The 45,325-nt window shown below is 74.1% G+C and carries 45 protein-coding genes; 26 read left to right on the plus strand and 19 right to left on the minus strand.

Annotated elements, in window-relative coordinates; translation table 11 throughout:
• Positions 1-40: 40 nt before the first annotated feature.
• Both ACFV04_RS24245 and ACFV04_RS24250 read right to left on the minus strand, forming a co-directional pair.
• Positions 41-340, minus strand: coding sequence for a DUF4193 domain-containing protein (locus ACFV04_RS24245; protein ID WP_360268914.1), 300 nt, complete (start codon positions 338-340; stop codon positions 41-43).
• A gap of 494 nt (positions 341-834) precedes the next feature.
• Complete coding sequence (locus tag ACFV04_RS24250; RefSeq protein WP_380532124.1) at positions 835-1,458, minus strand: hypothetical protein; 624 nt, start codon at positions 1,456-1,458, stop codon at positions 835-837.
• A gap of 638 nt (positions 1,459-2,096) precedes the next feature.
• Here ACFV04_RS24250 and ACFV04_RS24255 point away from each other — a divergent pair.
• Positions 2,097-2,795, plus strand: a complete 699-nt coding sequence (locus ACFV04_RS24255) for a hypothetical protein (protein ID WP_380532126.1) — start codon at positions 2,097-2,099, stop codon at positions 2,793-2,795.
• Positions 2,796-2,974: 179 nt separating this feature from the next.
• Complete coding sequence (locus ACFV04_RS24260) at positions 2,975-3,430, plus strand: SRPBCC family protein (protein ID WP_380345733.1); 456 nt, start codon at positions 2,975-2,977, stop codon at positions 3,428-3,430.
• Positions 3,431-3,570: 140 nt separating this feature from the next.
• Here the strand turns inward: ACFV04_RS24260 and ACFV04_RS24265 are convergent, their stop codons facing one another.
• Positions 3,571-4,842 (minus strand): FAD-dependent oxidoreductase, encoded by a 1,272-nt coding sequence (locus tag ACFV04_RS24265; protein ID WP_380345734.1) that lies wholly within the window; start codon positions 4,840-4,842, stop codon positions 3,571-3,573.
• Between the two features lie 162 nt (positions 4,843-5,004).
• On the opposite strand from ACFV04_RS24265, the gene ACFV04_RS24270 reads away from it, so the two are divergent.
• Positions 5,005-5,580: a TetR/AcrR family transcriptional regulator gene (locus ACFV04_RS24270; protein WP_380532209.1), complete on the plus strand. Its 576-nt coding sequence runs from the start codon at positions 5,005-5,007 to the stop codon at positions 5,578-5,580.
• Positions 5,581-5,851: 271 nt separating this feature from the next.
• Positions 5,852-6,697: a reprolysin-like metallopeptidase gene (locus ACFV04_RS24275; RefSeq protein ID WP_380532129.1), complete on the plus strand. Its 846-nt coding sequence runs from the start codon at positions 5,852-5,854 to the stop codon at positions 6,695-6,697.
• Here ACFV04_RS24275 and ACFV04_RS24280 read toward each other — a convergent pair.
• Entirely contained in the window at positions 6,628-7,203 is a 576-nt protein-coding gene (locus ACFV04_RS24280) for a MarR family winged helix-turn-helix transcriptional regulator (protein ID WP_380532132.1), read from the minus strand. The two genes, ACFV04_RS24275 and ACFV04_RS24280, sit on opposite strands and share 70 nt — an antisense overlap.
• A gap of 74 nt (positions 7,204-7,277) precedes the next feature.
• On the opposite strand from ACFV04_RS24280, the gene ACFV04_RS24285 reads away from it, so the two are divergent.
• The gene (locus ACFV04_RS24285; protein ID WP_380532135.1) at positions 7,278-9,461 is read left to right on the plus strand and encodes an MMPL family transporter; all 2,184 of its coding nucleotides are present in this window, start codon (positions 7,278-7,280) and stop codon (positions 9,459-9,461) included.
• 40 nt (positions 9,462-9,501) lie between these two features.
• Here the strand turns inward: ACFV04_RS24285 and ACFV04_RS24290 are convergent, their stop codons facing one another.
• Both ACFV04_RS24290 and ACFV04_RS24295 read right to left on the minus strand, forming a co-directional pair.
• Positions 9,502-9,999, minus strand: a complete 498-nt coding sequence (locus ACFV04_RS24290; protein ID WP_380532138.1) for a hypothetical protein — start codon at positions 9,997-9,999, stop codon at positions 9,502-9,504.
• Positions 9,992-11,251 carry an RNA-binding protein gene (locus tag ACFV04_RS24295; protein ID WP_380532141.1) on the minus strand — a complete coding sequence of 420 codons (1,260 nt, stop codon included), beginning with the start codon at positions 11,249-11,251 and terminating at the stop codon, positions 9,992-9,994. The genes ACFV04_RS24290 and ACFV04_RS24295 overlap by 8 nt, the downstream gene beginning before the upstream one ends.
• A 439-nt stretch (positions 11,252-11,690) precedes the next feature.
• On the opposite strand from ACFV04_RS24295, the gene ACFV04_RS24300 reads away from it, so the two are divergent.
• On the plus strand, positions 11,691-12,173 hold the full coding sequence (locus ACFV04_RS24300; RefSeq protein ID WP_360262269.1) for a DUF6232 family protein: 483 nt from the start codon (positions 11,691-11,693) through the stop codon (positions 12,171-12,173).
• Between the two features lie 109 nt (positions 12,174-12,282).
• Here the strand turns inward: ACFV04_RS24300 and ACFV04_RS24305 are convergent, their stop codons facing one another.
• Positions 12,283-13,275, minus strand: a complete 993-nt coding sequence (locus ACFV04_RS24305; protein WP_380345746.1) for an SDR family NAD(P)-dependent oxidoreductase — start codon at positions 13,273-13,275, stop codon at positions 12,283-12,285.
• A gap of 272 nt (positions 13,276-13,547) precedes the next feature.
• Here ACFV04_RS24305 and ACFV04_RS24310 point away from each other — a divergent pair, with 272 nt between their 5' ends.
• Both ACFV04_RS24310 and ACFV04_RS24315 read left to right on the plus strand, forming a co-directional pair.
• A complete protein-coding gene (locus ACFV04_RS24310; RefSeq protein ID WP_380532145.1) occupies positions 13,548-13,895 on the plus strand; it encodes a PRC-barrel domain containing protein in 348 nt (115 codons plus the stop codon).
• A 265-nt stretch (positions 13,896-14,160) separates the two neighbouring features.
• A complete protein-coding gene (locus ACFV04_RS24315) occupies positions 14,161-15,432 on the plus strand; it encodes an ATP-binding protein (RefSeq protein ID WP_380345750.1) in 1,272 nt (423 codons plus the stop codon).
• 210 nt (positions 15,433-15,642) lie between these two features.
• Here the strand turns inward: ACFV04_RS24315 and ACFV04_RS24320 are convergent, their stop codons facing one another.
• The gene (locus ACFV04_RS24320) at positions 15,643-17,094 is read right to left on the minus strand and encodes an amidase (RefSeq protein WP_380532148.1); all 1,452 of its coding nucleotides are present in this window, start codon (positions 17,092-17,094) and stop codon (positions 15,643-15,645) included.
• A 227-nt stretch (positions 17,095-17,321) separates the two neighbouring features.
• Between ACFV04_RS24320 and ACFV04_RS24325 the strand changes: the two genes are divergently transcribed.
• Together ACFV04_RS24325 and ACFV04_RS24330 are read left to right on the plus strand one after the other, a co-directional pair.
• Entirely contained in the window at positions 17,322-17,939 is a 618-nt protein-coding gene (locus ACFV04_RS24325; RefSeq protein ID WP_380532151.1) for a TetR/AcrR family transcriptional regulator, read from the plus strand.
• Positions 17,936-18,232, plus strand: coding sequence for a hypothetical protein (locus tag ACFV04_RS24330; protein ID WP_380345756.1), 297 nt, complete (start codon positions 17,936-17,938; stop codon positions 18,230-18,232). The genes ACFV04_RS24325 and ACFV04_RS24330 overlap by 4 nt, the downstream gene beginning before the upstream one ends.
• A gap of 109 nt (positions 18,233-18,341) precedes the next feature.
• On the opposite strand, the gene ACFV04_RS24335 is transcribed toward ACFV04_RS24330, so the two are convergent.
• Positions 18,342-18,725 (minus strand): hypothetical protein, encoded by a 384-nt coding sequence (locus tag ACFV04_RS24335; RefSeq protein WP_380532154.1) that lies wholly within the window; start codon positions 18,723-18,725, stop codon positions 18,342-18,344.
• 224 nt (positions 18,726-18,949) lie between these two features.
• Between ACFV04_RS24335 and ACFV04_RS24340 the strand changes: the two genes are divergently transcribed.
• Entirely contained in the window at positions 18,950-19,651 is a 702-nt protein-coding gene (locus ACFV04_RS24340; protein ID WP_380345760.1) for an alpha/beta fold hydrolase, read from the plus strand.
• Positions 19,652-20,049: 398 nt separating this feature from the next.
• A complete protein-coding gene (locus ACFV04_RS24345; RefSeq protein WP_380532157.1) occupies positions 20,050-20,847 on the plus strand; it encodes a DUF1963 domain-containing protein in 798 nt (265 codons plus the stop codon).
• A 23-nt stretch (positions 20,848-20,870) separates the two neighbouring features.
• On the opposite strand, the gene ACFV04_RS24350 is transcribed toward ACFV04_RS24345, so the two are convergent.
• Positions 20,871-21,575, minus strand: coding sequence for a hypothetical protein (locus ACFV04_RS24350; RefSeq protein WP_380532160.1), 705 nt, complete (start codon positions 21,573-21,575; stop codon positions 20,871-20,873).
• 301 nt (positions 21,576-21,876) lie between these two features.
• Between ACFV04_RS24350 and ACFV04_RS24355 the strand changes: the two genes are divergently transcribed.
• From ACFV04_RS24355 to ACFV04_RS24365, 3 genes are all read left to right on the plus strand, one after another.
• A complete protein-coding gene (locus tag ACFV04_RS24355) occupies positions 21,877-22,359 on the plus strand; it encodes a hypothetical protein (RefSeq protein WP_380532163.1) in 483 nt (160 codons plus the stop codon).
• Positions 22,356-23,201 (plus strand): RICIN domain-containing protein, encoded by an 846-nt coding sequence (locus ACFV04_RS24360; RefSeq protein ID WP_380532166.1) that lies wholly within the window; start codon positions 22,356-22,358, stop codon positions 23,199-23,201. The genes ACFV04_RS24355 and ACFV04_RS24360 overlap by 4 nt, the downstream gene beginning before the upstream one ends.
• A 75-nt stretch (positions 23,202-23,276) precedes the next feature.
• Entirely contained in the window at positions 23,277-23,741 is a 465-nt protein-coding gene (locus ACFV04_RS24365; protein ID WP_380345770.1) for a hypothetical protein, read from the plus strand.
• A gap of 293 nt (positions 23,742-24,034) precedes the next feature.
• Here ACFV04_RS24365 and ACFV04_RS24370 read toward each other — a convergent pair whose 3' ends face one another.
• From ACFV04_RS24370 to ACFV04_RS24385, 4 genes are all read right to left on the minus strand, one after another.
• Complete coding sequence (locus ACFV04_RS24370) at positions 24,035-24,487, minus strand: hypothetical protein (RefSeq protein WP_380532169.1); 453 nt, start codon at positions 24,485-24,487, stop codon at positions 24,035-24,037.
• A 153-nt stretch (positions 24,488-24,640) separates the two neighbouring features.
• The gene (gene tpg, locus ACFV04_RS24375) at positions 24,641-25,135 is read right to left on the minus strand and encodes a telomere-protecting terminal protein Tpg (RefSeq protein WP_380532212.1); all 495 of its coding nucleotides are present in this window, start codon (positions 25,133-25,135) and stop codon (positions 24,641-24,643) included.
• Positions 25,136-25,277: 142 nt separating this feature from the next.
• Positions 25,278-27,836, minus strand: coding sequence for a telomere-associated protein Tap (tap, locus tag ACFV04_RS24380; RefSeq protein WP_380532172.1), 2,559 nt, complete (start codon positions 27,834-27,836; stop codon positions 25,278-25,280).
• Between the two features lie 24 nt (positions 27,837-27,860).
• Positions 27,861-28,217 (minus strand): hypothetical protein, encoded by a 357-nt coding sequence (locus tag ACFV04_RS24385; RefSeq protein ID WP_380345777.1) that lies wholly within the window; start codon positions 28,215-28,217, stop codon positions 27,861-27,863.
• Positions 28,218-28,847: 630 nt separating this feature from the next.
• Between ACFV04_RS24385 and ACFV04_RS24390 the strand changes: the two genes are divergently transcribed.
• Entirely contained in the window at positions 28,848-29,492 is a 645-nt protein-coding gene (locus tag ACFV04_RS24390; protein ID WP_380532175.1) for a dihydrofolate reductase family protein, read from the plus strand.
• 73 nt (positions 29,493-29,565) lie between these two features.
• Here the strand turns inward: ACFV04_RS24390 and ACFV04_RS24395 are convergent, their stop codons facing one another.
• Positions 29,566-30,105: an ArsR/SmtB family transcription factor gene (locus ACFV04_RS24395; protein WP_380532177.1), complete on the minus strand. Its 540-nt coding sequence runs from the start codon at positions 30,103-30,105 to the stop codon at positions 29,566-29,568.
• Between the two features lie 91 nt (positions 30,106-30,196).
• On the opposite strand from ACFV04_RS24395, the gene ACFV04_RS24400 reads away from it, so the two are divergent.
• Entirely contained in the window at positions 30,197-31,198 is a 1,002-nt protein-coding gene (locus ACFV04_RS24400) for a S41 family peptidase (RefSeq protein ID WP_380532180.1), read from the plus strand.
• A 135-nt stretch (positions 31,199-31,333) separates the two neighbouring features.
• Positions 31,334-31,798: a DUF5959 family protein gene (locus ACFV04_RS24405; protein WP_380345784.1), complete on the plus strand. Its 465-nt coding sequence runs from the start codon at positions 31,334-31,336 to the stop codon at positions 31,796-31,798.
• A 165-nt stretch (positions 31,799-31,963) separates the two neighbouring features.
• Here ACFV04_RS24405 and ACFV04_RS24410 read toward each other — a convergent pair whose 3' ends face one another.
• On the minus strand, positions 31,964-32,713 hold the full coding sequence (locus tag ACFV04_RS24410; RefSeq protein WP_380532183.1) for a DUF4232 domain-containing protein: 750 nt from the start codon (positions 32,711-32,713) through the stop codon (positions 31,964-31,966).
• Between the two features lie 312 nt (positions 32,714-33,025).
• Between ACFV04_RS24410 and ACFV04_RS24415 the strand changes: the two genes are divergently transcribed.
• From ACFV04_RS24415 to ACFV04_RS24425, 3 genes are all read left to right on the plus strand, one after another.
• Positions 33,026-33,559 (plus strand): pyridoxamine 5'-phosphate oxidase family protein, encoded by a 534-nt coding sequence (locus tag ACFV04_RS24415; RefSeq protein WP_360262288.1) that lies wholly within the window; start codon positions 33,026-33,028, stop codon positions 33,557-33,559.
• 222 nt (positions 33,560-33,781) lie between these two features.
• Positions 33,782-34,756, plus strand: coding sequence for a helix-turn-helix transcriptional regulator (locus tag ACFV04_RS24420; protein WP_380532186.1), 975 nt, complete (start codon positions 33,782-33,784; stop codon positions 34,754-34,756).
• A 155-nt stretch (positions 34,757-34,911) separates the two neighbouring features.
• Entirely contained in the window at positions 34,912-37,986 is a 3,075-nt protein-coding gene (locus ACFV04_RS24425; RefSeq protein ID WP_380532188.1) for a BTAD domain-containing putative transcriptional regulator, read from the plus strand.
• Here ACFV04_RS24425 and ACFV04_RS24430 read toward each other — a convergent pair.
• From ACFV04_RS24430 to ACFV04_RS24440, 3 genes are all read right to left on the minus strand, one after another.
• Positions 37,970-38,434 carry a phage tail protein gene (locus ACFV04_RS24430; protein WP_380345792.1) on the minus strand — a complete coding sequence of 155 codons (465 nt, stop codon included), beginning with the start codon at positions 38,432-38,434 and terminating at the stop codon, positions 37,970-37,972. The two genes, ACFV04_RS24425 and ACFV04_RS24430, sit on opposite strands and share 17 nt — an antisense overlap.
• A gap of 268 nt (positions 38,435-38,702) precedes the next feature.
• Entirely contained in the window at positions 38,703-39,734 is a 1,032-nt protein-coding gene (locus ACFV04_RS24435) for a zinc-binding alcohol dehydrogenase family protein (protein ID WP_380532192.1), read from the minus strand.
• Between the two features lie 44 nt (positions 39,735-39,778).
• Positions 39,779-40,567, minus strand: coding sequence for a glycine betaine ABC transporter substrate-binding protein (locus tag ACFV04_RS24440; protein WP_380532195.1), 789 nt, complete (start codon positions 40,565-40,567; stop codon positions 39,779-39,781).
• 129 nt (positions 40,568-40,696) lie between these two features.
• Here ACFV04_RS24440 and ACFV04_RS24445 point away from each other — a divergent pair, with 129 nt between their 5' ends.
• From ACFV04_RS24445 to ACFV04_RS24465, 5 genes are all read left to right on the plus strand, one after another.
• Positions 40,697-41,074 (plus strand): winged helix-turn-helix transcriptional regulator, encoded by a 378-nt coding sequence (locus ACFV04_RS24445; RefSeq protein WP_380345796.1) that lies wholly within the window; start codon positions 40,697-40,699, stop codon positions 41,072-41,074.
• A gap of 418 nt (positions 41,075-41,492) precedes the next feature.
• Positions 41,493-41,930 (plus strand): hypothetical protein, encoded by a 438-nt coding sequence (locus ACFV04_RS24450; RefSeq protein WP_380532198.1) that lies wholly within the window; start codon positions 41,493-41,495, stop codon positions 41,928-41,930.
• Between the two features lie 561 nt (positions 41,931-42,491).
• Positions 42,492-42,740 (plus strand): hypothetical protein, encoded by a 249-nt coding sequence (locus ACFV04_RS24455; protein ID WP_380532201.1) that lies wholly within the window; start codon positions 42,492-42,494, stop codon positions 42,738-42,740.
• A 145-nt stretch (positions 42,741-42,885) separates the two neighbouring features.
• The gene (locus tag ACFV04_RS24460; protein WP_380532204.1) at positions 42,886-43,311 is read left to right on the plus strand and encodes a hypothetical protein; all 426 of its coding nucleotides are present in this window, start codon (positions 42,886-42,888) and stop codon (positions 43,309-43,311) included.
• Positions 43,308-45,299: a beta-N-acetylglucosaminidase domain-containing protein gene (locus tag ACFV04_RS24465; RefSeq protein ID WP_380532206.1), complete on the plus strand. Its 1,992-nt coding sequence runs from the start codon at positions 43,308-43,310 to the stop codon at positions 45,297-45,299. The genes ACFV04_RS24460 and ACFV04_RS24465 overlap by 4 nt, the downstream gene beginning before the upstream one ends.
• The last annotated feature ends 26 nt before the right edge of the window (positions 45,300-45,325 follow it).

Consider the following 45,325-nt stretch of genomic DNA (forward strand, 5'->3'; position numbering starts at 1 on the left):
ACGGCGGGGCCGGCCTCCGGCCCCGCCGTAGCGGCCGTGCTCAGGACGCGCAGTCCCGGCAGATGGGCTGACCGTTCTTGTCCTCACCGGCGAGTTGGGCACGGTGGTGGACCAGGAAGCAGGTCATGCAGGTGAACTCGTCCGCCTGCAGGGGCACGACCCGGACCGTGAGCTCCTCCCCGGAGAGGTCGGCGCCCGGGAGTTCGAGCCCTTCGACGGCCTCGGGCTCCACGTCGACGGCGGAACTCTGCTTGTCGTCGCGCTGGCTCTTCAGGGCCTCGATGCTGTCGTCGCTGCTCTCGTCGCCGGTGTCGCGCGGGGCGTCGTAGTCGGTTGCCAAGGTGTTCTCTTCTCCTCAAAGGTCGCATTGCGGCAGGCGGGCGGGCGGGCCCTTCCGGCCGGCCGGAGCGCGGGGTTCCGGCCGGGCGCGTGCTCGTGGACGATCCCGCCCGTGGCGCACCACCATCCCATTGTCGCGCCTGCTCGGCGTGCGAATGCTCCCCGTGCCACGGCCGCCCTGCGCGGGCCGGCCGCCGGAGCACTCCGCGTCGGCGGGGCGGCGGCGGGGGAGGGCGCTCCGGTGAGGCCGGCAGCTCCATTCGCGGCGCCACGGGCTCGCCGGTGACCTCGACCGTCAGCAGCGGCCCCGACACCCCGTCGGCCCGCAGTTCGTACCGGCCGGGCGCGCCGCCGCGGACCAGGTTCGAATAGTCACCGACGGGAGAACGCGGGCGACGGCGATGTCCGGCCGGGTGCACGCCGGGATCCGCACTGCGGCGCGGTGCGGATCCCGGACGGACGGAGCGGGAGAGCGGCCCCGGTCCGGGCGCCTCGTTACGGGAGGGTGATCGTGCCCGGCTTCGCGTTCAGGCCGTGCAGGCAGAGGGTGTACTTCTCGTCACGCCGCTTGTAGGTGAAGTAGCCGTCGGCGTCGGGGTACTTCCGGCACACGGTCTCGCCGTCGACGGTGTCGTCCTCGCGGCTCACGACGCGGGCCTCGGCCCGCGCGTCGGAGCAGGGCACCACGATGACGTCGGGGTTCTTGTCGACGGCGCCGGGCACCAGGACCGGACTGTTGTTGTGGATGCAGTCGCCCGCCTTGGCGAACTCGGGGTCGCCCTTCTCGATGAAGACGATCAGCGAGATCAGGATCACCGGGATGAGCACGCCCAGGATCGTGGGCCGCAGGTACACCGGCTTGCCGGGGTCCATCGGCGGGCGCGGAGCGCCGGGCACGGGCTCCGGCAGCTTGTTGATCTTCAGCCGCTGCGGGATGTTGATCAGCATGATGATCGGGTTGACGATCATCGAGGGAATGCCCCACCAGCCCTGCCAGAGGCTGTCGGAGGTCATCTCGCGGTGCGTGGCGATGCCGCAGCTGCGGCAGAACGGCCCCTGGCGCTTCAGGTACTTCAGGATCACGATGAGGCCCAGGTGCCCGCGGATGGTCGCGCCCACGGCGGGGACGGAACCGCAGTACTGGCAGCCGAGCTGCCCCTCGCCGTAGCCGGGCAGCTCCGGGGCCGCGGCCTCGGGCGCGGCGGGTGCGCCGGCATCGGCGGGCTCAGCAGGCGCGGCGGGCTCAGCGGGCCCGGCGGGTGCTGCGGCAGGGGCGGGCTCAGCAGGCGCGGCGGGCTTGGTGAGTGCGACAGGTTCAGCGGGCTCGGCGCCGTGGGGCAGCTCGGCGGACTGAGTGGAAATGGTGAATCCCCCGTGACGATCAAGAGTGTGTGACTCCGCAACCTACCGCCGCTCGAACACCAGGACGGTCGATCGGGGCCCCCGCGGACGAAAGGTCGCCGAACCGTGATCACAAATCAGTCGATCGGTGCCGAAACTCCTCGGGTGCGAACCGGAACTCGCTGACCTGCGGCGATCGTGCGTTTCGGGCGGCGGGCCGGGCGGCGACCGGCGCGGTCGGAGCGCGGGGCCGGTCGGCCGTACCGGATGCGGCGGGCGCACCGGCGGAACCTCCGGTCGGCTGACGCACCGTCCGGATGCAGTCTGAGAATCGGATGATCCATGAGACGGAGGCGAACTCCGGTGGGATGCTGTGACCTTGGTCCGACCACCGCACCGATCCGGGGGAGCCACCTGTGCCATTGTTCGGCAATCGCAAGAACCTTCCGAAGCCGCTCTGCGACGAACACGGCCCGTGCAAGGCACTGGCCGCGATCTCGGTCTTCGAGGTCCGGGACCGGCTCCGGCTCCTGGTCACCCCGACCCGCGGCCTGGGCCCCGACCCCATGGCCCGGCAGATCGACGACGAGCTGTCGGTCGTCCTGTGCGTGAACGGCGGGAAGCGGGGCGGGAAGACCGAGGCCCTGTCGATAGCCGAGCACGCCGCCGACCAGTGGAGCGTCAGCCGGGCGGAACTCTGGGAGCGGGCCTTCGCCAACCTGGCCACCGAGCAGCTCAACCGACAGTCGTTCAACGCGACCAACGGCGACGTCCTCTACGCCGTCAACGGGACCGGGGTGTGGCCCGGCGCCGCCCAGGCGCTGCGCCTGGAGACCGCCCTGGGCGTGGCCGAGCTGCCCTACGGCGCCCTGGTCACCCTGCCGACGAGCAACGCGTTCTGCGCGGCGCCCATCCGGACCGGCTCGTCACTGAACGCGATCCGGTTCATGATCGACGTGTCGAAGCAGCTCCAGATCAACGATCCGGCCCCGCTGACCTCGTCGATCTTCTGGTACCGGGACGGCTGGCTGGAGAACCTGAACGTCGGCGACAACGGCATGATGCGGCCGTCCGCCCGCTTCCGGGACATGGCGAACGGCCTCCCCGTCGGCTGAGCCCCGTCGGCTGGTCCTCGTCCGGCCGTCCACGTGGCGTGCCCTCTCGGCGCGCCCTCCTCCCGGTTGCCGCCGCCCGGCGCACGGCCCAGATTGGCAGGGACACCGCCCGCTCGGGCGCCCTCCTCGGCGCCGGGCCCGGCGGGTGGGCCGACAGGACGGCGTGGAGAGGTGCGGCGATGAGCACGGTGGAGGAGTCGATCGACGTGGACGTGCCCGTCCGCGTCGTCTACGACCAGTGGGCGACCTTCGAGGACTTCCCGAAGTTCATGGAGGGCGTGGAGCAGGTCAGGCAGCTGGACGACCGCCACGCCCACTGGCGGACCAGGATCGCCGGGCTGTCCCGGGAGTTCGACACAGAGATCGTCGAGCGGGTTCCCGACGAACGGGTCGCCTGGCGCACCACCGGCGAGAGCGTGAAGCACACCGGAACGGTCGACTTCGAACCGCTCGGCGCGAGCCGGACCCGGGTCCGGATGACCATGGTGTTCCAGCCCACCGGCCTGGCCGAGAAGGCCGCCGACAAGCTGGGGGTGCTCGGCGTCCAGGTCCGGGGCGACCTGCGCCGCTTCAAGCGGTTCATCGAGGACCTCTCGGCCGGGACCGGGTCGGGGCCGTCGCCGGAGGACGGCTGACCGCTGACGGCTGACGGCCGGCAGGTGGTGCCGGGGACGGGGTCCGCGCCCCTCCCCCGGCACCGCCCCCAAGCCTTCCCCCGGTCCCGCTGTCCGCCCGGGCGCCGACCGGGCGGACGGCGGTGCCCGCGCCGGGGTCCTCAGGCGCCGGTTCGCTCCCCCGTCTCCCCCGGCTCCCCCGCCCGCCGGGCCCGCTCCTGCCGGTAGGCCTGTGCCCGGGCGAGGTAGTCCTGGTGCTCCTGTTCCTGGTCCGGCGGCAGGTCCGGCTCGTCGGTGGTGGCGAAGAAGCGCACCAGGGCCTCGTTCGCGCTCACGGCGAGTGCTCCGGAGCGGGCGAACATGTCCGACTCGTAGCCGGCCACCGCCGCGTCGAGCCCGATCGCCGCGTCGGGCCCGGCCGCCGCGCCTTGGCCGACCGCCCGGCTGACGGCGTGCGCGAGCTCCGCGCCGTCCAGCATCGCGAGGTTGGCGCCGTGCCCGCCGAAGGGCGCCATCAGGTGGGCCGAGTCGCCGATCAGGGTGATCCCGGGGACGTGGTCCCAGGCGAGCGGGGCGGGCAGCGCGGAGAAGGACCTCGGCACGTAGTCGCCGTCGTTGCGGACGATCAGCGTGCGCATGGCGGCCGACCAGTGGCCGAACTCCCGCGCCAGGTGGGCGCGGATGCTCTCCCGGTCGGTGAGGTCGACGCCGGCCCCGACGTGCCAGTCCGGTGCGGCGCGGAACGCGAGGTAGCCGCGGACCACGCCGTCGCCGTTGCGCTGGAGGATCACGGCGCGGCCGTCGTTGTCGTTGGCGAACATGTGGCCGGCGCCGACGATCCCGGCGACGTCGGGGTGGCGGGAGTCGACGTCGTCGTAGCGGGCGTCCAGGAAGCAGACCCCGAGGTGCTGCGGGACGGCGGCGCTGACCAGGGGGCGGACCTTCGACCAGGCCCCGTCGGCGCCGATCACCAGGTCGGCCTCCACGGTGGTGCCGCCCGCGAACTCCAGGCGGTGCGCGCCGTGACCGAGCGGGGTCACGCGGACGAGCCGGTGGCCCCAGCGCACGGTGCCGGGCCGCAGGTGGTCGAAGAGCAGGCGGCGCAGCCGGCCGCGGTCGATCTCGGGCGCGGCCTCGTCGCCGGGGCGCGGGGTGAACTCCGCCAGCACCGTGCCGTGGTGGTCGCGGCGGGTCTTGGCCTGCCCCTCCGGCCGGGCTCGTGCCGTGAAGGCGTCGAGCAGCCCGGCGTCCGCGAGGGCGATCTGTCCGGAGTCGGCGTGCAGGTCGAGCGTGCCGCCGGGGTCGCGGGAGTCCACGGCGTCGTCGGCGTCGTACACGGTGACCTCGATGCCGTGCCCTTGCAGGACGCGGGCGCAGGTCAGGCCGGCGGGCCCGCCGCCGACTACGCAGATCCGGGGTGTGCTGTTCGTCATCGGGATCTTCCCCTCCGTCGGGTGGCGCGGTTCGCGAACGGGGTCGCGAACGGGTCGCGCATGGGTCACGGCGACACCCTTTAGGTGCAACCGCTAAAAAAGCGTAACAGCTCAACTTTATGATTCGATCCACGAACGCGATAGGGTGGCCCGGTGAGCGAGATGGGGCGCCGAGAGCGCAAGAAGGCAGCCACCCGCCAGTCCCTCGCGGACGCGGCACTGCGGCTGTTCACCGAACGGGGCTACGACGAGGTCGGGGTGCGGGAGATCGCCGACGCGGCCGACGTCTCGGTGACGACGCTCTTCAAGCACTTCCCCGACGGCAAGGAGGCCCTGGTCTTCGACCAGGACGTGGACCGCGAGGCGGCCCTGGTCGCGGCGGTCCGCGAGCGCCCCGCCGATCTGACCGTCCCGCAGGCCCTGCACCGGATGCTGCTCGGCGCACAATCCCGGACGGTCCACGCCGACCCCGGGTTCGACGACTTCCTCCGCCTGATCGACACCACCCCCGCGCTGCGCGAGTACGCCCGCCGGATGTGGCTGCGGCACGAGCACGCCCTGGCCGCCGCGATCGCCGACGACGCCGGACTGGCCGCAGACGACCCGGGCTGCCGGGCGCTGGCCCACTTCGCCCTGGAGGCGCCCGTCCTCGTCCGCGGCACGCAGGACCCCGACGCCGCCCTCGCCCGGGTCTTCGACCTGCTCGACAACGGCTGGCCCGGCACGCGCACCGGCTGACCCCGGCCGCCCGCCCGTCCGTCGGCACCGCCACGCCGGGGAACACCGCACTGTCCCGCACGGACCGGACCGTCCCGCACGGGACCGCGCCATCCCGCACGGACCGCACCGTCCCGTACGGACCGCACCGTACGGACGGCGCCCCGACGACACGCCGGACGGTTCCGGTGCGAACCCAATGACCCTCGCCCGTGCGACAGTTGCGCTCGGCCGAGAGGGTCGAGGGCCGCGGAGCCGACCACGGCCGCCCCGCGCATGAGGGAGAGCGATCGTGCCCGTCGTCCGAACCGCCGTGCTGCTCACCGAGTTTCCCGCCGGGAAGCCGCTCGACCTCCAGGGTGACGCCCCCTGGCACGTCTCCTGCCTCTTCAGCCCCACGCACGGACAGGCGGCGTACTGGCTCAAACAGACCGCCCACGACATGCCGTTCGACGGAGAGGTGTTCGACCGGGCGCTCTTCGAGGATCCGGCCCCCGACCCGTCCGACCGGGAGACGACGGTCCACAGGGTGATCCGCGCGATGGAGGACGACCGGAACACCGACTTCTCGCCCTTCGACGTGGTCGTCGTGGTGCTGGGCCTCCGGGACGGCTACCCGTCGAACGGCGGGTCGACCACCGCCACCTCCCGGCACCGCAGGCACCACGGCATCGTGACCCGGTCAGGCAACCGATTCGACTTCCTCGCCCACGAGTTGGGCCACGCCCTGGGCCTGACGCACTCCTTCGGCGATCGGGCCTTCAAGGATCCCGGGGAGGACTACGGGGGCTGCGCGCACCCGTACTGCATCATGAGCGCGATGGCCTACGGCGACATCGGCGGCCCGTTCATCCCCGCCACCCCCAGGGACGGCCGGCGCGAGCACTCCGCGCTCGGCCCCGGCCTGAACGCGACAGCCGCGCCGGGCCGCGGCTGGATCCACGCGGACACCTACAACCCGGCCGCCGCCGGCCCCGCCGAGTTCACCCTGCGCCGCAGGCACTGGCTCGGCCGGGACACCCGGGTCGGCGTCCGCGCCGGCCGGTGTGCCGCGGCCCGTCCGTGCCCTCACGGGCGGGCGCGGTCCGGGTCTCCGCCGTCCGGGTCGCCGCGGTTTGGGTCGTCGCGGTCGAGGTAGGCGCGGTAGGCGGCTGCCACCCGGCCGAGGTAGCGCTGGGCGGCCGCGCGTTCCTGCGGGCTCATGCCGTCGGAGGCGTGCACGAGCGAGCCGAGCAGGGGCGCGAGTTCGCCCATGACGTGGTCGCGGCCGGCCCGGGTGACGTCGAGCACCTGGCGGCGGCCGTCGCGCGGGTGCGGCCCGCGGGTCATGTGGCCTTCGGCGACGAGGCGGTTGACGGACTGGGTGCCGGCGGCGCTGGTGACTCCGAGGCGTCGGGAGAGTTCGACCGGACCGATCGGTTCACCGGCGCCCTGCGCCATGACGACGTGCTCGACGGCTTCGACGTTCGTCAGCGGCATGCCGAGCCGCTCGGCGAGCGCCGCGCGGGCCAGCTGGGTGAGGGTCAGGACGTCCCGCAACACCTCCGACAGCTCGTCCCCCGCGGGTGCGCCGGCCGCCGCGGCCCGGCGGGTGGTACGGGAATCCGACTCCCCGTCGGCTCCGGATGCTGCGTGTTGCGCCATGTCGACAAGTCTGACACGGTAGAACTCGCTAAGTAACTTAACGATATGGCGTCACGATACAGAGGGCGAGCGACGTGTCCCTGCACCCCAGCCCCACACACCCCCCGGCCGGCCGGGGTGGCCCCGCCGGCCCGGCCGGCGACCGCCCGCACGCGCCCGGGCGGCCCCGCACCACGGCCTGGCTCGTCCTGTTGCTCACCCTCATCGGACTGGCCGCCGCCTTCGCACTCGGCCCCAACGGCGCCACCACGACCAGGACCACCGGGGCCGCACTGCCCGCCTCCGCCCAGTCGGCCCGCGTCGCGGAGATCCTCAGGACCTTCCCCACCGGCACGGCCGCCCCCGCGATCGTCGTCTACAGCAACGGCGACGGCAGCCCCCTCACCCCGGACCAGCAGACCGCCATCGCCGCACGCGCCCAAGCCCTGGCCCCACTGGGCCTGGTCCCCGGCGCGTCGAGGCCCGAGACCGTGCGGGACGAGGTCGCCACCGTCGCCGTCCTGCTCCCCACCGGGGCGGGCGACAGCGACAACAGCGCCACCGTGGAGCGGATCCGCCGCACCGCCTCCGAACACCTGCCGGCACCGCTGCGCGCCCAGGTGACCGGCGCGCCCGCGATCCGCGCCGACATCGGCAAGGTCTTCGCCGGGGCCGACACCGACCTGCTGATCGCCACCGCCTCCGTCGTCGCCGTCCTGTTGCTCGTCACCTACCGCAGCCCGCTGCTGTGGCTCGTCCCCCTGGCCGTCGTCGGCGCCGGCGACCGCTTGGCGAGCGTCCTCGTCGGCGTCCTCGCCCCGCACGCCGGCGTCCGGGTCGACGCCTCGGCCGCGGGCATCCTGTCCGTCCTGGTCTTCGGCGCCGGCACCGACTACGCCCTCCTGCTCGTCTCCCGCTACCGGGACGAGCTCCACCTCACCGACGACCGCTTCACCGCCATGGCCCGCGCCTGGCGCGGCACCGCCCCCGCCGTCCTGGCCAGCGGCACCACCGTCGTCCTGAGCCTGCTCACCCTGCTCGCCGCCGAACTCACCAACAACCGCGGCCTCGGCTTCGCCGGCGCCGTCGGCATCCTCACCGCGATGCTGTTCGGCCTCGTCGTCCTGCCCGCCGCCCTCGTCCTGCCCGGACGCCGACTGTTCTGGCCGTTCGTCCCCAAGGTCGGGGAGCCCGTCACCGCCGACCGCCGCGGCCCGTGGTCACGCATCGGGCGGGCCGTCGCGGCCCGCCCCGCCCTGGTCGCCGTCGGCGGCACCGCCGTCCTGCTCCTGCTCGCCTCCGGCGCGCTCGGCCTGCGCACCGGGCTCGCCCAGGCCGACTCCTTCCGCAGCACCCCCGAAGCCGTCCTCGGCCAGCGCACCCTCGCCGCCGTCCGGCCCGCCGGAGCCGCCGCCCCGCTGACCCTCGTCTCCACGGCCGCCACGGGCGAGACCGTCGCCGACGCGGCCCGCCTGGTCCCCGGCGTCGCCTCCGTCACGCCCACCGCCCGCACCGATCGGTACGCCCGCGCCGACGTCGTCCTGACCGCGGCCCCCGGAACCGCCGACTCCGACCGCGCCGTCCGCGCCCTGCGGGACCGCGTGGCAGCCCTCCCCGGCGCCGACGCCGCGGTCGGCGGAGCGACCGCCGAGGCCTACGACACCGCGCAGGCCAACGCCCACGACACCCGCGTCGTCGTGCCGCTCGTCCTCACCATCGTCCTGCTCGTCCTCGTCGCCCTCCTGCGCGCCCTCGTCGCGCCCCTACTGCTCGTCGCGACCGTCATCGCCTCCTACTTCGCCGCCCTCGGCGCGAGTTGGCTGCTGTTCCGCACCGTCTACGACTTCCCGGCCCTGGACACCAACGTCCCGCTGCTGTCCTTCCTGTTCCTCGTCGCCCTCGGCGTCGACTACAACATCTTCCTGATCGCCCGCACCCGCGAGGACACCGTCGCCGGCCACGACACCCGCACCGCCGTACGACGCGCCCTCGCCTCCACCGGCGGCGTCATCACCAGCGCCGGCATCCTGCTGGCCGCCGTGTTCGCCGTCCTCGGCGTCCTTCCGCTGATCACCCTCACCCAGATCGGGGTCATCGTCGGCATCGGCGTCCTCCTGGACACGCTGCTGGTGCGCACCGTCCTCGTCCCCGCGCTCGTCCTGCTCACCGGCCGGCACTTCTGGTGGCCCGGCCGGCCCGAGACGGCGGGCGGCAGGACGAACGACGGCGCGACCGAAGGCGCGACCGGCGGCGACGGCGCCTCACCCGTCGGCGTGTGACGGGCGGGCGGAACACGGGCGCCCCGGTGGTACACGGCCCCTACGAGAACCCCTGCCACTCGACGGACGTGAAGTCGTCCGGACGCTCCTCCCGCAGGCGCAGGGAGCGGCTGTTCAGCAGCTCGAACCCGTCGTGGAGACCGCCGCCGAACTCGTCCCGGATCCGTTGCAGTGCCTGGATCCGGCGGCCCTCCAGGATCAGGTAGTCGATCCGCGACCACCGGGGGTCGGTGCCGTCGCTCGGCTGCTTGAGGGCATCGATCTCCAGCCGCAGCCGCACCACGGCGGCGACGATCTCCCGGTCGGTGGGGGTGCCGGGGACGGCCGGGCCCGCGGGCCCGGTGCCCCTGCGGGTGAGGTCGAGCGCCTCGCACAGGGCGGACCGCAGATCGTCGAGCTCGCGCCGGGCCGGGTCGCGCTCGGCACGGGTCCGGTCAGGGTCGGGGGAGGTACGGGCCGGGACGGCGGACGTACGGGCCGGGTCGGCAGAGGCACAGGCGGGGTCCGTGCGCCGCGGGTCCGGCGCGGTGTCAGGCATCGCGGTGGTCCTCGTGCGGGCGGGCCGCGCGGGTGCGCGGGCACGAGAGTGCGACGCGGTGCCGCACCAGGTCGACGTCCAGGACCTCCGCCGTGATCCGCCGGCCGACCGCGACGGCCCCGCAGCAGTGGTCGGCCGCGCACGCCGCCGGTCCGGGGGCGCCGATCGTCGCGGTGAAGCCGCCGATGTCGACGGACGTGACACCGGAGTCGGCGATCCCGGTGACGGTGCCGGTCACGGTCCCGCCGCGGCGCAGCGTCCGCAGGAGGGCCCAGTCCCGGTCGCCCGGGGCCGGATCGGTGCGCCACCGGGCGCGCAGGACGCCGTCGGCGTCGGGCAGCACGGCAGTGAACAGCGGGCTGCGCTCGTCGACGTAGCAGGACAGCAGGGCGGCGGCCCGCGCGTCACGGGCCCGCGCGGCCAGTTCCGTGAACCCGCTCTCGTCGGCGACCGCGCCGGTGATCCGGCCGTCCCGGTCCTCCCGGACGAGTTCGACCAGGCCGTCGTCGGGGAGGGCGGCCAGGACCGCGGCGACGTCGGTGGACAGGTCCGGCCAGACCGCCAGTCGGGCCCGCGGGGCCAGCCGGGCCCGAACCTCGTCGATCCCGCCCTCGTCGAGCCGGTGCCAGCGGGAGTCGTTGAGGACGTGCATCTCCTCCAGGAGCGCCGCCTCGCGCGTCTCCACGCACCAGCGCACCCGGGCCCAGAAGTCGTCGTCGGCGGGGCGCTGTTCGCCCGGCTCGTCGAAGTCCCCCTCGTACGGGGAGGCGTCCACCGGTTCCGGGAACAGCCCCAGTGCGCGGGCCCGCGCCACCGCCCCGTCACAGGGCACGTTGCTGCCCACGTAGACGTACTGGTCCCAGCCGACGTGCACGGAGAAGGTGTCCTCGACCTCCAGGCTGCACCAGGCGCCGTTGTCGCGGAGCATGGCCCGCACCAGTTCCAGGCCGACCGGCACCGACACCGGCGCCCCGTCGTGGAAGCCGGTCAGGTCCGGCGGGAAGAGTCCCGCGAGACCGCCGCCGTCGACCGGCGGCTCCAGGCCGAAGTGCACGAAACCCGTCGCGACCTGAGGCTCACGGATCGAGAGCTGCCGCACGCCGCTGTCCTCGGCGAAGGCGGCGACGGCCGCGAGGTAGGCGGCCTCGACCGGTCCGTGGTCGCTGACCGACTCCTCCGCTCCGGTGTAGACGCCCCGCTCGTCGCGGTCCGCGGGGTCGTACTTGGTGACCCGGTAGACGTAGGGCAGCACGTCACGGCCCTTCGGTAGCCGGGCACCCGACGGCGACAGCGACGGGGACGGCGGCCGTGGCCGTGGCGGCGGCCCGGGGCGGTCGCGCGAGGCCCGTGCGCGCGGTGCGGCGCGGGAGGGACCGCTGAGCGCGGGAGGAGGAGAGCATCAGGCCATCCTGCCGGACCCGGCGCCTCCGGCGCTCCCCGGTTTCCGGCGCTCCCCGGTTTCCGGCGCTCCCCGCTCCTCCAGCAGGCACCGGCCGGTGGAGGAGCGGACACGGTCGGTGAACGAACGGAACCCGACGGCGGCACCGGGATACGGGACCTGACGGGAGCTGTGGTCAGCTGAAATGACCGGGCGTCAATTCCGGTACAGATCATTTCGCCCGGAGCAGCCGCCCGTTGTTATCGTGCCGCTCCCTCGCACCCGGCGAGGCCACTCACGACTGGGGGCCCAGGTGGCCGGCAAGAGCAACACCGTCGACGTCAGCGTCAGCAACCGCGTGCTCAGGGTGGGCGACGACTCCTACCCGCTGAGGAACATCGCCCGCACCCGCATGCGCGAGGTGGTCCCGAACCGCTTCGCGCCCGTCAAGGGCTTCCTCGGCGGGGTCGTCGCCCTGCCGGTCGTCGTCCTGATCGCCAAGAACTTCAGCGACTCCTTCAGCGGCCTGGTGCTCGTCCTCGGCCTCGCCGTGCTCGTGGCCGTGCTCGTGAAGGGGCTGCGGGCTCCCGTCCTGCACCAGCTGGTCATCGAGACGTCCAGCTCGGCCGACACCGCCGTCGCGAGCCGGGACGCCGCCCAGGTCCGGCAGCTGTCGGACCTGATCAACGAGGCCATCGAGAACCCCCAGGCGGAGTTCCGGGTCACGGTGGAGAGCGTGCACATCGGGGACCGGATCACCCAGTACGGTGCCGGCAGCACCGGCAAGGTCGCGTAGCAGCGGCCTGCCGGGAACGCCGTCCCGTGCCGCCCCGCGCCGGGACCGTCCGGGGTGGCCCGGACCGTCCGACCGTCCGAGGTAGCCCGGACCGTCCGACCGTCCGGGGCTACCCGGGAAGGCCGCGGACGCCGGCGGGATCGGCCGGGTCGACGCCGGTCAGGTCACGGCTCGCGTCCCACAGCCGTGCCGCGACGGTGGTGTCGGCGAGGTGCTGCCACAGCCGTTCGCGCCGGGGTTCGCCGCGCAGGCCGAGGACCCGCGGTCCCCACAGCTGGCCCCCGCGCACGGCCGGGTCGAGCACCGCCCGGACCGCGGGCCACGCACCGGCGTGCTTGCCCTGGACGAGCAGGGCCGCGGGTGTCGCGCCCAGCCGTGCGCCGGCCGTCCGCACGTGGACCGGCGGCCGGGACGGGGTGAGGGAGTCCAGTGCGCCGCCGGGATGGACCACCACGCTCGCCACGGTGCTGCCGACGGCGCGCAGGCGGCGGTCGAGTTCGAGGCCGAAGTACATCTGGGCCAGCTTGGAACGCCCGTAGCTGCGCTTGGGCCGGTAGTCCCCGAGGGACTGCAGGTCGTCCAGGTCGAGCCGCTCGGACTTCGCCGCGAAACTGCCCGTGGTCACGACGCGGGCCGCCGGCGCGGCCGACAGCAGCGGCATCAGCCACCGGGTCAGCGCGAAGTGCCCGAGGTGGTTCGTGCCGAACATCAGCTCGTGGCCGTCCCCGGTCTCCTCGCGCGGCGGATCGTCGAGCGCGACGCCGGCGTTGTGGACCACCGCGTCGAGGCGTTCCACCTCCAGTGCTTCCGCGGCGGATCGCAGCGACGGGAGGTCGGCGAGGTCCAGCCGCGCGGCCCGCACCCGGGCGCCGACGACACGGGCGCGGATCGACGCCACGGCGTCCGCGGCCTTCGCGGGGTTCCGGCTCCCCAGGACGACGGTCGCCCCGGTCGACGACAACTGCTCCGCGACGAAGTACCCGATGCCGGCGTTGCCGCCGGTGACCAGGAAGACGCTGCCGTCGGCCCGCGGCAGGCGCCGGACGTTCCAGGGCGGGGAGAAGGGTGCCGGCGTGGGGGCGGGTGCGGCTGCGGACGACATGCTGATCGGGACTCCCTTGCTGGTGACAGCGGCCACGGCGGTTCGCCGGACGGCTCGGCACCCACGGTTCCGGCGGCCACCGGCATGCCGCCGACAGACCGCTGTCGGCCCTGTCGAACGGCTGTCAGCGCTCCGGCCCCGGCGGCGGCGCCGGAGCCGCCACGACGGCGCTCCGGCCGGAAAGTGCCGTCCCGGGTGGCATGCTCCGGCCGGACCGGGGCAGCCGACAGCCGTACCACGAAGACGGAACCCCGTTCGACGAGGAGGCAGTTGTGACCAGCGGACTGTGGGGCTACGGCAACGCCGAGGGCTACACCCCGGGCACGGACCTGACGGGCTACCGGGTCGAGGCCGAGGACGGCCACATCGGCAAGGTCGACCGGCACACCGCGGAGGTCGACTCCGCGCACATCGTGGTCGACACCGGCCCGTGGATCTTCGGCCGCGAGGTGCTGCTCCCGGCCGGCACGATCCGGCGCGTGGACAGCGGGGAGCGGACGGTGTGGGTGAACCGGACGAAGGACGAGGTGAAGAACTCGCCCGAATACGTCCGGGAACGGCACACCGACGACCCCGACTACCAGCGGACGATCGGCAGCTACTACGGCGGGATCTACTGACCCCGTCGCCCGCGCACCCCGCGTACGGCACCGGGCCCCGACCACACAGTCGGGGCCCGGTGCCGTACGCCGTCGGGCCCGCGGCCCGCCGCCCGTGGCCCGCACCGCCGGAGGGCGGGCCGCCGCGACGGCGCGCGACCGCGCAACCCGCTGCCGCGTACGGTTCGTCCACGGCGCGTTGTCCTGGACGGCGCGCGACCGGTCCGGCCCCGCGCCCCTAGATTCACCGGAACCCCACGACCGGCGACCTCCGGGAGCGACACACGTGAACTGGCTGATCCATGACTACCGCGAGGACGACCTGGCCGCCGTCGTCCACCTGATCGACAGCACCGCAGGCCTCGGACAGGAGTCCGTGTTCTCGCTCGCCGAGTGCATCGCCGCGCTGACCGCGCGCCAGCCCGCCGTCGTCGCCGTGCACGACGGCACACCGATCGGGGCGGCGCTCGCCCAGGTCGCGGGGGCGGGCGAGCGGGCGTGGGTGATGCGGGTCGCGATCGCGCCGGCCTGGCGCGGGCGCGGGCTGGCCAGCGCACTGCTGCGCGAACTGGAGCGGCGGCTGGTCGAGGCCCGCGTGCGGCGGATCGCCTACGTGCTGCCGGAGGAGGAACTGCTCGGCGAGGGGCTGCGCAACGCCGGCTACCAACGACGGCCCGCCGCCGCGTACTTCGAGAAGACCGAGCCCGCCGCCGGCCCCCTGGCCGGCACCCTCGACGAACTCGGCGGGCGCGTCCTGAGCGGAGACCTGTGGGACCAGGTCGCCGGGATGACCGCCGAGAAGGAACTGATCGAACGGCGGATCGTGCTGCCGCTCGCGGAACCCGAGCGCGCGGCCCGGCACGGCGTACGGCCACCGCGCGCGATCACCCTGTTCGGGCCGCCCGGCACCGGCAAGACCACCTTCGCCCGGGCCATCGCCTCCCGCCTGGGCTGGCCGTTCGTCGAACTGTTGCCGTCCCGCCTCGCCGACGAGGGCAACCTCGCCGCCGCGCTGCGCAGCGCGTTCGCGCGGATCGGCGAGCTGGAGCGGGTCCTGGTCTTCATCGACGAGGTGGAGGAGATCGCCCCCGTCCGCGGCGAAGCGGGCCCGACGGGGGCGATGCACGGGGTGACCAACGAGCTGCTCAAGCTGATCCCCGGCTTCCGCGAGCGGGACGGCCGGCTGCTGGTCTGCGCGACCAACTCCGTCCGCTCACTCGACCCGGCGTTCCTGCGCACCGGCCGGTTCGACTACGTCATCCCGATCGGCACCCCCGACCCGGACGCCCGCGCCGCGATCTGGTCGCGCCACGCGCTCGCCACCGACCGCCTCGACGTGGACGTCCCGGCGCTGGTCGCCGCGAGCGAGCGCTTCTCCCCCGCCGACATCGAGCACGCCGCGCGGCTGGCGGCGCAGACCGCGTTCGAGCGCGACGACGCCGTGCCCGGGGCGACCACCGCGGACCACCTCGCCGCGATCGGCGCCAGCCGCCCGACGGTGACGGCCGCCATGGTCGAGGCGTTCCGCGCCGACATCGGCTCCCATGCCCGGTTGTGACGGCACGGCGTCCGGACCCGGACGCCCGTCGGTCCGACCGGCCGGCGGCCCGGCTGGATCACGGCACGCGCAACCGCTCCGGCGCCGACCGCCCCTGGCGGTGCCGGACCCCCCGACGGTGCCGGGCCCCCCAACGGCGCCGGGCCCCCCAACGGCGCCGGGCCCCCCGACGGCGCCGGGCCCTCCGGCGGCGGGGCAGCGCGAGCGCGGTCAGCCGCGGTCGTGCCGGCCGGCCCACACGCTGGGGGTCCGCTGCGCCCAGGGGGCGGCCTGTTCCAGCTGCCCGGCGAGGCGGAAGAGGACGTCCTCCCGCCCGTACCCGGCGGCGAACTGGATGCCGACCGGCAGTCCGGTGGCGGGGTCGGTCTCCAGCGGAACGGACATGGCGGGGGTGCCCGCGACGTTGAACGGGGCGGTGAAGGGCGAGCGGTGGAAGACCTGGCGGAGCCAGCCGAGGCCGTCGGCCTCCTCGGCACCGTCGGCGTACGTGCCCAGGGGCACGGGCAGTTCGGGCAGGGTCGGGGTGAGCAGCAGGTCGTGGTCGGTGAAGTACCGGCCGAGCGCTCGGGCGACGCCGTTGCGCGTCGCGAGCGCGTGGACGAACTCGGCCCCGCTGACGCGCCGTCCGTAGGCGTAGGCGGCCAGTGCCTCGGGTTCGAGGGTGGTGGAGTCGACGGGCCGTCCGAAAGCCGCGGCGAAGCCGTCGATCCACGTCACCAGGTTGGTGGTCCACAGGCGCGCGTTGGCCAGGACGAAGTCCTCCCAGCTGACGCCGAGGTCGACCCGGACCTCCTCGACCCGGTGCCCGAGGGACTCGGCGAGCCGCGCGGAGCGGAGGGTGGCGTCGATGATCGTGCCGTCCACGGTCCGGCCGCCCCAGGGCCGGGTGAGGAGCCCGATCCTGAGGCTGCCCGGGGAGCGGGTGACCTCCTGCGCGTAGGGCCGTTCCGGCCGCCCGGCGGCGTAGGGGTCGCCGGCCTCGGGGCCGTGGACGAGGTCCAGCAGCGCGGCACTGTCGCGGACCGAACGGCTGAGGGCGCCGTGGACGGCGAGCCCGTTGAAGACCTCGTCCGCGTCGGGGCCCATGGAGATCCGGCCGCGGGTCGGCTTCAGCCCGAACAGGCCGTTGGCGGCGGCCGGGACGCGGATGGAACCGGCCGCGTCGGTGGCGTGGGCGAGCGGGACGATGCCGGCGGCGACGGCGGCTCCGGAGCCGCCGCTGGAGCCGCCGGGGCTCCGGGTCGGGTCCCAGGGGTTGCGGGTGGCGCCGTACAGGACGCCTTCCGTGGTGGTGCTGTAGGCGAACTCGGGGGTCGCCGTGCGTCCGAGCGTCACCAGCCCGGCGCAGCGGAAACGCGCCATGAGCGAGGAGTCGGACGTGGCGACGTTTCCGGCGGCGAGCCGGCTGCCCAGCTCGGTCCGCTGTCCGGCCATCGCGACGGCGAGGTCCTTGATCAGGAACGGCACGCCGGCCAGTGGTGTGCTGCCCGGGGCCGGCGCGTCCTGTGCGGGCCAGGTCTCGACGACGGCGTTGATCTGCGGGTTCACGGCCTCGGACGCCAGCCGGGCGGTGGAGGCGAGTTCCGCGGGCGTCACTTCGCCGCGGGCGACCAGTTCGGCCAGGCCGACGCCGTCGTGGGTCACGTACTCGGAGAGCTTCATCTTCGTCCGTTCGGGAGGTCGGGAGGTCGGGAGGCCGGGAGGCCGGGAGGCCGGGAGGCCGGGAGGCCGGGAGGCCGGGAGGCCGGGACGACCGGCACGGGCCGTCGATACCGAACGGTCTCGCATGAGACCGATCGGTATCGTTCGGGACTGGGCGGTACCGTAGCATTGCGAGCGGGCGGTGCGCCGCCCCACCGGACACACCCGACGGACCGATGGAGAGCGGGATGGTGAGCACCGAGAGAGCCGGCCGGCAGAGCCGGGTGGCCAAACTGCCGCCCCGGGAACGGATCCTCGACGCGGCGGAGGAACTCTTCTCACGCGAGGGGATCAAGGCGGTCGGCGTCCAGGCGATCGCCGACCGGGCCGAGACCACCAAAATGGCGCTGTACCGCCATTTCGCGACCAAGGACGCGCTGGTCGAGGAATGGCTCCGGATCGTCGCGGCCGACTACACCGCCGCCTTCGACCGGCTGGAGACCGCGCACCCCGACGACCCCCGGGCCCAGATCCTGGGAATGGCCCGCTTCATCGCCGGCGGCCTCCCCGCGATCTCCCACCGCGGCTGCCCGTTCATCAACTCCATCGCCGAACTGCCCGACCGCGACCACCCGGCGCGTCAGCTGATCGAAGCCCACAAGGCCGGCCAGGCACGCCGGCTCACCGACCAGTGCGCCCGCGCCCGACTGACCGACCCGGACGAGGCCGCCGCCGAGATCACCTTCCTCCTCGAAGGAGCCCAGGTGAGCGCCCAGAACGGCAGCATCGACCACGCGGGCGAGCGGCTGATGCGGATCGTCGAGGCCGTGCTCGACCGCCGCTCGGCCGCAGGCTCCGCGCCGTGACGGGAGTGACTGGCCTGACGGGCCTGACGGAGCACCGTGGTTCGCGAGTGGGGCACGACGGTCTGCGACTCCGGGCCGGCCGCACCCACCCCCTGCTCGCCGGGCACATGGAGATCGACGGATGCCGGACCCTGCACCCCGGCCGGGACCCGGGCGACCACTCCATGTGCCACCACGGCGAACGAACCTGGAACCAGGTCCACGCGGTCACCCTGGAACCGTGCGACACCACCACCCTGCTGCGCCGGACCATCCCCGCAGAAGCAGAGGAACCCGAACAGGCCGAAGCCTGACAACACCCCCGGACCGTGCAGCGCGACGGCGGGGCGGTCGCCACCCCACGCGGACGGCCCGGCCTCGCACCCGCCGGCCGGAACGCCCCGACGGGCGCCGGCCGGTCCTTCAGACCCTGTCGAGGGTCCCACCGAGGTAGCCGACGAGGTGGTCCGGGTGCAGGACGATGTCGACCAGGACGGCGACCGGCAGGACGAGGTGGATGTAGAGGGCTCCCGTCAGCACGCACCGCACCAGGCGAACTCCGGGGCGGGGCACGGACGCCGCGGCCCGCCGGTGGTGCGCGTTCCAGCGCCCGATCGCGAGGCCGAGACCGAGACCGACCAGCCCGCCGACCGCGACCAGGACCCCGAGCGCGGCCGCGACGCCGCGCAGGTCGCCCCTGAAGTGGGACAGCAGCCACAGGTCCAGCGCCAGGGTGAGTGCGCCGTACGAGCACGCCTGGACGAGGTCACTGTCCGCGGCCTGCGCCACCCGCCGCATCCACGGCATCCACCGATTCCCCCGCATACGTCCAGGATGTGGCTGATCCGGCCCGGACGGAACGGCCCTGACTGATCGTCACTCCATCGCAACCCCGGCCCGCACCGGCACCCCGACGTGCCGGGCCGGGCCACGGCGCGCCGGGACGACCGACGACGGAATGTCGGTGCCGCCCGATAGCGTCGGGGCGAGGTAGCGACAGGTGGGCGGCGACCCGCAGGAGGAGGACGACGATGGCGACCTTCACGCTCGTTCCCGGCGCCGACGGCCGGGCCTGGTTCTGGCACCGGCTGGTGCCCGAACTCCGCTCCCGGGGGCACGACGTGGTCACGATGGACCTGCCGGGCGACGATTCCGCGGGGCTGGAGGAGATCGCGCAAGCCGTCGTCTCGGCGGTGGAGCGGAGCGGCGGCCCCGCCGAGCCGCTGGTGCTGGTGGCGCAGTCACTCGCGGGCTTCTCGGCGCCGCTGGTGTGCGGGCGGCTGCCGGTGCCCGTCGCCGAGCTGGTGCTGCTCAACGCCATGGTCCCGGCGCCCGGAGAGACCGCCGGACAGTGGTGGGAGAACACCGGGCAGGCCGCGGCCCGGTCCGACCACGCGGCCGCCACCGGGCGCGGCCCCGACCCCGAGTTCGACCTGCGGACCGACTTCTTCCACGACGTCCCGGCCGAGGTGACGGAGGAGGCGCTCTCCGTCGGCGGCGCGCCGCCGCCCTCCGCGCTGTTCGCGCAGCCGTGGCCGCTCACGCACTGGCCCGAGGTGCCGACCCGGTTCCTCCAGGGGCGGGACGACCGCTTCTTCCCGCTGGAGTTCCAGCGCAGGATCGTCCGTGAACGGCTGGGTCTGGAGGTCGAGGAGATCCCCGGCGGTCACCTCGCCGCCCTCAGCCGCCCCCGGGAACTGGCGGACGCACTACTGCGCACGGAGCCCGCGTAGGCACCGGGCCGGCACCGGGCCGGCGCGGGGGCGGGCGCGGGGGCGGGCGCGGGGCTCCCCGCCCTGCCGGCCGGTGAGGTCCTGTTCGCAGGTCCGGCCACGTCCTGCTCCCCGGGTCCGGTCACGTCCCGGGTCCGGTCGAGGTGTTGCCGGGACCGAGCAGACGACCGGTGCGGATCGTGCCGTGCCCTGTCGGCGCGGGGCGGGCGGATCGCCGCCACCACCGCACGCACGTCGAACGGACCGCCCGCCCGGCCGCGCGGACCCCGTCCACGGAACGCCCCCGGACGACGCCCGGCACACCGGATCGCCCTCCCCGCCCCTGACCGCGCCTCAGCACACCCCCGCGAGGAGGGGGTGCACGCGGTGGCGCGCGCGGGGGTTGAGAGGATCGGGCCATGGAGTTCGACGATCCGGCCGCCATGCGCCGGCTGTGCATGGAGCGGCTCGGCCCGGAGGCCGGGCGGCAGTTCGCGGCGATGGCCCGACGCGGCTTCCGGCTGGTCGCGGCCTCGGAGGAGGCACCCGCCGCGGGCCGGTCACGGCTCGGCGGGGCCGCGCTGCTCGAACCGGGCACTCCCTGGCCGACGCTGGACGGTGTCCCGCTGTCCCTGCACGCCGTGCTCGACACCGATGCGCTGGTGACCTGGCTCGGAGAGCAACTGCCCGTCCGGCCCGGCCTGCTGAACTTCTTCTACCTCGACCCCGACGTGCCGTACGAGCAGTACAGCGAACTGGACTCCTACAGCCCCGACGCATGGCGGGTCATCCCCGCCGATCCCGCCCGGGCGCTCCCGACGACCGCCCCCGAGCCCGCCCACCGCTACCCGCCGCGGCCCGTCCACGCGGTCGAGGTGACGATGCTCCCGGACGGCTGGGACGTCCAGGACGACGACCTCGCCTACGACCGGGAGCGCCACTGGGGCGCGGCCGCGCTCGTCCTCGACGCCATGGACGACGTCGACGGGAACACCGCCGGCCACCACTGCGCCTTCGGCTGGCCGGACACCTCGTACACGATGGCGGTGACCACCCGCGACGACGACGGGCCCGCCGTCCACCTGCTCCAACTCGCCGAGGACACCGACCTCGGCTGGGGATGGGGCGACGCCGGAACGATGTACTTCACCATCCCCGCCGGCGCGTTCGCGGCAGGCGACTTCAGCCGGGCCCGGGCCGCCGGCCAGTGCTGCTGACACGGCCCGGGCGCCCTGCACTGTCAAGCAGGAGCTGACGGGGCCTGCGTCGGTCCGGTCCGTGGAGGGATCCAGCGTGTCGGTCGGCACAGGCTGACGTCCTGCGGGCACACCTGCGCCCGGGCGGACGGGGGCTTCGCGGGCGGGGCCGGCGCGTCGGACGCCGGGGAGACGTAGGAGTACTCGACGATCGTGAGCTCCCGGCCGTCGCCGAAGTCCACCGCCCGCTGGTGCGGCGCCCCGAAGACGTGGTCGTCGTCGCCCTTGATCACGACCTTCCCCGCGTCGCCGGGGAAGACGGTGAAGATCGCCCGCCCCGCGAGCCACATCGGGAACTGCCATCCCGCCATGTCGTCCAGCGAGACACCGAAGACGGCCCAGCCGCCGCCGTCGACGTTCCCGATCACGGCCAGACACGTCACGTCGTCGCCCCCCAGCCACACCAGGGCGGCGCTGGTGTGCCCGACCGCGTCGTCGAGCACGATCATGTTCGTCAGGGCGGGAGCCGGGCAGCCCTCCGGGATCATGTGATCCCCGGTCAGCGCGTCCACGATCCACCGCGCCGACGTCGGCGCCGACGCCGACAACACCACCCCGCCCCCGGCCGCTGCCGGCCGCACGGTGACGGTGGGCGCGGGCCGCGCCCAGTGGCCCCAGTCGACTACGTCACCACCGCCCTGCCCCGCGCAGGCCGCGGCCCCCAGGGCCAGCACCGCCACCGCTGCCACCGCACGTGCCGTCGTCCGCGTTCTTCGTGTCGTCCCCGTCGTCCCCGTGGTCCGTCTCACCGTGTCTCCCCGTGTCTCACCCGCGTCGCCCCGCGCCGCGTCTCCCTCGCATGGTTCCCGCCATGACGGTCAGGAAGCGTCCGCGAACGGCAACAGCACTGTGCCGAAGGCGACTTGACCGCAAATGGTCCTGCGAATCCCGGAACGGCCCGGGCATGGGCGCAGCCGACCCGGAATCCCGGGTGCACCCCGGCGGACGGGTGTCGCGACGGGACGGGCAGGGCTACCGTGGTGGCACGGCGTGGGACGACGAGGGGGGATCGTTGTGCTGGACGGGGCGATGGCCGCGCTGGCCGCGGCAGTGGGTTCGGGTGTCGTGCAGGCCGCCGGGACGGATGCCTGGCTGGCGTTCAGGAACCGGCTGGCCCGGCTGTTGAGCCGCGCCGACCGACAGCGGGAGAGCACCCAGCTGGAACGGCTGGACCGGACCGCGGCCGAACTGTCGGCGGCCGGGCCGGAGGGCGACGGGGGCGAGGAACGCGCCGGGGCGGAGCGCGCCAGGCACGGCGCGGCCTGGCGGGCCCGTGTCGAGGACCTCCTGGAGGAGTTGGATCCGGACGAGCGGGCCGCGGTCGCGGCGGAGCTCCGCGTGCTGCTCGACGAGGCCGCGGAGGCGTCGCGCTCCGGCGGCGGGGGCGTGTCGCGGAACCTGTTCCTCGGCCCGACGGCGGTCCAGAACGGCGACGGCAACGTCCAGGTGAACCGGTTCGGCTCCCGCCCGTGACCGGGAGCGGGCCCGCCGGGGGTGACGGTCCGCGCGGTGACGATCCCCGCGACGGCCGCCGCCGTGGGGACCACTTCCGCGGCCCCGCCGGGGGTGACGGTCCGCGCGGTGACGGTCCGCGCGACGGCCGCCGCCGTGGGGACCACTTCCGCGGCCCCGCCGGGGTGCAGCGCGGCAGCGGGAACCTCCAGATCAACTTCCACGAGCACCGCGCGGGCATCATCTCCGCCTGCGCGGTCGCCCTGGTGTGCGTGGCCACCGTGATCGCCGTCCGGGTGGGCAGCAGCCCGGGCACCGGCGCCGCCGGCCCGACCACCGGGAACCCGACGGCCGGGAGTCCCGCCACGGGCCCGGCGTCGGCCCCGGGCGCAGCACTTCCCGGCACCGCCGGTGCGGACCCGTCGGTGCTCACCGGGCGGCTGGTCAACGACGGCAGCGGGCTGTGCCTTCGGGCGCCCGGCACCGACGACGGCCTCGTGCCCGTGCAGGACGCCTGCACCGGCGACACCGACCGGACCTGGACACTGGCCCCGCAGAACGCCACCGCCCGCACTGCCCGCACTGTGCGCAACGCGTCCAGCGGCCGGTGCGTGACCGCGACCGGCCCGGACAACTTCGCCCCCACCCGCCAACTCGCCTGCACCGCGAACTCCGACGGGCAGCACTGGGAACTGCTGTGGGGAACGGGCGACCGGGCCGGGCACTTCATGCTGCGCGGCACCGGCAGCAGCCCGGGCGGCACCAAGTGCCTGGTGGTGCAGGGCGGCACGCCGGCCCGGCCCGCGGTGCAGGCGCCCTGCGGCGAGGAGTACGACGACCAGTGGTGGCACCTCACCACCTGAGGGCCATGAGGGCCTGCAGAGCCGTCCCGGACAAAGCAGGTGAGCTGCGGCGCGGGACTCGGTACGGTCCCGCGAGTGAAGCAGTTGAACCCGGTGTGCCATACCCACGGGCCCGGAATCGAGCCCGCCTCGCTGATCGGCCGTCGGCTGGTCCGCCTCGTCGCCTCCTGGCACGTGTACGAGGGCAGGAGGGACGACGTCCCGGTCGACCTCTGGCTGATCGACGATCACGAGGTGGCCACCCATGTCATGAGCGGAACGGACTGGTGCCTCGTCGTCGAGGCGTCCGAGCCGTACGAGGGCTACGACATGGGTGACTGGGGGCGGATCGACGTGCGGCCGACCAAGGAGGAGACCCCGTTCGCCCGCCACCTCGGGGAGACCGTCCTCGGCGCCTGGGAGGAGTGGGAGCCGATGACCGGCCGCATGGTGCTTGAGCTGGACTTCCCCTCGGGCGGCGTCCGCTGCGAGAGCTGGAGCGGTGATCTCCGCATCCGGGCCGTGGACCGCCCGGCGGGTCCGATCGTGCCGATGACCTGACCTCACCGGGACCGCTTCCCCTCCGGCGTCCGCGAGTTCCACGGGGACGTCCCCCGCGTCGAACCCGGTGACCTTCACCGTTCTCACGGGCCGCGGCCGGAGCTGGTTGATCGAGGACTGCGGGCAACGGTCAGGGGGCGGCCCGGACATGGAGGTGAGCCTGGTCGGCGTCGGCCGACGTGGTTCCGACGCTCGTGACCGGGTTCCGACCGATCAGTACGTCACGACTCGGCGTCGCTGGCCGTCACTTGTGCACCTCGGCCGGCCGCTTGAGCGTTGGTCGCGCCGGGCGGTCAGTAGCTCCAGCTGTAGAGGCCGCCCCCCGTGCGCACCGCAGACACCGCGAGCCGGGCCACCCCCTGCAGGACCGCCGGCAGGTCATCGTCGGTCATGTCGTCCCCGTCGGCGGACCTGAGTCGTGTGGTCCAGCGGCCTGCCAGCTCCTCCAGATCGGCGGCGCCGGCGTTGGCCAACGCCCGGGTCAGCCGCTGCGGCAGCGCGAACACCTCAATACCGTCGTTCACGGGGGTGGTGACCCATTCCGGCCATGACCACCCGAGAAGCCGCTCAAGTGGCGGAGCCTCGGCCGACGGCTCCTCGAAGTACATGTCCCACTCGGCGATGGCAGTGTCCGGCTCGATGAAACGGCAGGTCACAGACTCAAAGGCTCGTCCGGGTCCCTGCAGGCGCGTCGCAGCGGCACTCTCGTCGTCGGGAGCGAGGAAGAACACGATGTCGTGGGCCATCCCAGCATGATGGCAGCCGCCGGATCGGTGCTGGCGGCGGACATCTCGACGGGTCACGGCAGGCCGCACCCTCGGCCGGCCGAACCAGCCGCTCCCGGGCCGACTGAAGCGCTCGGTCCCGTCTCGGTCACGGCGCTGCCACCGGGCCCGGTGCTACAGCTCGACGTCCATCCAGGCGATGTCGTTGAGTTCGACGTCGAGGCCGGTGGCGCGGCGGCCGCCGTCCTTGAAGTAATGCTCGCCGAGGGCTTGGGCGAGGATCGCCTCCTGCTGGGCCCGGGGGGCGCCGGCGTCGCGGGCCGCGTAGAGGCGCTGGGCGACCGCGCCGGGCATCTTCTGGGTGATCATGCGTTCGCGCGGGTCGTCGGTGGAGCCGCCGGCGGCGCTGTAGCCGAAGGTCGCCTGGACCTGCAGCATGAAGCCGTTCCGCTCGGCGTCGCGGCGCACCCGCTGCCGCACCCGCGGCTGCCAGGCGGCCCGGACCGCCCGCTCGACCCTGGCCGCGTTGGCCTTCGTCATCGGGATGTCACCGGTCAGCTCGCCCTCGGCCACGGCCTTGAGGGCGTGCGCCCAGCGCTGCGCGGTGCGCACCGAGACGCCGGCGGCCTCGGCGAGGCGCCTGGTGTCGTTCCTGGCGACCTTGTCCAGGCAGGAAGCGCACCCGGGTGTTGAGGTGCACCGGGATGGGGCGGGTGCGCTCGGCGCGCTCCAGGCCCTCGTCGATCTCCCCCACGGGGCATCGTTCCTTCCTCGCCCCCGCCGGGGCGGACTCTCGTCATGGGGGCGGCGGTCACTCGTCGGCGGAGACGACCCCGCCGGCCTTGATGTGCCGGGCCGGGTTGGCGCCGTCGGCGATCAGTTCGGCGATCTCGGCCATCGGGCGGGAGCCCTCGAACTTCACCAGGCCGGGGCTGACGCCGAGGCGCAGCGCGGTGGTGAGGGTGCCGTCGGGGGTGGTGAGGACGTCCGGGGCGTCGGGGCCGGGGGAGGCGTAGACGGCGCAGTCGGAGAGGACGGCGATGGCGTGCAGCCCGGTGTCGGCGGCCGTCCTGCGGAGCTTGCGGTGGAGGTTGACGGTGGCGGTGTCGATGACCAGGGCGCGCATCAGCGGGTCCCAGGTGGGGCGTTCCAGGGCGGGCCAGCGCTCGCCGGGCTTGTAGCCGTGGCCGCGGGGGCGCTCACGCAGCTTGCCGATGGTGCCCTTGGCGGTGGCCTTGATGGCGGTGAGCACGGCGAGTTCGGCCGGGTCGCCGGTGGCCTTGACGGCGGCCATGGCGTCGAGGAACGCGAACGGGTCGGTGTCGGCCAGGTCGAGCGGGACGCCGAGGGCAGCCATCGTGTCGACGTAGGCCCGACGCAGGTGCTTGTGCCACGGATCGAGGTACGGGCCGTGTTCGTGGCGCAGCCAGCCTTCCGACGGGCGGACCGGGCCGCCGAGTTCGAGGGCGTAGGCGACCTTGACGGTGGTGTACCAGGCGGGGCCGGTCGGCCGGGAGCCGTCCGGGGTGAAGGGGCTGGGGAGCAGCGGGTCGGTGTCGATGTGGGAGAGGTCGACCAGCCAGGAGCCGGGGATCTTCTTGTCGAAGGCGGGGTCGCGTTCGTGTACGGGTTCGGACAGCGGCAGGGTGAGGCGGCCGGCGGCGGCGAGGAACGCCATGTTGACGTCGAGGCCGACCGCGTACGGCGCCGCCGCCTCGCGGTCGGTGAGCGGGCGGTGCCAGTCCCATGCCTCGGTCACCAGTTCCCCGCCGGGCTCCCGGCCCTGGGCGAGCGGGTGCACGTCCGGCACCTCCGGTGGCGCCGGGTCGAACGCCCTCGTGCGGGAGCCCTCGACCGGCCCGGAGGTCCAGCCGCCCTCGGTGCGCACCGCGCGGGTGGGCGGGCGCAGCGCGGTGACCAGTTCCAGTCCGGAGACGGCGGTGGAGCCGCGCGGGGTGAGGACGCGGGTAGCGTAGGTGCCGAGGAGGCGGGCCAGGTCCGGGGCGTCGAGGCCGTCGGGGAGCTGCCAGCCGCCGGAGGTGAGGGCGCCCCAGGCGGGGACGCACAGCTGCACGCACTGGCGGCGGCCGTCCTCGGGGGTGCGGTAGATCCGCGCCCACGGGCCGAGGCCGCGCTGGGTCAGCAGCCAGCCGGCCTTCTCGATCTGCTTGACGGCCTTGTGGGTCTTCGGGAGCCGGCCGAGGCGCGGCACGTACTCCTTCTTCTCGTCGCGCCCCAGCGGGGGCAGGCCGAGTTCGGCGAGCGCGGCGTCGGTGAGGACCACCAGGGCGTCGCCGTCCTTGCCGTGGCGGTGCAGGCGGGGCGAGCCGAGCCCGGTCTCCAGCGCCCACTCCACGACGTCGGCGAGGGTGCGCCCGGCCGGGGCGGTGGCGGCCTCGCCGCCGTCGGCGAGGTAGGCGACCAAGGCCTTCCCGGACGGGGCGACGTCGAGCACGGCGAGCGGGCCGGCGGGGAACCGCGCGGCCGCGGCGGCCTCCCAGTCGGACGGGGCGTCGGTCCTGGCCGGAGCCTTCGACGCCGCCGGCGAGGCCTTGCGCGCCCGCGACGGCGTGGCACCCGGGCGCGAGGGGGCCGCGCGGCGCGGCGCGGCTGCGGGGGCAGCGGACGGGGTGGCCTGGCGGGGCGCAGCGACTGAAGCGACCGAAGCGACCGGCCTTGCGGGAACCCCTGACGCGGCCGGGGACTCGGCCGGGGCTGGAGCCGGGGTTGGCGCTGCAGCTGGGGCCGGAGCCGGGTCCGGGGGCGCCGGAGCGGCGGGCTCGGCGACCGGGACGGCACCGGGACGGCAGAACCCGCCCAGGTGCATCGGGTGTCCTTGCGCCCGGTAGACCGAGGGCTGCCCGCACTGCACGCACGGCGCCGCCGGCGCCATCACCAGCGACCCGTCCGGGTGCTGGTCCAGCATCGGCATCGGCATCGGCATCGGCATCGGCATCGGCATCGGCGCCGGCATCGGCGCTGTCGCCGAGGACGGGGACAGGGACAGGGACGAGGACGGGGACGGCATCGACTCCGGGAACGGGTCCGCCGCCGCGGCCGGCGCCCGTGGGGCCTCCGCGGGTTCCGCCGCCTCGGCCGGTGCCGCCGGGGTGAGCCGGGCGGTGATGCCCTCCAGCAGCTTCGCGTACGCGGCCCGCCCCTCGCCCTGCGGGTCGCGCTGTCCGCTCTCCCACGCGGTGAAGGTGCCGACGCTGATGCCGAGGGCCTTCGCGGTCTCGGTCTTGCTCAGCCCGTACTCGGTGCGCAGCCGTGCCCGTTCGGCCGGTGCGGGCAGCGGCACCGGGCGGCGGGGCCCGGTGCCGAGCAGGGCGTCGATCGCCTCGAAGCCGTTCGGGGGGGTTGCGGTCATGTCCCTTCCCTCCGTCATCCGCCGTCAGGCCGCGCGGTACTGGCCGCGCTGGACCCGTACGACGCGTCCGGCCTTCAGCAGGGCGTCGATGTACACCGAGGCGCCGTTGCTGTTGGTCTTCCTGCCCGCGGCGGTCATGGCGCGGGCGATCTCGCCGAGCGTCAGCGGCCTGGTCGACGCCTGGAGGATCTTCACCATGGCCTCCGCCTTGGTCAGGTCCCGGATCTCGTCCCCCTGGACGAGCGGTGCCTCGGTCAGCTTGCGCAGCGCCTCGCGCTGGGCCTTGAGGCCCTCGATCCGCACGCCGAGGAGGTCTCGCTCCCGCTCGGCCTCGCGGAGCTCCTTGTCGACCCGTTCCAGGTCTTCGCCGTAGGACGCCATGAGAGGAGATTAGCAAAGACACGTTCTGCCTTAGAGAATTCTCTCTAGTCGAGTCTCATGAAGTCTCGGGGCTACGCCGCCCGTCCTCGTCACCCCGGCTGCTCCTCGCCACCCCGGCTGCCGGGTCGGAACCGCGCGGTTGCCGGTCGGGAACGACGGTGAGGCGCCGCTGGAGCCGTCCGTGGAGCCGTGGGCGGATCGGTACCGGATCCTGCCGGGGCAGACCTGCGTCGTCGTCACCCACTCGCCCGCGGAGGACGGTTCCTGGCCGGGGACGCAGCGTGGGGACACGGCGTGGGGACGCAGCGTGGGGACGAGCCCTTCCAGGTCGACCACCGGCGGGATTCGGTGACGGTGTGGGCCCACGGCCGTTGCGTCCACCTCGGTGACACGGCGGGCCGTGCGATCGACGCGGCCGACTGGGAGTGTCCTGCCCGGAGTTCGGATTCCTGAAGGCGGTGCCCGAGGGGTGGGCGATCACCTGCCGGCCGGTTCCACGGCGCGGGTCGGATGGTCGTCGTGTTCGGCCCGATGCGGCCCGATGCGGCCCGACAGCGTCGTGGCGTCGGGCTCGGGGGCCGTCGCGGGTCTATCTCTTGTCGGAGACGACCGACGCAAGGGAGCGGAGCCATGGGCCTCATCGACATCGAGCTGTTCACCACCCTCGACCTGGTCGGGCAGGCGCCCGGCGGCCCCGACGAGGATCCGGTCGGGTTCCCGTTCGGCGGCTGGCAGGCGCCGTTGCTGGACGAGGCCACCGGGGCGCGGATCGTCGCCGCGTACGAGGGCACGGACGCCCTTCTGCTCGGTCGGCGGACGTACGACATCTTCGCCGCGTACTGGCCGCACCAGGAGGGTGGACAGGACGGCGGGTTCGCCGAGCTGTTCAACCGGATCCCGAAGTACGTGGCCTCCCGCGGCACGCCCGAGCTGCCGTGGGCCGGGTCCGCCCTGCTCGGCCCGGACCTGGCGGCCGCGGTGCGGGAGGTCCGGGACCGGCACGAGCACGTGAAGGTCGTCGGCAGCCTGAACCTGGTGCAGACCCTCCTGCGGGAGAGGCTGTTCGACCGGCTCGACCTGTGGGTGCACCCGATCGTGCTGGGCGTCGGGAAGAAGGTGTTCGAGGACGGCGCGGTGCCCACGAACGTCACGCTCCTCCAGCCCCCGACGGCCGGCCCCAAGGGCACGGTGTTCCTGCGCTACGGGCTCGCCGAGGGCACGCCCGCGACCGGCGACATGAGCGCGCCCGACCGCGGCCTCGGGCAGGACGGCTGAACCTGCCCGCACCCGGCGGGTCACGGCTCTGACGGCCGGCCGCGCCCGGGGCAGCCGGCCGCGCCCGGGGCGGTCAGCTGCCTCCGCCTGCCTGTCCGGCTCGCCCGGCCTGTTCGGCCTGTTCGTAGAGCGCGACCAGCACGCCGTGGACCGGCTCGCCGTCCGGGGCTTCGGCGGCCTCGTCCACCAGGGCTTGGAGGGCGGCGCCGAGGCGTGCGGCCTGGTCGGCGGTCAGGCGTAGGTGCCGGAGCAGCAGCAGCGGTTCCTGCGGGGCCTTGACGCATTCCTCGGCGACCGCCCCGAGCAGGGCGGTGGTCGGCCCGGCTTCCCGTCCGGCGGCCGTGATCCGCCGGGCGGTGCGCCGGTAGAGGTGTTCGCTGCCGCCGCGCACCTTCCTGGTCTCCACGATGCGGACGACGCCGGCGTCCTGCAGCACCTTGAGGTGGTGGGCCACCGTGCCCTTGCGGCTGTCCAGGGCCTCCGCCAGCTGGGCGACGGTGGCGGGTTGCCCGCCGAGGGCGAGCAGCAGTCGTTGGCGCAGCGGGTGGGAGAGCGCCTTGTACTGCTGCGGGCTCTCGATGGTGAGGTCCTGGTCCTGGGTCCGGTCGTCCATGCGTAAAGCGTCCAACTTTCTTGACGCTTTCGCAAGGCCCGTGCTCTACTCGTCCCCGACCTGACCGATCGGCACCAGCGGGGGACGGCACATGACGCAGCTTCAGCCGGACGAGATCACCGGGATCGTCGCGGGAGTGAGCCGGCTCACGACCGAGCGCTACGTCTTCCCCGACATCGGCGAGCGGATCGCCGAGGTCCTCGACGAGGCACTCGCCCGGGGCCGCTACCACCGGGCCGAGGACCCCGAGACGCTCGGACGGCTGGTCACCGAGGACCTCTGGTCGATCAACGGCGACGGCCACCTGCGGCTGAAGTTCCACCCGGACCCGATCCCGTCGGAGCAGGAGGACGGCGCCGTCCTCGCCGAGCTGGCGCGGGCCGCCGACCTCTCGCTCGGCGGCGTCCCGCGGATCGAACGGCTGGAGGGCGGCGTCGCCCTGCTGGAACTCGCGCCGATCCTCTTCCCGCTCGACATGACCGGCGGGTCACTGAACGCCGCGCTCACCCTGGTCGCCCGGGCCGAGGCGCTGATCCTCGACCTGCGCGCCTGCGTCGGCGGCCACCCGTACACGACCGCCCACGTCTGCGGCCACTTCTTCGACGAGCCGACGCACCTCACCACCCTCCACGACCGCGAGGAGGGCACCGAACAGCAGTTCTGGAGCCCCGCGCTGGTGCCCGGCCCGCGGTTCGGCGGCAGCAAGCCGCTCTACGTGCTGATCAGCAAGGCCACCTTCTCGGGCGGCGAGGCGCTCGCGTACGACCTCCAGCAGCGCGGCCGTGCCGTGGTGGTCGGCGAGGCGTCCGGCGGCGGCGCCAACCCCCGGCGGGGCTTCACGCTCCACCCGCACCTGGAGGCCACCATCCCGACCGCCCGCTCGGTGAACCCGGTGTCGGGCACCAACTGGGAGGGCACCGGCGTCATCCCGGACACCGAGACGGACCCGGCCCGCGCCCACGAGGTGGCCCACCGGGCGGCCTTGGCCGACGTGGCCCGGCTCGGCGGCGACACCCCGTCGGCCGAGGAGGCCCGACGGGCCCTGCGCGGCCGGGCGCAGACCCCTCCCGCGCCGTCGGACACCCGGCTCTGACCCCCGACTCCCTGCGGACCAAAGGCAGCAGACCGGGGGCAGCAGACCGGGGGCAGCGGATCGGGGCGCCGGTTCCGGTCGGACGGCGATGCGAGAGGATGCCCGCCGGACCGACACGAGAGAGCGAGGCCGACGGTGTCCGATGCGGACGCGGTGGACCTGATCCACCTGGAGGACGCGGACGGCGACCACTGCACCGTGCGCGTCACCGGCCCCTTCCGGCCGAATGGGCCGACCGGCCACGAGGTCCTCAGGGCCGAGGTGCTGGCGCACACCGACTTCCTCGACGCCCGACTGGAGTTCCACCTCGACCGGCGGGACCTCGACGCCTGGCAGGACGCGCTCGACGGCCTCGCCGCCGGCAGGGGCGCGGTCATCGGCGGGGACCGCGGGCTGAGCATGGCCCTCCAGCCGCAGGAGGACCGCTCGCTGGCCGTGACGATCGACGATCCCGACCGGCTCACCACGATGCTGTGGATCCTGCCCCCGGAGGACTGGGCGGACGACCACCGCGACCGGCTGGAAAGGCTCCGGCGGACCTGGCCGGGCAACGTCCCGGGGCGGGCCACCGTGACCGGCGAAGGCCACCGCGGCGGGTGAGTAACCGCAGCCGGTGAGGAACCGCGGCGGGTGAGGAACCGCGGCGGGTGAGGGCCGCCGTGACCGATGAAAGCCGCCGCGGCCGGTGAGCGGCGCGCGGCTCGGAACCGGTGAGCGGCGCGCGGCCCGGGAGCGCTGGGCCGCGCCGCTCGACCACGGTCGGGGCTACTTGCCGGCGGACGCCTCGGAGGTGACCGCCTCGGCCACGGTGGGGCGGTAGACGCCCATCTGCGGGTTCAGGACGTGGGCGCCGCTGGGCAGGGGGAAGTTCTTGGTGCCCGCGAGGGGCATGCCCTCGTCGTCGACCAGCACGTTGAACTCGTCGATGCCCGGGGTGGTGCCGGTGGTGGCGCCGCTCGGGTCGAGGTCGAGCACCACGTAGGCCTTCTGGCCCGCCGCGACCGGGTACCGCAGGGTGCCGCTGGCGAGGATCGGCTTGAGGTTGTTGCTCCGGTCCCGGGCGGTGGAGCTGCCCAGGTCGACCCCCGGGGTCGCGCTGAGGCTGCAGGCACTCGCACCGGTGTTGTGCACCTCGATCACCCACTGGCTCGGCGCCCCGGAGCGGGCCGTCGCCTGGACCGTGAGGTTCTCGATGTCGCACGGGCGGGCGTCGGTGCCGCCGCCACCACCCGCGCCACCGGGCCGGGTGCCGCCGGACGGGCTCGCGGCGGGCGGTGCCGACGCGGCCTTCGTGGCAGTGTGCGAGGCACCTCCGGTGGCCGGCGCACTCGGCGCGGGAGCACCGGAGGCCGGGCCGCCCGCCGTCGAGGGCGCGACGGTTGCCGCAGTGGTCGCGGAGGGCTTCGAGCCGCCGGCCGTGTCGGTGTTGTCGGGCCCGCAGGCGGTCAGCGCGAGCCCCGCCCCGACGACGAGGACGACGGAGGCGAGCAGCGGGCGACGGTTGCGGACGAACATGGTGGCTCCCCGGTGACGGTTCGTACTGACGTGCTCGGACAGTCCAAAGGACGCCCGCCCGACGGCATTTGGCTGCACGCGTGGCGTCACAGTCGTCAGGACATGACAGGGATGGGACTGTGACATTCGATCGGGTGCGACACGGTTGACACGGCGCGCCCCGGGATTGCGGAATTGTCCGTTCCACGACAGGGCGTGGACGACGCCGCGGGAAAAAGACGACAGGAGGTGTCGGGTTTCCCGGGGACGGTGGGGTGCCGGTCGCGTCGTGGTGACGCCGGCCGGGACGACGCACAGACAAGGACGACCCCCATGCGCGAAACACCCGCCGAGCTCCACCGCCTCCAAGTCCTCCTCGACACCTCGCTCTCCCGCTCCACGGCGCACCTGCGGTCGATCATCAGCAGCGAGCGCACCCTCACCGCCGGCCGGCTCACCGGCGTGCTCACCGGCATGTGCACCCTCGCGCTGTCCACCGTGACGGCGAAGGGCGAGCCGCGGGTCAGCGGCGTGGACGGCCACTTCCTGCACGGGACGTGGCACTTCGGCACCGCGCGCGACGCCGCGAAGGCCCGGCACCTCGCCGCCCGGCCGGCCGTCAGCGCCGCGCACCTGCGCGGGGAGGACCTGGGCGTGTTCACCCACGGCACCGTCGAGGTGCTCAACCCCCACCACGGCCGGCCGGCCCCCGACTGGCCGGACCTGCTCGCGTACTTCCGGGACTTCTACGGCGACGACGCCTTCGACTGGGACGACGGCGTGGTCTTCTACCGGCTGCATCCGCACTGGATGGCCGCGTTCGCCCCCGACCCCGCCGCGCTCGGCGGGACGGCGGACGGGGCATGACCGCGCCCGCACCGGGCGGGCCCGTGCCGGTCCGGCTCGCACGGGCCGAACGGGCACGATGCCGAGGCGTCCGCCGCCACCACGACCGGGACCGACGGACGCCTCGGCCCGCTCCCCCCGCGGCACTGAGCCCATGGCGAGAATGGGGGCGAGCGGGTACTGCCGGCGTCATCCGTGCAGCAGTCGCGGCAGGTACGGCAGGCGACGGGACGGAGGGGCGACGTGCGGGCGAGCCGGGCCATCGCGCTGCTGTTGCTCCTCCAGGCCCGGCGGACGATGACCGCCACGGAACTCGCCGCCGAGCTGGAGGTCTCCGAACGCACCGTGCAGCGGGACGTCGCCGCGCTGATCGAGGCTGGCCTGCCGGTGTACTCCGAACGCGGCCGCGGCGGCGGCTACCGGCTCGTCGACGGCTACCGCACCCGCCTCACCGGTCTCGAACGCGCCGAAGCCGAAGTCCTGCACCTGGCCGGACTCCCGGGCCCGCTACGCGACATGGGCCTGGCCGGGCACGCCCTCGCCGCCCGGCTGAAGGTCGCCGCCGCCCTGGGCGACGCCCCCGCGGCCGCCACCCGGCGCTTCCACCTCGACGCACCGGCCTGGTTCCGCGACGCCGAGCCCCCGCCGCTGCTCGCCGAGGTGTCGCGCGCCGTCTGGGAGGACCGCATCCTCCGTGCCCGTTACGCGGCGCGCGCCGGCACCCGGGAGCGGCGGCTGGAGCCGTACGGCCTGGTCCTGAAGGCCGGGCAGTGGTACGTGGCGGCGCGCGGCCCGTCCGGCCGGGTCGGCTCGTACCGCGTCGACCGCTTCGAGACGGCCGAGGCCGGCGACGAACGGTTCGAACGCGACCCGGAGTTCGACCTCGCCGGCTACTGGGCCGCGGCGGCACGGGAGTTCGCCCGCTCGGTGCTGCGGGAGCGGGCGGTGGTCCGGCTCAGCCCGCTCGCCGTGGCGAACCTCGCCGTGCTGCTGGAACCGACCGCCGCCTCCGACGCCCTGGCCACCGCGGGCCCCCCGGACACCGACGGCTGGGTCACCGTGACCCTGCCGGTCGAGAGCTGGGACATCGGCTACCTCGAACTCCTCCGCCTCGGCCCGGAGGCCGAGGTCCTGCAGCCGCCTGAACTCCGGGCTCGTCTGACCGAGGCGACCCGCCGCGCCGCCGCCCTCTACGCTGACCGACCGTCCCGATCCTGACCGGCCGGCACCCGGACGCACAGGCGGGCGCACAGCCGGGCACACAGGCGGTGCCCTCCCCGGACGGGCCCGCACCGGACCTACTCGTCGGTAAACTTCCCGGCGGTCCGTTCGGCCCTCCGGACGACGACGGGACACCACGGGGGACACGCCACATGGAGATACGACTGCTCGGCCCGGTCGAGGTGGGACCGGACGCCGGGACGGACGGCCGCGGAGGCCCCGGGCCGCACGCCGCACCCGTCCGGCACGTGGGCGGGGCGCAGCGCCGTGCCGTCCTCGCCCTGCTCGCCCTGGAGTCCAACCGCACCGTCCCGGTCGGGCAGCTGGCCGAACTGCTGTGGGCCGACCGCCCGCCCGTCCGGGCGAGGGCCGCGCTACAGGGGCACATCGCCGCTCTCCGACGGTTGCTGGACGGTTCGGAGTTCGCCATCGCCACCCGCACCTGCGGCTACCGGCTCACCGGGCACACCGAGGCCGTGGACGTCGGGCAGGCCGAAGCCCTGGCCGCACGCGCCACCGGCACCGAGGACGACGCCACGGCCGCCGCGCTCCTCGAACGGGCCCTGCGGCTGTGGCGCGGCACCGCCCTCACCGGCCTGCCCGCCACCCCGCTCGGCACCGACCTCGCCGCGCGGCTCGACGACACCCGCACCGGGCTGCTCACCGCCTGGGCCGGACGGCTGCTGCGCCTCGGGCGCGGGCACGCGGCCGTTCCCGCGCTGGAGCAGTGCGTGCGCGCGGACGGGCTGCGCGAGCCCACCGCGGCCCTGCTGGTCCGCTGCCTGCTGCAGAGCGGGCGCGCCGAGGACGCCCGGCACGCCTACCGACAGGCGGTCGCCCGCCTCGACGAGGCGCTCGGCCTCGCGGCGGGGCCGGAGCTCCGGGCCGCTTTGGCCGAGGTACCGACGGCCGACGGCCGTGGCAGGGGCGGGGGCGGGGGCGATGGTGACGGCAACCCGTCCGCCCCGGCGGTCGACCCACTCCCCGTCACCCCCTTCCCCAGCGCTCCCTTCCCCGTCACCCCCTTCCCCAGCGCTCCCTTCCCCGTCACCCCCTTCCCCGGCGCTCCGGAGGGCTTCGTCGGCCGGGCCGCCGAGACGCAGTGGCTCGACCGCCGCTGCGGCACCGGCGCGAACGACGGTGGGATCGCCGCGGTGGTCGGGCCCGCCGGGGTCGGCAAGAGCGCGACCGTGCTGCACTGGGCCCATCGCGTCACGGCGGACCTCCCCGACGGCGGCCTGTTCCCCGACGGCCGGCTCTTCGCCGACCTGCGCGGCTTCGACCCGGCGGGCCCGGCCGACCCGGCGCAGGTCCTCGGCCGCTTCCTGACCGCCCTCGGCCTGCCCGAGCAGGCCGTCCCGGAGGGGCTCACGGCCCGCGCCGCCCTGTTCCGCGAGCGGACCCGGCACCGCCGACTGCTGGTGGTCCTCGACAACGCCCGCACGGCGGCCGACGTCGCCGAGCTGCGGCCCTCCGGTGCCGGGTGTCTGACCGTCGTCACCAGCCGCAACAGCCTGGAGGAGCTGGTCGTCACGGACGGCGCCTTCCTGCTCCGGATCGACGCGCTGCCCGCCGCGGACGCGCTCCGCCTGCTGGAGCACCGCCTGACGGCCGAACGGGTGGCGGCCGAGCCGGCCGCGGCCGCCCGGCTCGTCGACCTGTGCGACCGTCTCCCGCTCGCCCTGCAGCTCGCCACCGCTCGTCTCGCCGCCCGCCCGGGCTGGCAACTGTCCTCCCTGGTCGCCGAGTTGTCGGACGAGCAGGCCCGGCTGGGCGCCCTCGGGGCCGTCCGGGGAGCACTGAGCGTACGGGCCGTGCTCTCCCACACCTGCCGTCTGCTGCCCACGCCCGCCCGTCGCCTCCTCGCCCTGCTGACGGCGCATCCCGGGACCACCGTCGACGTGTACGCGGCCGCCGCCCTCCTCGCCGCCGACACCCGAACCACCGACACCGGTGCCGCCGACACCCGAACCACCGACACCCGAACCACCGACACCCGAAGCACGCACACCGGTGCCGCCGACACCCGGAGCGCCCGGCAGGCGCTCGGCGCCCTCGCCGCGCACCACCTGCTCACCGAGCCCTCGCCCGGCCGGTACGGCCGCCACGACCTCGTCCGAGCCTACGGGGCCGAGCTCTTCGCCCGGCTGCCCGCCGACCTCCGGAGCACCGCCTTCGCCCGGCTCGCCGACTACGAACTCGCCGCCGGCGGCCACGCGGTCCGCCGCACCAACCCGCACCACCGGCCGTACCTGCCGCCCGGGGCCGAGGCGTACGCGCTCCCGCCCCTGCCCGACACCCGCGCCACGCTCGACTGGTGCCGCGCCGAGGAGCCCGTGCTGCGCGACCTCGTCACCACCGCCACCGCCCGGGGCGACCACGAACGCGCCTGGCGGCTGGCCAAGGTGACCGCGATCCTGTACTACGGCGCGGACCGGGTCGCCGACCGGCTCTCCTGTCTGCGGGCCGGCCTGCACGCCGCCCGGCTCGACGGCGGCCGGGAGGGCCTGGCCGCCATGGAGGCCGCCACCTCCTGCGCGCTCGGTTCCGCCGGCTACGTCACCGAGGCGCTGCCGCTCGCCGTCCGGGCCGCCGACCGCACCACCCCCGAGGACGGCGACCTCCACATCCACGCGCTCTCGGTCCGTGCGTCGATGACCGCCCTGTCCGGGGACCCGGCCGGGGCGGACCGGATCGCCACCGCCGCCCTGGCCCTCATCCGGCGCACCGGGCTGCGGGAGCACGCCGCCACGGTCCTCAGCAACGCCGCCGCCATCAAGCTCACCCTCGGCGACCCGGCCGCCGCCCTCGCCCACGCCCGGCAGACCCACGCGCTGCTCCCGGGCCGGCCCGGCGCCAACGCCGCCATCTGGGCCCTGGTCAGCGAGGCCCTGGCCCACCAGGCCCTCGGCTCCGCGCAGAGCGCCGAGTTCGCCTGGCGCGACGCCCTGCAGCGCTGCCGCTCGACCGGCAACGTCCGCCTGCACGCCCTGGTCCACCAGCGGTTCGCCGACTTCCTCACGACGGACGGCCGCCCCGCCCGGGCCGCCGACCACCTCCGCGCCGCCGCCGAGCTCTACGCGGCGCACGGCGACGCCCCCCGCGCGGAGCAGCTCGACCGCGGCCTCACCGTGCCCTCCGGCGGCGGCCACGGGCAACGGCCCGGCCCGTCGTCCCCGGCCGGGCCCCAGTACCCGTTGACCCCGGGGCTCAGTACTCGTTCTTGATGACGAAGTACGACCCGCGGATGGTGCCGGCGAGCTTCGACTTCTGCCGTGCGAACTTGAACCGCTCGGCGAGCTCCTCCGGGACCTCCATGCCGTCCGAGAGCTTGAACCCGACCGCCCGCTTCTTGGGGTCGTCGACGGTGTACATCACGTTGACCGACAGACCGCTCTCGTAGAAGACGTAGGCCATCCGGATGTTCTCCACCTGGAAGGACGTGGCCTCCAGCGGCCGGGACTCGATGACGATCTCGCGTTCCTCCCGGAGGATCCGGTGCACCCAGTCGACGACGTCCCCGGCGTCGCCCGCCGGTTCCACCGTGAACACGTGGTCGTACTTGTTCTTGAAGTAGCGGGCCTCGTTCGCCCGCAGACCGGCGAGCGCGTCCGCGACCGGCGAGGACTCCAGACCGACGGTCGACACGGTGACGAAATCCACGGCATAGGTCATGGCAGGAATGGTCCCACCTCCGGCCCCCGCCCGCCGTGCGTCGCGGATGCGGCCGGCGTTCCGCGCCGACGCTCGAACAGCGCCTGCAGCGGCTTCTCACCCGGACACGTGCGGGCCTTCGTCGACGCCGCACTGGTGGGCAGGCGCCGGACGCACGCGCCCGGCGGATACCGAAGCCTCTCGGTCGGCGTGCGCACCACCGACCGGTATCCCGGCGGCCCCGCCCTGTCCGAGCTGCTGAACAGGCCCAAGGCCGGTGTGTCGGGGGTCAGAAGCCGGTGAGGGTGGTCTTGCCGATGGCGGTGCCGCTTTCCTGGATGCCGTGGGCTTCGCGGAGGTTGGCGGCGTTGACGGGTCCGAGGTCCCGGGTAGCGGTGGTGGTGAGGATGCCGGCGTCCACCAGGCGGGCGACCTGGGCGAGGATGTGGTGCTGCATGGCCTGGTCGGTGGTCCGGAACATCGAGCGGGTGAACATGAACTCCCAGTGGAAGGAGATGCTCTTCGCCTTGAGTACGCCGATCGGCAGTGAGTCGAAGTCGTCGATGGCGACGATCTGCCCGAACGGGTTGAGAGCCTCGGCGTAGGCTTCGAGGTTGCGGTCGGTGCCGGCGGTGCTGAAGACGTAGTCCAGGCCGCCCGGCGCGACCTCGGTGAGCTGGGGGCCGAGCGGCTTGGTGTGGTCGACGATGTGCCGGGCACCCATCCGGCGGGCGAATCCCGCCGACTCCGGGCGGGAGGCGGTGCCGATCACGGTCAGGCTGGTCAGGGCGCGCGCCAGCTGGGCGACCATGGAGCCGACGCCGCCCGCGGCGGCGGTGACCAGCAGGGTGCCGGTCTGCTCCAGCGCACCGCTGCGCAGGCCGAGCCGCTCGAAGAGGCCCTCCCAGGCGGTGAGCGCGGTCAACGGGAACGCGGCCGCCTCGGTGAAGGAGATGGTCGCGGGCTTGCGTGCTGCCAGGCGCTCGTCCACGGCGTGGAAGCGGGAGTTGACTCCCGGCCGGTCCAGGGCTCCGGCGTAGTAGACCTCGTCGCCGACCGCGAACAGCTCCACCTCCGTGCCGACGGCGACGACGGTGCCGGCCGCGTCCCAGCCGAGCACCCTGGGCTCCCCGGCCGGGTCGGCGTTCTGGCGGATCTTGTGGTCCACCGGGTTGAGGGCGACGGCCTCGATGCGGACCAGCAGGTCGCGCGGGCCGGGGGTCGGGACGGGCAGCTCGATGTCGGTCAGGCTCTCGGGGTGGTCGATCGGCAGGCTCCTGCGGTAGGCGACGGCGGGCATCGTGCTCGGGATCCGGTTCATGGGAACGTCCTCGGGTCGGTGGTGCGGGCGGTGGTCACGTGCGGTCACGGCAGCAGCTCGGGGCGGGTGGCGAGGTAGTGGTCGGCGGCCTGGAGGGGGGTGAGGCCGCCGGCGTTGATGAGAGTGTCGAGTTCCTCGATGCCCTCGTTGCCAAGGCGCAGCGAGTTCATCCGGGTGACGGCCTCGGGGTGGATGCGTTCGAGGGCGTCCAGGCGGATGACGGGGCAGGCCGCGTCCACGGTGCCGAGCAGGCCCTTGGGTTCGGCCAGGGGGCGCAGTCCGTGGAGGCGGTTGAGGTACTGGGGGCGCCACAGCGGGATGACGAACCACTCCTGCCGGGCGATGCCGCGTTCGACGCGGGTGAGGAAGCCGGCCTCGGTGCCGGGGGTGAAGCGGTAGCCGGCTCGGTCCAGCCCGTACGTGCCGATCATGTCGGCGGAGAAGCGGCTGATGCCCGCCCCCGCGTTGATGCCGTCGACTGTCCGGGTCATCCGTGCGGCCACCTCGGGCCGGGCGAGGTCGGCGACGCCGGCGACCGTTGCGGGGACGTACGGGGGCACGGCCCAGACGCAGTACGGCCTGTAGTACGGCGACAGGACGCGGACCTGATCGCGGTAGGACGACAGGTACGTGGCGTGGCTGGAGGGCAGCCAGGCGCAGACCAGCACATCGATCTCGCCGGCCGCCTGCCGGTGGAACAGTTCCTCGTGCGGGGCCTCCAGGACGCGCACCCGGTGGCCGTGGGCCTCCAGGACGCGCTGGGTGACGGCCGCCGCGGCGCGGTGGAAGGACAGGGCGATGGTGCCCAGGGTGAGGGGAGTCGGGGATCTCATGGGAATGGGTCCTGCTTCGCTGACGTGGTTATCAGGTCGGCCCGTGACGTCCGGGCACGTCGGACACGGTATGCAACAGGTAGTGGTTACCCGCAAGGACCATTGGTACCTATTGGGTACTGTTGCGGCATGACGACGAATCCCGCAACCACCGCTGGTGCCTGCGACGACCCCAGGAGCGTCTACCTCGCCGCCTGCCCCTGCCGCGACATGCTCGACCTGCTCGCCAACAAATGGAGCGCCCTCGCACTCGGAGCCCTGGAGGACGGCCCCCAGCGCTTCGGCAAGCTGCGCACCCGTCTGCAGGGCGTCAGCCCCAAAGTCCTCACCCAGACCCTGCGCCGCCTGGAGGAACACGGCCTGGTCGACCGCGAGATCCACGCCGAGGTCCCGCCCCGCGTCGAGTACAGCCTCACCCCCCTCGGCGCCGACGCCTGCGCACCCCTCTCCCACCTGCGCAACTGGGTCGAACTCAACATCGACCGCTTCCCCGGGACCCTCGGCTGAAGGTCTTCGAAGGTCCGGGACACCGGAGCGTGGGAACGTGCGGTGATCTCCCGGGCCCGGACGACACCGCGGACTCCGCCGGCCCGGCGACGCATCCTCCCTGCGCCGACGCGGAATCCGCTGCACGATTCCGGAGAAGTCCGACCAGGTCCGCACCCGCAAGAAGCTGGGCGCCCGCGGCGGCCGTCCGCCGACGTTCCGGAAGGCCGACTACCGCGAGCGCCACGCGGTCGCGTCCGGGATCAACCGCCTCAAGCACCACCAGGCGGTGGCCCCGAGGTACGACAGGCTCGCAGTCCGCTACGGGGCCACCGTCACGATCGCCGTCATCAACGAGTGGCTCTGACCTTGCCGGCCAGGCTCGGTCAGCAAGAAACGCAGTACCGCTGCACGTAGTGAGGCATTTAGCCTGTGGCGCATGCATCAGCCTCGAAGGCGCGACCGGCGCACGGCTCGCCGCGTGCCGTCCGAGCCGGCCCAACGCCAGGCGTTCCGGCTCACGGCAGCGGGCGCTGATGTAGTCCTGGTCGGCTACTTCTCCGCGAAGCAGAAGGACTTCGAAGTGCTCATGGCATCGGCAGCTGCAGAATTGGGGGCGCGTGGCGCTCGGGTCGTCGTGCAGATTGTGCAGCGACGGGGTGTTTCGGACGGCGGGGTCCAGAAGATGAGCTTGCCCTACTCCTCGCGGACCCTGCTGAGCTATGGAAAGGTCCGCGAGGTAGCTCAGGCATGCGACCAGGCCAACGCTGACGCTGTGATCTTCGTTGCCACCTTGACCCGGCGCCAGCAGCGCACGCTGACAGACATGCTCGGCCGCCCCACTGCGAGTCTCACCGACATCCTCGCCGCCGACTGACCGCTCACCCGAGACGGGTTTTGAACATGCCCTGGACCACCCGCGGGCCGGCCCGACGCCTGCGGCGATCTGTCACCGGAGGCGGGAGATCGAGAACGGGTATGCCGAACTCAAGAACCGTCTGCGCGGAGCCGGGTTCGTCCTACGCTCGAAGTCGCCCGAGCCGGCATGTCAGGAGGTCTGCGCACTCCTCACCGTCTACCAGGCACTGTGCGCGCTGGAGTTGCACGCCGCACGGCAGAGTGGCGTCGACCCCGACCGGATTTCCTTCACCGTGACCGTACAGCTCGCCCGACTGAAGGTCGCCAGCCAGGCGGCCGCAGACGCCGTCACGCCGGCGGCAGCGCGCAGCGAGGTCGTCTGGGAGCTCTTGGACGAGATTCGAGTGGACGGCCATGGTGCCCCGCTCGGGCGCGCAGGTGCTGATCCGCTGACATGGAGAGTCGTACGCTCGGGTCGCTCACCGCCTCGGAGACTCCGGCGACAGCGACAGCCACCCAAGGCCGTGGCTGAGGTCAGTCCCTGAGCCTGGACTCCGCGCACCGGCGACTCCACCGGAGCGTGGCTGAACGCGTGCCACAACCCGTCATGATCACGGCGGCCACCGACACCCGAGTCGACCCCGACACCCCAGCTGACCTGGGGCGCTCGCGCTCACTCACCGTTCTGCTCGTCGCGGGGGCCGAGGCGGGCCGGGGTCAGTCGGCCGCCGACGGCCGCCTCGTGTGGGCGGGTCGACGGCGGCTTCACGCCACCCATGTCGGCGCGACCAAGGGCACCGGCCACGTGCTTGCGGCGCTCGGCCTGTGACAGGCCGGGACGCCGGCCCCGTGCCGGGCCGCTGCGGCTGGGGGGAACCGGCGGACCGGCCTATTCCGTCACAAACTGAACAGATGCCTCTTTTTCAGGGTCAGCCCGGGGGAGGCCGCCGCAGCCCGATGCAGAAGGAGTGCCCGTGACACACCCCCTGGTGTCCCTCCCGCCGTCCGCCGCCGACCAGGCGTCATCCGGGGGGAGCCGGCGGCAGCCGTTCCCGCAGTGGAGCCGACGCCAGGTGGTCGCTGTCCTGCTGGTGGTCTTCGGTGGGTACCTCCTGCCCGTCGTGGGCTGGCTGGTCGGGGCCGTCGTGTGGCTGCTCGTCCCGGGGTGGACGAGGGCGTCGAAGATCGCGGGGATGCTCGTGTGGCCGCTGTGCACCCTCGGCCTGGTGGTCACCAGCGCTGCCGCGTACTGGCTGGTCCTTCCGCTCGGTGACCCGGTCTCCTCCGTGATCACCTCGCTCTTCCTGCTCGTTCCCAGCAGCTGGTTCCTGGTGCTGGTGGTCGCCGCCTGGTCCCTGCTGAAGGCAGGCACCGACCGCGCGCACGGGAGCGGCCGGTGAGGCGGGTCACGCGGGCCGCCGCCGCGACGGCGGTGGCGATGGCCCTGGGTGCCGCCGCCGCATGCGCACCCCGGGACCCGGGCCGGCCGGCCGCCAGGCCCGCGACATCGGCCCCGTCGATCACCGCCGGCCCGGTCGACGGACCCGACCTGCCCGAGGTGTCGCCCACGCCGCACGAGATCCGCCGCACCGGTGCGGACCTACCCGTTCCCCGCCGGGTCGACGTGCTCCATGACGACGGGGCCGACGACCAGGCGGTCACGGTGGTCACCCAGGCGCTGCGCGCGGCAGGGGCCGAGGTGCGTACCGCAGGTATCGAGGAACAACCGTCCCGGCAAGCCGAGTTGACGCTGGTTCTGGGCCGGCGGGACGCTCCGCGCGTCAGGGAACTGCTGGCTCGCAGCGGAGCCTTCGGCCCTGGCGGCCTTCCCACCGAGGGCTACCAGATCACCTCCGGCACGGTGGACGGCCGCAACGGCATGGTGCTGGCCGGGCAGGACACGGCCGGCGTCTACTACGCGGCGCAGACCTTCACCCAGTTGATCCGGGACAGGACCCTCAGCGGAGCGACGGTCGTGGACTACCCCTCCATCCCCCGGCGTGGCGTGGTCGAGGGCTTCTACGGCACTCCCTGGACGCAGGCCCAGCGGCTGGACCAACTGGCCTTCTACGGCCGGATGAAGCTCAACACCTACCTGTATGCGCCCAAGGACGACCCGTACGGGCGCGACCGGTGGCGCGAGGACTACCCCGCCGCCCAGGCCGCGGAGCTGGCCGAACTCGCCCGGGCCGCCCGCGAGAACCACGTGGACTTCACCTACGCTCTCTCTCCCGGCAAGTCGATGTGCTACAGCTCGGCCGCCGACCGCGCCGCCGTCACCGGCAAACTGCGGTCCCTGTACCGGCTGGGGATACGCGACTTCGTGATGGCCTTCGACGACATCCACCCGCTGCCGGTGTGGAGCTGCGCCGCGGACCTGGCCCGCTGGGGACCGCTGAACGAACAGGCCATGGCCGCGGCCCAGAGCGAACTCCTCGACCGCGTCCAGCACGACGTCGTGGACCAGTACCCCGACGTGCGACCGCTGCAGATGGTCCCCACCCAGTACAGCGACCTGAAGGACACTCCGTACAAGAAGACACTGCGCCGCACACTGGACGGCCGGATCGCGATGATGTGGACCGGCGCGGACGTCGTACCCACCAGCGTCACCGCCCAGCAGGCCCACGACGCCACGGAGGTGTGGGGCCGTGAGGTGACCCTGTGGGACAACTACCCCACCAACGACTACGACCACGCGGCCGGACGCCTGCTGCTCGCCCCCTACGCACGCCGCGCCCCCACCCTGGACGAACACCTCACCGGCATCGTCCTCAACCCCATGAACCAGGCCTCGGCCAGCAAGCCGGTCCTGTTCACCGGCGCCGACTACGCCTGGAACACCCGCGCCTACACCCCCGAGGCCAGCCTCCGGGCCGCTGCCCGCTACCTCGCCGCAGGCGATCCCTCCACCACCGACGCCCTGGCCCTGTTCTTCGACACCCAGCACCTCGCCCCCAGCTGGGACGGCACCCCCTGGCAGCCGCAGGCCCCCGAACTGCAGGCCCGCATCGACCGCTTCCAGGCCGACTGGAAGGCCGGCCGCCAACGGAACGCCGCACAGGAACTGGGCCGCTACGCCCGCTCCATGGCCGCCGCCCCCGAGCAGATCCGCGCCCATGTGCCCGATGCGGGCCTGGCGGCCGAGGCGAAACCCTGGCTGGACGCCCTCGCCCTGTGGGGACAGGCCCTGACCGACACCAGCGACGCCCTGCTGGCCCGCCTCGACGGTGACACGGCCCGCGCCGAACAGCTCTCCTCCCGCTCCCGCGATTACGCCGGACAAGCCGCCGGCCGGCACACCGTGCCGGGCGCCACCCGCCCCCAAGGCCCCGTCAAAATCGCCGACGGCGTGCTCGACACCTTCCTCGAACAAGCCCTCACCTGACCCGCTGCGCGGCCGGTGGTGACGGC

The sequence above is a fragment of the Kitasatospora sp. NPDC059599 genome (assembly GCF_042735125.1).
In the GTDB taxonomy this organism is placed as follows: Bacteria; Actinomycetota; Actinomycetes; order Streptomycetales; family Streptomycetaceae; genus Kitasatospora.

What these genes read in the sequence shown, in the direction of transcription:
- ACFV04_RS24260 (WP_380345733.1), top strand. Translation starts at nt 2,975, where the DNA reads ATGAGCACGGTGGAGGAGTCGATCGACGTGGACGTGCCCGTCCGCGTC.
- ACFV04_RS24265 (WP_380345734.1), bottom strand. Translation starts at nt 4,842, where the DNA reads ATGACGAACAGCACACCCCGGATCTGCGTAGTCGGCGGCGGGCCCGCC.
- ACFV04_RS24270 (WP_380532209.1), top strand. Translation starts at nt 5,005, where the DNA reads ATGGGGCGCCGAGAGCGCAAGAAGGCAGCCACCCGCCAGTCCCTCGCG.
- ACFV04_RS24280 (WP_380532132.1), bottom strand. Translation starts at nt 7,203, where the DNA reads ATGGCGCAACACGCAGCATCCGGAGCCGACGGGGAGTCGGATTCCCGT.
- ACFV04_RS24290 (WP_380532138.1), bottom strand. Translation starts at nt 9,999, where the DNA reads ATGCCTGACACCGCGCCGGACCCGCGGCGCACGGACCCCGCCTGTGCC.
- ACFV04_RS24305 (WP_380345746.1), bottom strand. Translation starts at nt 13,275, where the DNA reads ATGTCGTCCGCAGCCGCACCCGCCCCCACGCCGGCACCCTTCTCCCCG.
- ACFV04_RS24320 (WP_380532148.1), bottom strand. Translation starts at nt 17,094, where the DNA reads ATGAAGCTCTCCGAGTACGTGACCCACGACGGCGTCGGCCTGGCCGAA.
- ACFV04_RS24325 (WP_380532151.1), top strand. Translation starts at nt 17,322, where the DNA reads ATGGTGAGCACCGAGAGAGCCGGCCGGCAGAGCCGGGTGGCCAAACTG.
- ACFV04_RS24335 (WP_380532154.1), bottom strand. Translation starts at nt 18,725, where the DNA reads ATGCCGTGGATGCGGCGGGTGGCGCAGGCCGCGGACAGTGACCTCGTC.
- ACFV04_RS24340 (WP_380345760.1), top strand. Translation starts at nt 18,950, where the DNA reads ATGGCGACCTTCACGCTCGTTCCCGGCGCCGACGGCCGGGCCTGGTTC.
- ACFV04_RS24345 (WP_380532157.1), top strand. Translation starts at nt 20,050, where the DNA reads ATGGAGTTCGACGATCCGGCCGCCATGCGCCGGCTGTGCATGGAGCGG.
- ACFV04_RS24370 (WP_380532169.1), bottom strand. Translation starts at nt 24,487, where the DNA reads ATGGCCCACGACATCGTGTTCTTCCTCGCTCCCGACGACGAGAGTGCC.
- tap (WP_380532172.1), bottom strand. Translation starts at nt 27,836, where the DNA reads ATGACCGCAACCCCCCCGAACGGCTTCGAGGCGATCGACGCCCTGCTC.
- ACFV04_RS24385 (WP_380345777.1), bottom strand. Translation starts at nt 28,217, where the DNA reads ATGGCGTCCTACGGCGAAGACCTGGAACGGGTCGACAAGGAGCTCCGC.
- ACFV04_RS24390 (WP_380532175.1), top strand. Translation starts at nt 28,848, where the DNA reads ATGGGCCTCATCGACATCGAGCTGTTCACCACCCTCGACCTGGTCGGG.
- ACFV04_RS24395 (WP_380532177.1), bottom strand. Translation starts at nt 30,105, where the DNA reads ATGGACGACCGGACCCAGGACCAGGACCTCACCATCGAGAGCCCGCAG.
- ACFV04_RS24400 (WP_380532180.1), top strand. Translation starts at nt 30,197, where the DNA reads ATGACGCAGCTTCAGCCGGACGAGATCACCGGGATCGTCGCGGGAGTG.
- ACFV04_RS24410 (WP_380532183.1), bottom strand. Translation starts at nt 32,713, where the DNA reads ATGTTCGTCCGCAACCGTCGCCCGCTGCTCGCCTCCGTCGTCCTCGTC.
- ACFV04_RS24415 (WP_360262288.1), top strand. Translation starts at nt 33,026, where the DNA reads ATGCGCGAAACACCCGCCGAGCTCCACCGCCTCCAAGTCCTCCTCGAC.
- ACFV04_RS24425 (WP_380532188.1), top strand. Translation starts at nt 34,912, where the DNA reads ATGGAGATACGACTGCTCGGCCCGGTCGAGGTGGGACCGGACGCCGGG.
- ACFV04_RS24430 (WP_380345792.1), bottom strand. Translation starts at nt 38,434, where the DNA reads ATGACCTATGCCGTGGATTTCGTCACCGTGTCGACCGTCGGTCTGGAG.
- ACFV04_RS24435 (WP_380532192.1), bottom strand. Translation starts at nt 39,734, where the DNA reads ATGAACCGGATCCCGAGCACGATGCCCGCCGTCGCCTACCGCAGGAGC.
- ACFV04_RS24440 (WP_380532195.1), bottom strand. Translation starts at nt 40,567, where the DNA reads ATGAGATCCCCGACTCCCCTCACCCTGGGCACCATCGCCCTGTCCTTC.
- ACFV04_RS24445 (WP_380345796.1), top strand. Translation starts at nt 40,697, where the DNA reads ATGACGACGAATCCCGCAACCACCGCTGGTGCCTGCGACGACCCCAGG.
- ACFV04_RS24450 (WP_380532198.1), top strand. Translation starts at nt 41,493, where the DNA reads ATGCATCAGCCTCGAAGGCGCGACCGGCGCACGGCTCGCCGCGTGCCG.